The organism is Acinetobacter sp. YH01024 (assembly GCF_013420195.1).
GTDB classification, from domain to species: Bacteria; Pseudomonadota; Gammaproteobacteria; order Pseudomonadales; family Moraxellaceae; genus Acinetobacter; species Acinetobacter amyesii.
On record NZ_VOYQ01000003.1, the window covers coordinates 1 to 57,671 of the forward strand.

General features: G+C 39.6%; 52 protein-coding genes, 1 tRNA gene and 2 pseudogenes (1 of these 55 running past the window's edge). 27 read left to right on the forward strand and 28 right to left on the reverse strand.

The features are described 5' to 3' along the window. Nucleotides 1-125: 125 nt before the first annotated feature. Nucleotides 126-569: pseudogene (locus tag FTT88_RS02145) on the reverse strand (AzlC family ABC transporter permease); the annotation flags it as partial. Nucleotides 570-711: 142 nt separating this feature from the next. On the opposite strand from FTT88_RS02145, the gene FTT88_RS02150 reads away from it, so the two are divergent. From FTT88_RS02150 to FTT88_RS02175, 6 genes are all read left to right on the forward strand, one after another. Further along, nucleotides 712-1,167, forward strand: coding sequence for an Lrp/AsnC family transcriptional regulator (locus tag FTT88_RS02150; RefSeq protein WP_078189073.1), 456 nt, complete (start codon nucleotides 712-714; stop codon nucleotides 1,165-1,167). A gap of 320 nt (nucleotides 1,168-1,487) precedes the next feature. Further along, a complete protein-coding gene (locus FTT88_RS02155; protein WP_180003993.1) occupies nucleotides 1,488-2,654 on the forward strand; it encodes an ATP phosphoribosyltransferase regulatory subunit in 1,167 nt (388 codons plus the stop codon). Between the two features lie 66 nt (nucleotides 2,655-2,720). Next, nucleotides 2,721-4,040, forward strand: a complete 1,320-nt coding sequence (locus FTT88_RS02160; RefSeq protein ID WP_078189071.1) for an adenylosuccinate synthase — start codon at nucleotides 2,721-2,723, stop codon at nucleotides 4,038-4,040. 560 nt (nucleotides 4,041-4,600) lie between these two features. Further along, on the forward strand, nucleotides 4,601-5,404 hold the full coding sequence (locus tag FTT88_RS02165) for a M48 family metallopeptidase (protein WP_078194387.1): 804 nt from the start codon (nucleotides 4,601-4,603) through the stop codon (nucleotides 5,402-5,404). 97 nt (nucleotides 5,405-5,501) lie between these two features. Then, on the forward strand, nucleotides 5,502-5,810 hold the full coding sequence (locus tag FTT88_RS02170) for a hypothetical protein (protein ID WP_078194385.1): 309 nt from the start codon (nucleotides 5,502-5,504) through the stop codon (nucleotides 5,808-5,810). Nucleotides 5,811-5,922: 112 nt separating this feature from the next. Next, nucleotides 5,923-6,702, forward strand: coding sequence for a M48 family metallopeptidase (locus FTT88_RS02175; protein ID WP_078194384.1), 780 nt, complete (start codon nucleotides 5,923-5,925; stop codon nucleotides 6,700-6,702). 156 nt (nucleotides 6,703-6,858) lie between these two features. Here the strand turns inward: FTT88_RS02175 and FTT88_RS02180 are convergent, their stop codons facing one another. The 3 genes from FTT88_RS02180 to FTT88_RS02190 form a co-directional block, all read right to left on the reverse strand. Next, nucleotides 6,859-7,341, reverse strand: a complete 483-nt coding sequence (locus FTT88_RS02180) for a peptidylprolyl isomerase (RefSeq protein WP_078189067.1) — start codon at nucleotides 7,339-7,341, stop codon at nucleotides 6,859-6,861. 136 nt (nucleotides 7,342-7,477) lie between these two features. Then, nucleotides 7,478-8,779 (reverse strand): NAD(P)/FAD-dependent oxidoreductase, encoded by a 1,302-nt coding sequence (locus tag FTT88_RS02185; RefSeq protein ID WP_180003995.1) that lies wholly within the window; start codon nucleotides 8,777-8,779, stop codon nucleotides 7,478-7,480. A gap of 103 nt (nucleotides 8,780-8,882) precedes the next feature. After that, nucleotides 8,883-10,196: a D-alanyl-D-alanine carboxypeptidase PBP6B gene (locus FTT88_RS02190; protein ID WP_180003997.1), complete on the reverse strand. Its 1,314-nt coding sequence runs from the start codon at nucleotides 10,194-10,196 to the stop codon at nucleotides 8,883-8,885. Between the two features lie 180 nt (nucleotides 10,197-10,376). Here FTT88_RS02190 and FTT88_RS02195 point away from each other — a divergent pair, with 180 nt between their 5' ends. Both FTT88_RS02195 and FTT88_RS17260 read left to right on the forward strand, forming a co-directional pair. Next, nucleotides 10,377-12,080 (forward strand): M61 family metallopeptidase, encoded by a 1,704-nt coding sequence (locus FTT88_RS02195; protein WP_180003998.1) that lies wholly within the window; start codon nucleotides 10,377-10,379, stop codon nucleotides 12,078-12,080. A gap of 61 nt (nucleotides 12,081-12,141) precedes the next feature. Continuing rightward, nucleotides 12,142-12,900: a hypothetical protein gene (locus FTT88_RS17260; RefSeq protein WP_257223038.1), complete on the forward strand. Its 759-nt coding sequence runs from the start codon at nucleotides 12,142-12,144 to the stop codon at nucleotides 12,898-12,900. Between the two features lie 81 nt (nucleotides 12,901-12,981). Here the strand turns inward: FTT88_RS17260 and FTT88_RS02205 are convergent, their stop codons facing one another. Further along, a complete protein-coding gene (locus FTT88_RS02205) occupies nucleotides 12,982-13,770 on the reverse strand; it encodes an rRNA large subunit pseudouridine synthase E (RefSeq protein ID WP_180004000.1) in 789 nt (262 codons plus the stop codon). Between the two features lie 189 nt (nucleotides 13,771-13,959). Between FTT88_RS02205 and icd the strand changes: the two genes are divergently transcribed. Both icd and FTT88_RS02215 read left to right on the forward strand, forming a co-directional pair. Continuing rightward, the gene (gene icd / locus FTT88_RS02210) at nucleotides 13,960-15,213 is read left to right on the forward strand and encodes an NADP-dependent isocitrate dehydrogenase (RefSeq protein ID WP_180004095.1); all 1,254 of its coding nucleotides are present in this window, start codon (nucleotides 13,960-13,962) and stop codon (nucleotides 15,211-15,213) included. Between the two features lie 405 nt (nucleotides 15,214-15,618). Further along, the gene (locus tag FTT88_RS02215; RefSeq protein WP_180004097.1) at nucleotides 15,619-15,756 is read left to right on the forward strand and encodes a hypothetical protein; all 138 of its coding nucleotides are present in this window, start codon (nucleotides 15,619-15,621) and stop codon (nucleotides 15,754-15,756) included. 332 nt (nucleotides 15,757-16,088) lie between these two features. Here FTT88_RS02215 and FTT88_RS02220 read toward each other — a convergent pair whose 3' ends face one another. Together FTT88_RS02220 and FTT88_RS02225 are read right to left on the reverse strand one after the other, a co-directional pair. Further along, on the reverse strand, nucleotides 16,089-17,264 hold the full coding sequence (locus FTT88_RS02220) for a YbfB/YjiJ family MFS transporter (RefSeq protein ID WP_180004099.1): 1,176 nt from the start codon (nucleotides 17,262-17,264) through the stop codon (nucleotides 16,089-16,091). Nucleotides 17,265-17,497: 233 nt separating this feature from the next. After that, nucleotides 17,498-18,928: a pyridoxal phosphate-dependent aminotransferase gene (locus tag FTT88_RS02225; protein WP_180004101.1), complete on the reverse strand. Its 1,431-nt coding sequence runs from the start codon at nucleotides 18,926-18,928 to the stop codon at nucleotides 17,498-17,500. Between the two features lie 228 nt (nucleotides 18,929-19,156). On the opposite strand from FTT88_RS02225, the gene msrB reads away from it, so the two are divergent. The 3 genes from msrB to FTT88_RS02240 all read left to right on the forward strand — a co-directional run bounded on the left by msrB (nucleotide 19,157) and on the right by FTT88_RS02240 (nucleotide 20,682). Beyond that, the gene (gene msrB, locus FTT88_RS02230) at nucleotides 19,157-19,576 is read left to right on the forward strand and encodes a peptide-methionine (R)-S-oxide reductase MsrB (protein ID WP_180004102.1); all 420 of its coding nucleotides are present in this window, start codon (nucleotides 19,157-19,159) and stop codon (nucleotides 19,574-19,576) included. Further along, nucleotides 19,573-20,055 carry a glutathione peroxidase gene (locus tag FTT88_RS02235; RefSeq protein WP_180004104.1) on the forward strand — a complete coding sequence of 161 codons (483 nt, stop codon included), beginning with the start codon at nucleotides 19,573-19,575 and terminating at the stop codon, nucleotides 20,053-20,055. The genes msrB and FTT88_RS02235 overlap by 4 nt, the downstream gene beginning before the upstream one ends. 117 nt (nucleotides 20,056-20,172) lie before the next feature. Further along, nucleotides 20,173-20,682, forward strand: coding sequence for a TonB C-terminal domain-containing protein (locus FTT88_RS02240; protein WP_180173664.1), 510 nt, complete (start codon nucleotides 20,173-20,175; stop codon nucleotides 20,680-20,682). Nucleotides 20,683-21,047: 365 nt separating this feature from the next. Here FTT88_RS02240 and dapC read toward each other — a convergent pair whose 3' ends face one another. The 5 genes from dapC to FTT88_RS02265 form a co-directional block, all read right to left on the reverse strand. Continuing rightward, complete coding sequence (dapC, locus tag FTT88_RS02245) at nucleotides 21,048-22,217, reverse strand: succinyldiaminopimelate transaminase (protein WP_180004106.1); 1,170 nt, start codon at nucleotides 22,215-22,217, stop codon at nucleotides 21,048-21,050. Nucleotides 22,218-22,241: 24 nt separating this feature from the next. After that, nucleotides 22,242-24,908 carry a [protein-PII] uridylyltransferase gene (glnD, locus tag FTT88_RS02250; protein WP_180004107.1) on the reverse strand — a complete coding sequence of 889 codons (2,667 nt, stop codon included), beginning with the start codon at nucleotides 24,906-24,908 and terminating at the stop codon, nucleotides 22,242-22,244. 29 nt (nucleotides 24,909-24,937) lie between these two features. Next, the gene (gene purT, locus FTT88_RS02255; protein WP_180004108.1) at nucleotides 24,938-26,152 is read right to left on the reverse strand and encodes a formate-dependent phosphoribosylglycinamide formyltransferase; all 1,215 of its coding nucleotides are present in this window, start codon (nucleotides 26,150-26,152) and stop codon (nucleotides 24,938-24,940) included. Between the two features lie 900 nt (nucleotides 26,153-27,052). Further along, nucleotides 27,053-27,400, reverse strand: coding sequence for an L-valine transporter subunit YgaH (gene ygaH, locus FTT88_RS02260; RefSeq protein ID WP_180004109.1), 348 nt, complete (start codon nucleotides 27,398-27,400; stop codon nucleotides 27,053-27,055). Beyond that, nucleotides 27,397-28,149 (reverse strand): AzlC family ABC transporter permease, encoded by a 753-nt coding sequence (locus tag FTT88_RS02265; protein ID WP_078194362.1) that lies wholly within the window; start codon nucleotides 28,147-28,149, stop codon nucleotides 27,397-27,399. Before FTT88_RS02265 ends, ygaH begins: the two co-directional genes overlap by 4 nt. A 103-nt stretch (nucleotides 28,150-28,252) precedes the next feature. On the opposite strand from FTT88_RS02265, the gene FTT88_RS02270 reads away from it, so the two are divergent. Together FTT88_RS02270 and FTT88_RS02275 are read left to right on the forward strand one after the other, a co-directional pair. Beyond that, a complete protein-coding gene (locus tag FTT88_RS02270; protein WP_180004110.1) occupies nucleotides 28,253-28,732 on the forward strand; it encodes a hypothetical protein in 480 nt (159 codons plus the stop codon). Between the two features lie 435 nt (nucleotides 28,733-29,167). Continuing rightward, a complete protein-coding gene (locus tag FTT88_RS02275) occupies nucleotides 29,168-29,326 on the forward strand; it encodes a hypothetical protein (RefSeq protein ID WP_180004112.1) in 159 nt (52 codons plus the stop codon). A 96-nt stretch (nucleotides 29,327-29,422) separates the two neighbouring features. Here FTT88_RS02275 and FTT88_RS02280 read toward each other — a convergent pair. Continuing rightward, nucleotides 29,423-30,130, reverse strand: a pseudogene (locus tag FTT88_RS02280) (Crp/Fnr family transcriptional regulator). A 100-nt stretch (nucleotides 30,131-30,230) separates the two neighbouring features. Between FTT88_RS02280 and FTT88_RS02285 the strand changes: the two are divergent. After that, nucleotides 30,231-30,770, forward strand: a complete 540-nt coding sequence (locus FTT88_RS02285) for a DUF962 domain-containing protein (RefSeq protein WP_180004114.1) — start codon at nucleotides 30,231-30,233, stop codon at nucleotides 30,768-30,770. A gap of 64 nt (nucleotides 30,771-30,834) precedes the next feature. On the opposite strand, the gene FTT88_RS17485 is transcribed toward FTT88_RS02285, so the two are convergent. Then, on the reverse strand, nucleotides 30,835-31,269 hold the full coding sequence (locus FTT88_RS17485; RefSeq protein WP_180004116.1) for a hypothetical protein: 435 nt from the start codon (nucleotides 31,267-31,269) through the stop codon (nucleotides 30,835-30,837). Nucleotides 31,270-31,501: 232 nt separating this feature from the next. Next, the gene (gene ychF, locus FTT88_RS02295) at nucleotides 31,502-32,593 is read right to left on the reverse strand and encodes a redox-regulated ATPase YchF (RefSeq protein WP_078189045.1); all 1,092 of its coding nucleotides are present in this window, start codon (nucleotides 32,591-32,593) and stop codon (nucleotides 31,502-31,504) included. A 269-nt stretch (nucleotides 32,594-32,862) separates the two neighbouring features. Between ychF and FTT88_RS02300 the strand changes: the two genes are divergently transcribed. Beyond that, nucleotides 32,863-33,627, forward strand: a complete 765-nt coding sequence (locus FTT88_RS02300; RefSeq protein ID WP_078194356.1) for a glutathione S-transferase family protein — start codon at nucleotides 32,863-32,865, stop codon at nucleotides 33,625-33,627. Between the two features lie 81 nt (nucleotides 33,628-33,708). On the opposite strand, the gene FTT88_RS02305 is transcribed toward FTT88_RS02300, so the two are convergent. Continuing rightward, complete coding sequence (locus FTT88_RS02305) at nucleotides 33,709-35,037, reverse strand: hypothetical protein (protein WP_180173665.1); 1,329 nt, start codon at nucleotides 35,035-35,037, stop codon at nucleotides 33,709-33,711. A gap of 482 nt (nucleotides 35,038-35,519) precedes the next feature. On the opposite strand from FTT88_RS02305, the gene FTT88_RS02310 reads away from it, so the two are divergent. Beyond that, nucleotides 35,520-35,990, forward strand: coding sequence for an Lrp/AsnC family transcriptional regulator (locus FTT88_RS02310; RefSeq protein ID WP_067763303.1), 471 nt, complete (start codon nucleotides 35,520-35,522; stop codon nucleotides 35,988-35,990). An 89-nt stretch (nucleotides 35,991-36,079) separates the two neighbouring features. Here FTT88_RS02310 and FTT88_RS02315 read toward each other — a convergent pair whose 3' ends face one another. The 3 genes from FTT88_RS02315 to FTT88_RS02325 form a co-directional block, all read right to left on the reverse strand. Beyond that, nucleotides 36,080-36,832 (reverse strand): YebC/PmpR family DNA-binding transcriptional regulator, encoded by a 753-nt coding sequence (locus FTT88_RS02315; RefSeq protein ID WP_078189042.1) that lies wholly within the window; start codon nucleotides 36,830-36,832, stop codon nucleotides 36,080-36,082. A 302-nt stretch (nucleotides 36,833-37,134) separates the two neighbouring features. After that, on the reverse strand, nucleotides 37,135-37,704 hold the full coding sequence (locus FTT88_RS02320; RefSeq protein WP_078189041.1) for a 1-acyl-sn-glycerol-3-phosphate acyltransferase: 570 nt from the start codon (nucleotides 37,702-37,704) through the stop codon (nucleotides 37,135-37,137). A gap of 764 nt (nucleotides 37,705-38,468) precedes the next feature. Next, nucleotides 38,469-38,545 (reverse strand) — tRNA-Ile (locus FTT88_RS02325). Nucleotides 38,546-38,913: 368 nt separating this feature from the next. On the opposite strand from FTT88_RS02325, the gene FTT88_RS02330 reads away from it, so the two are divergent. Both FTT88_RS02330 and FTT88_RS02335 read left to right on the forward strand, forming a co-directional pair. Further along, nucleotides 38,914-41,118: an OsmC domain/YcaO domain-containing protein gene (locus tag FTT88_RS02330; protein WP_180003134.1), complete on the forward strand. Its 2,205-nt coding sequence runs from the start codon at nucleotides 38,914-38,916 to the stop codon at nucleotides 41,116-41,118. A 537-nt stretch (nucleotides 41,119-41,655) separates the two neighbouring features. Further along, nucleotides 41,656-41,880 carry a hypothetical protein gene (locus FTT88_RS02335; protein ID WP_111885746.1) on the forward strand — a complete coding sequence of 75 codons (225 nt, stop codon included), beginning with the start codon at nucleotides 41,656-41,658 and terminating at the stop codon, nucleotides 41,878-41,880. 126 nt (nucleotides 41,881-42,006) lie between these two features. On the opposite strand, the gene bioB is transcribed toward FTT88_RS02335, so the two are convergent. Both bioB and queG read right to left on the reverse strand, forming a co-directional pair. Then, nucleotides 42,007-42,999: a biotin synthase BioB gene (gene bioB / locus FTT88_RS02340; protein ID WP_180003132.1), complete on the reverse strand. Its 993-nt coding sequence runs from the start codon at nucleotides 42,997-42,999 to the stop codon at nucleotides 42,007-42,009. A 277-nt stretch (nucleotides 43,000-43,276) separates the two neighbouring features. After that, nucleotides 43,277-44,371, reverse strand: coding sequence for a tRNA epoxyqueuosine(34) reductase QueG (gene queG / locus FTT88_RS02345; protein ID WP_180003130.1), 1,095 nt, complete (start codon nucleotides 44,369-44,371; stop codon nucleotides 43,277-43,279). 20 nt (nucleotides 44,372-44,391) lie between these two features. On the opposite strand from queG, the gene FTT88_RS02350 reads away from it, so the two are divergent. Continuing rightward, nucleotides 44,392-45,879 carry an NAD(P)H-hydrate dehydratase gene (locus FTT88_RS02350; protein ID WP_180003128.1) on the forward strand — a complete coding sequence of 496 codons (1,488 nt, stop codon included), beginning with the start codon at nucleotides 44,392-44,394 and terminating at the stop codon, nucleotides 45,877-45,879. Nucleotide 45,880: 1 nt separating this feature from the next. Then, complete coding sequence (locus FTT88_RS02355; protein ID WP_180003181.1) at nucleotides 45,881-46,156, forward strand: acylphosphatase; 276 nt, start codon at nucleotides 45,881-45,883, stop codon at nucleotides 46,154-46,156. A gap of 70 nt (nucleotides 46,157-46,226) precedes the next feature. Here the strand turns inward: FTT88_RS02355 and ruvC are convergent, their stop codons facing one another. Then, nucleotides 46,227-46,772 (reverse strand): crossover junction endodeoxyribonuclease RuvC, encoded by a 546-nt coding sequence (gene ruvC, locus FTT88_RS02360; protein WP_078189034.1) that lies wholly within the window; start codon nucleotides 46,770-46,772, stop codon nucleotides 46,227-46,229. Nucleotides 46,773-46,904: 132 nt separating this feature from the next. Here ruvC and FTT88_RS02365 point away from each other — a divergent pair, with 132 nt between their 5' ends. After that, complete coding sequence (locus FTT88_RS02365; RefSeq protein WP_180003126.1) at nucleotides 46,905-47,477, forward strand: FxsA family protein; 573 nt, start codon at nucleotides 46,905-46,907, stop codon at nucleotides 47,475-47,477. A gap of 145 nt (nucleotides 47,478-47,622) precedes the next feature. Beyond that, nucleotides 47,623-48,270 carry a LysE family transporter gene (locus FTT88_RS02370; RefSeq protein WP_180003124.1) on the forward strand — a complete coding sequence of 216 codons (648 nt, stop codon included), beginning with the start codon at nucleotides 47,623-47,625 and terminating at the stop codon, nucleotides 48,268-48,270. A gap of 69 nt (nucleotides 48,271-48,339) precedes the next feature. Here the strand turns inward: FTT88_RS02370 and FTT88_RS02375 are convergent, their stop codons facing one another. From FTT88_RS02375 to ahpF, 3 genes are all read right to left on the reverse strand, one after another. Further along, on the reverse strand, nucleotides 48,340-48,534 hold the full coding sequence (locus FTT88_RS02375) for a hypothetical protein (protein WP_180003122.1): 195 nt from the start codon (nucleotides 48,532-48,534) through the stop codon (nucleotides 48,340-48,342). 237 nt (nucleotides 48,535-48,771) lie between these two features. Next, entirely contained in the window at nucleotides 48,772-49,014 is a 243-nt protein-coding gene (locus FTT88_RS02380) for a hypothetical protein (RefSeq protein WP_078192893.1), read from the reverse strand. Between the two features lie 266 nt (nucleotides 49,015-49,280). Next, the gene (ahpF, locus tag FTT88_RS02385; RefSeq protein ID WP_180003120.1) at nucleotides 49,281-50,846 is read right to left on the reverse strand and encodes an alkyl hydroperoxide reductase subunit F; all 1,566 of its coding nucleotides are present in this window, start codon (nucleotides 50,844-50,846) and stop codon (nucleotides 49,281-49,283) included. Between the two features lie 283 nt (nucleotides 50,847-51,129). Here ahpF and FTT88_RS02390 point away from each other — a divergent pair, with 283 nt between their 5' ends. Further along, nucleotides 51,130-51,348, forward strand: a complete 219-nt coding sequence (locus tag FTT88_RS02390) for a DUF1653 domain-containing protein (protein WP_180173666.1) — start codon at nucleotides 51,130-51,132, stop codon at nucleotides 51,346-51,348. A 57-nt stretch (nucleotides 51,349-51,405) separates the two neighbouring features. Continuing rightward, complete coding sequence (locus tag FTT88_RS02395; protein ID WP_180003118.1) at nucleotides 51,406-51,999, forward strand: O-methyltransferase; 594 nt, start codon at nucleotides 51,406-51,408, stop codon at nucleotides 51,997-51,999. A gap of 86 nt (nucleotides 52,000-52,085) precedes the next feature. On the opposite strand, the gene FTT88_RS02400 is transcribed toward FTT88_RS02395, so the two are convergent. The 3 genes from FTT88_RS02400 to ahpC form a co-directional block, all read right to left on the reverse strand. Beyond that, nucleotides 52,086-52,292 carry a KTSC domain-containing protein gene (locus FTT88_RS02400; protein ID WP_078189026.1) on the reverse strand — a complete coding sequence of 69 codons (207 nt, stop codon included), beginning with the start codon at nucleotides 52,290-52,292 and terminating at the stop codon, nucleotides 52,086-52,088. A gap of 218 nt (nucleotides 52,293-52,510) precedes the next feature. Then, a complete protein-coding gene (locus tag FTT88_RS02405; protein ID WP_111885085.1) occupies nucleotides 52,511-52,987 on the reverse strand; it encodes a hypothetical protein in 477 nt (158 codons plus the stop codon). 291 nt (nucleotides 52,988-53,278) lie between these two features. Then, entirely contained in the window at nucleotides 53,279-53,842 is a 564-nt protein-coding gene (gene ahpC, locus FTT88_RS02410; protein WP_078193727.1) for an alkyl hydroperoxide reductase subunit C, read from the reverse strand. Nucleotides 53,843-55,177: 1,335 nt separating this feature from the next. On the opposite strand from ahpC, the gene FTT88_RS02415 reads away from it, so the two are divergent. After that, on the forward strand, nucleotides 55,178-57,671 hold the 5' portion of the coding sequence (locus FTT88_RS02415) for a DUF3418 domain-containing protein (RefSeq protein WP_218953879.1). 1,424 nt of this gene lie beyond the right edge of the window; only the first 2,494 of its 3,918 coding nucleotides appear in the window; its start codon is at nucleotides 55,178-55,180; the stop codon falls past the right edge of the window.

Sequence of the window (57,671 nt, forward strand, 5' to 3'; positions counted from 1 at the left end):
AGCAAGTAACTTGGACCAGTGTTGATCATTTAGCATTGTTCGAGGCATAGCGAGTGTAAAATTGGGTTTGGCGATTTAATTTTACTATCTCGCTATTTTTTTAATCAACAAATGTCAACAGACCCTAAACTAAAGGCGCGCTGAATTCCCAAAGCATTAGATTTTTTTTGCGCATCGGCCAAACCTACGGCCCAACTTTCATCGCACATAAAAAATAAAGCGGTATAAACCGTGCGATTCGGGAGATGTCGTAAATACGGGACAAGGCTCGCCCCCATTAATAGGTGCCGACTATTCACTAAAAACGTAATAAACATCAGCATGAGAATATTAGGGGGATTGGTCCAAACTTGCAAAATGGCAAATTCAGAACCACCTGCAAAGTTAAGACCAGTCAAAAGCGGAACTTCTAAACTAGAAAAGCCTTTATGTGTTGCCTGAGCACCCAGAACTAATGCAAAAGGAATAATGCCCAGCAGCATTGGAATAGATGTTTTTAGACCTCGTTTAAACTCAATAGAATGCTCTGAATGGGTATGATTGAGTGTACTTTGTCTAAACATCAACATGACGTTTTCCATGAAGCGAGATCGAAAGCAATATTTTATGGATATCTGAGCAGTATTTGGCAGCTGTTTTGTGAAAGATTGCTTTTATTGTGCAATGAAATTGCTAAAATAAATCTTATTGTGAAATTTAGTGCCTTTATTGATGGATCAGATAGATAAACGCATTTTGCAAGCATTACAGCAAAATGGAAAACTACAAAATAATGAATTGGCCCAACTTGTTGGTTTATCACCTTCGCCGTGTTTGAGACGGGTTAAGCAACTAGAAGATGAAGGCTATATTGAAAAATATGTCGCCTTACTGAACCAGTCAAAATTGAATTTAAGTTTAACGGTGTTTGCTCGGATTTGGCTAAAAGGTCAAGATGCAAAAACCGTGAATGATTTTGTTGCAGCGATTCAAACGATGCCTGAAGTGGTTGAATGTCAACTCATGGCAGGGGATTGTGACTTTTTCTTACGTATCGTCGTGGCAGATTTAGAAGCCTATCGAAAGTTTCAGATTCATCATTTAACGCAGATCGCCAGTGTGCAAAATGTAAAAACAGAGATACCGTTACAGGCTGTTAAACAAACTACAGCACTTCCTTTGGATTGATGTTCGAGTCTTAAATTAAGTTATTGAGCCTGATCATATTTATAACTTTGTTTAAAACTTCATCTATAGAAAGTAGAATGCTTATTATTTTTTATCAAATGGTTAAAAAATGTCGTTCACAGAATTTTAAAATATAAGCATAAACATAGATTTAGTTGTAAAAATTAAAGCTGTTGATGAAGTAATGAATGCTGAAGCATCTTTTATGAAAAAGTCGTGTGCAAGCGTAAAACTATCGTGCTAAACTAGGAGAAATCGGGTGTGCTCCCGATTTTTTTATGCGGATTTGTTCCGCGCTGACAAGAATTTAGGTTTACAACATGCCCATTTCAGAGACATGGTTATTACCTGATGGTGTAGCTGATGTACTGCCAGAACAGGCGCAAGTGATTGAATCTTTGCGTCGTGAAGCATTAGATTTCCTCGCATCTCGAGGTTATCAGTTGGTGTACACGCCATTCATTGAATACATCGAATCTCTATCTTCTCTTTCAGAATCGAATCAAGATTTAGACTTAGCCACTTTTAAAGTGATCGACCAACTTTCAGGTCGTTTGCTTGGTGTGCGTGCCGATATGACACCACAAGTGGCTCGTATTGATGCGCATGTACATCCTGTCGAAGGTGTAGCTCGTTATTGCTACGCTGGTACAGTACTACATACTAAGCCACAGGGTTTTAATACCACACGTGCACCTTTACAGTTAGGTGCAGAATTATTTGGTTCAGACAGCATTGATGCTGACGTTGAACTGATTGATGTCATGATCAACTTGCTTGCTAAAGCAGGTCATGCAGATGGTATCCATCTTGATTTAGGGCATGTCGGTTTATTCCGCAGCATGGTGAAACAAGCTGGCTTGAGCAAAGCAGTTGAACGTCAGTTATCTGACTTGTATCAACGTAAAGCTCTACCTGAACTTGCTGAATTCACACAAAAGCTTCCATTCGGTCAAGATTTTTATACCTTAGGTCGTTTTGCAAGTGATTTAGATGCGTTACAAGCAAATTTAAGTGCTGAAGTTTTAAATAACGAAGCATTTAAACTTGCATTTGATGCAGTGAAATCGACTCAAGCGGCAATCCAAGCCCGTTGGCCAGACTTACACATTGGTATAGATGTGGTTGAACTTCGTTCATACCATTATCACACTGGTTTAATGTATGCCGTATATGCACCAAACCGTGCTGCGCCTTTGGCTCAAGGCGGTCGCTATGACGGTATTGGTGAACACTTCGGTCGTGCGCGTCCAGCAACAGGTTTCTCTTGTGACTTATATGCATTAACTGCTGGTCAAGTTCAGAAAAGCCAAGTTTTGGTTGCACCAAAAGGCATCGAAGCAGATTTATTAAAGGCAATTGAGGCAGCACGTACTGAAGGGTTCAGTGTGGTTCAATTGTTAGGTAATGATGATTTAAACTCAGCACCGTATGCAACGCACCAGTTGGTGAATGCAAATGGCGAGTGGACAATCAAACAAATTTAATCGCGGATGTGCCTGCGGGCACACACGTTTTTTCCAATTTTAACAGCATGATGCAATGAGGCTATTATGGGCAAGAATGTTGTGGTACTTGGTACCCAATGGGGCGACGAAGGTAAAGGTAAGATCGTCGACCTGCTCACAGATCAAGCGGCTGCGGTAGTTCGCTATCAAGGTGGACACAACGCAGGTCATACACTTGTGGTTGGTGGTAAGAAAACTGTATTACACCTCATTCCATCTGGTATTTTACGTGACAACGTATTGTGCTTAATTGGTAATGGTGTTGTTTTATCACCTGAAGCTTTAATCCACGAAATGGAAGTTTTAGAAAAAGAAGGCGTGCCTGTACGTGAACGTCTACGTATTTCTCCAAACTGTCCGTTGATCCTTCCACACCATATCGCCCTTGACCAAGCACGTGAGAAAAAACGTGGCAATGCGAAAATTGGTACAACAGGTCGTGGTATCGGTCCTGCATACGAAGACAAAGTGGCTCGTCGTGCAATCCGTGTTGCTGACTTGGTTCGTGGTGGTGCTCATCTTAAAGCTCAACTAGAAGAGCTTCTTGAATACCATAACTTCCAATTGACTCAATTCTTCGGTGTTGAAGCCGTTAAAGTTGAAGATGTAATCGCTCTATGTGACGAATGGCGTAAAGTCATCGAACCTATGGTGATGGACGTGACTGGCGAACTTCATGCTTACCGTAAAGCAGGTAAGAAAATCATGTTTGAAGGCGCGCAAGGTTCACTTCTTGACGTTGATCACGGTACATACCCGTATGTGACTTCTTCAAACACAACTGCTGGTGGCGTAAGCTCTGGTTCAGGTCTTGGGCCATTGCACCTTGACTATGTATTGGGTATCACTAAAGCGTACACAACTCGTGTAGGTGCTGGTCCGTTCCCAACTGAACTTGTTTATGATGCTGCTAATGATGTTGGTGATGCGATCGGTAAACACTTGGGTACTGTCGGTTCTGAGTTTGGTGCGTCTACTGGCCGTCAACGTCGTTGTGGTTGGTTCGATGCTGAAATTCTACGTCGCTCAGTAGAAGTAAACTCACTTTCTGGTATTTGCTTAACTAAACTAGACGTTCTAGATGGTTTAGAAGAAGTGAAAATCTGTGTAGGTTACGAAGCAGCTGATTCTGGTTGTGTAGGTTCTTCTGATGCGCTTGCATTTGAAACTTTAAAACCAATCTATGAAACTATGCCAGGTTGGTCAGAGTCTACTTTTGGTGCGAAATCACTAGATCAATTGCCACAAAATGCAATTAACTACGTGAAACGTTTAGAGCAATTGATTGAATGTCCAATCGACATCATTTCAACTGGTCCAGACCGTGATGAAACAATCGTATTACGTCATCCATTCGACGCATAATGTGCTGTTGAATTAAGATGTAAAAGCCTCGCGAAAGCGGGGCTTTTTTTATATAGCGAAGAACATAACTTCAAAAAACGGCATGTATTATAAACTGATAGTACTCAGTAACATCCGAAGTGCCATTTGATTCAAATAAAAGAATGATACGCGATAATTCATCCGCAAGTGTTTGAGACAGGACTACTTTTAATTAAAAATGTTTTTGCAATTCTGTAAATATTTTGACACTAGTGAACGAGTTTTGTCGGTGAGGTGCATTGCACCGCAAGATGGTTTCCTTGCGAAGCACGCTTCTCATTTTGCCTAATGAGAAACATTGTTTCATGTGTGTACCTCCAGCCGAAGGCTAATCCCTGTATTTAAACCCAAGATGTAAGACTCAGTTGAATATACTTAAAAGTATTTAAAAAATGTGAAATTATTTTTACGGGGTAACATCAGATATTAAATTTAAATAATGGAAAAATAAAGATTTTGAAAAAAATAAGCATAAAAATATTGAGTCAGTCAATTTTTTGTATATATTTGACACTCTTTATAAATAACTAGAGATCATGATGAATTATAAAAAATCTTTGGCATGCTTTGCCGTAGCAGCTTCTTTATCAGGTTGTACCACGATTGCTGATCTTGCAGGTGCTGATTCTGCATCTTTGAACTTACAGGCAACACAGTCTTATAACGCAATGCTGAAAGACGCACAGACCAAACAAGTGCTCGATACCAAGTCTGCGACTTATCAAAAAGTAAACCGTGTTTTCTGGAAAATGAAACCATTTGCAGATCAGATGAATCAAACGGGTCAGGCTTTTGATTGGAAAGTTGCCGTGATCAAGTCTAAAGAAATCAATGCCTATGTTGCACCCGGCGGGAAAGTTGTTTTCTATACAGGAATCGTCGAAACCCTCAAACTCACGGATGATGAAGTCGCAGCAATCATGGGTCACGAAATGGTTCATGCTTTAGAAGAACATGCAAAAAATAAAATTGGCGCTTCAGCACTGACCAATCTTGCAGTGAGTATAGGTTCACAATACGTAGGTAATGCAGCAGGTGGCTATGGTGCAACCTTGCTTGACTTGGGGAGTCAATTTGGTGTGGGCTTGCCGTATTCACGTAATTTGGAAAGTCGCGCGGATAAAGGTGGCCTAGTGATGATGGCAAAGGCTGGATACAATCCAGAAGCGGCGATTTCATTGTGGAAAAAAATGAATGCGAATGATAACAGTGGCAACGACGCACTGAGCAAATTTATGTCTACACACCCAAGCAATAATGACCGTATTGCTGCTATGCAAAAAATGATGCCGGAAGCGCAGCAATATTATAAAAATGCGACACCATCGAGTGTACGTCGTTAATATCTGCGGTTTTCAAGACTAAAGTTGCATTTTAGTACGCTATACACTTTGTGGTGAGTTGCTAAAATGCAATTTGAATTAGGAAGAGAAGTGCAGGATGCAAAAGAATATTTCGACCACCATTTTTTATTCTTTATTATTTGCGATGGGGGGAGCACCCACTATTGCTATGATGATCATTCGTGCCCAAACTCAAGATCCACAATTAATTTATCAAGCCCTGATTGGGTTGTCGGTGATTATTGCCTGTATTCTTGTGCCCATAGTTTTGATACAAAATGCTGTCCTATTTTTTAAGCGAAAAAATGTGCAGTTAGAAGAAAAAATTAAGCCATTAATGCATGTGTATTTGGGCTTGAATGTGGTTTGTTTAATCTATTGGTTGGTTCTTCAATTTTCAGCTTAAAAAAATTACATAAATACTATTATAAGTCGCTATAACTTCGTTTTAAGCTCCAAACCATAAGAATATAATATCCATAAATTCACTTATATTTTAATGGTCTGGAGTATCCTTAATGAAAAAAATAATTCTAACGAGCCTGTGTATGGCCGGTGTAATGACGATTTCGGGCTGTGCGACAGTGGCAGATATGGCAGGAGCGGATACTGCTACATTGAACGCGCAAGCAACACAAAGTTATAACAAAATGGTGACAGATGCGCGTTCTAAAAATCAGCTCGATACCTCTTCGAGTACATATAAGCGCATTAATACTGTATTCCAAAAACTGCGTCCTTATGCAGACCAAATGAACCAAACGGGTCAAGCGTTCCAATGGCAATTGGCGGTCATGAAATCAGACCAAGTCAATGCCTTTGTCGCTCCAGGCGGTAAAGTTGTATTTTATACAGGTATCGTCAATAAACTAAATTTAACTGATGCAGAAATTGCGGCGGTTATGGGACATGAAATGGTCCATGCTCTTGAAGAACATGCAAAAAGTAAATTGGGTGCTCAAGCCTTAACGGATCTTGCGCTGAATATTGGTTTAAGTGCCGCAGGCAATAATGTCGGTCAATTGGGCACTGCTGCTGCGCAGTTAGGTAGTCAAATCGGTATAGGGTTACCGTATTCACGTTCTCTGGAAAGCCGTGCTGACCAAGGTGGTTTAATGTTAATGGCACGTGCAGGTTACAACCCACAAGCGGCGATTACGCTTTGGGAAAAAATGAATAAGCTTGAAGGTGCGGGAGGTTCATCATTCTTATCAACGCATCCATCAAACTCACAACGTATTGAAGCGATGCGTAAAAATCTACCTGCAGCGCAGCAGATTTATAACCAACGTCGTTAATTCATAAGAATTAATTATCCGTTTTAAAAAAGCAGGCCGTGGCCTGCTTTTTTGTATTTAATAGTTTGAAAAGTTCTTATATGGCATACCTATATCAGGCGCAATAAAAAAGGCAAAGTAAAAACTTTGCCTTTTTGCACTAGAGATCAGAAGATCTTAGTGGTGGTGACCGCCTGCACCGTGTACGTGACCGTGTTCAAGTTCTTCAGCAGAAGCCTCACGGATTTCAACGATTTCAACTTCGAAAGTTAAATCTTGACCAGCAAGTGGGAAGTTTGCATCAACAAGAACGTTGTCGCCTTCAACCGCTTTAACTGTCACGATTTGAACGCCGTCATCAGTTTGAGCTTGGAATTGCATACCAGGTTGGATGTTGTCCACGCCTTGGAACATTTGAGCAGGAACTTCTTGAACGAGATCAGGGTTGTATTCGCCATAACCTTCAGCAGCAGGAACAGTTACAGTGAATTTTTCACCAACAGTTTTGCCTAAAAGTGCTTTTTCAAGACCTGGAATGATGTTACCAGCGCCGTGCAAATATGCTAGTGGCTCACCTTGAGATTGGTCGAGAGTTTCACCCTCTGCATTAGTCAATGTGTAGTGGAAAGAAACCACAGAGTTATTTGCAATAGCAGTCATGTTATTGATCCATTCAATTTTTTAAGGGTTACATCATAAAGTGAAATTGCATTTTTGTAGACTAAATTTATCAAAAAAATGCAATTTTTAAATGTTAATGATGCTTTTTTCATTAATCGGGGCAGATCTGTAAATTTCAATGCAATTTAATTTTAGGCGCGATTTTTCGTGTAACAAAATCTTTAGCCGTTAATAGTCCTGCATGTGCGTAGCCGTAAATTGTGGCTTGATGCATTCGATACAATGAAACATACATTGATTTGGCAACAAAACCTTGAACATTGACCTGACCTAAAAGCTCACCAACCGCTTTATGTTTACTTAATGAGACTAAAGAACCTTTGTCTGAAAATACGAACATAGGGAGTTGTTGACCACGGATACGCGCCTTTAAGCAATCCACGAGAAATGACGCTTGTTGGCTAGCAACTTGAGCGCGTGGGCCGAGGACAGGCTCATCTGCACGCGGTTGGCAATGTGCACAATCACCAAAGGCGAAAATATCTGGGTGTGCCTTAGTTTGTAGTGTTGCATATACACTTAAACGCCCCATGTGGTCTTTTTCAAAGCCTTCAAGTTTAGAAATTACTTCTGGTGTTTTAATGCCTGCCGCCCAAACTTTTAGTTCGGCTTTAATTTTGCTTCCATCATTAAAATAAACATGTTCAGCATCGACTTTTTCCACACGTTTAGAGGTTAAGACCTCAATTTTCATGCGTTGTAATTGCTGCTGTGCATGCTCGGCCATTTTTTCAGGGAGTGCAGGCAGAATCCGATCAGCACCTTCAATCAAATTGATCTGTACGCTTTGAGGATGAATTTTATTTAAACCATATTTATAAAAATTATGTTTGGCTTCAACCAATTCTGCTGAAAGTTCAACCCCCGTTGCACCTGCGCCAATAATGGCAATTTTCAACTCACGTGCTGTATTGCTATTTTGCGCATCCAAATACAACTGTAAGAGATCTTGTTGGAAGATTTCAGCTTGTTGCAGGCTGTCTAAATAGTGGCAATGTTCATACACGCCTGGTGTATTAAAATCGTTGGAAACTGAGCCTAAAGCAAGAACAAGGGTGTCATAACTCAGTTGCAGTTGTTCTTGAGTGGATTCATATTTACCTTGTTGGACTTTGCTGAGCTGAATGGTTTTTTCAGCAGGCTGAACATTTTCAAACTTAGCCAAGACAAATTCATAATGATGCTTCGCAGCATGTGCATAGTAGTTAATTTCTTCTTCACTAACCGACATCGTCCCTGCGGCAATTTCATGTAAAAGGGGTTTCCAGACATGCATGAGTTTCATATCTACGAGGGTAATGCGCGCTTTCTTTTTTTTACCGAGTAAATCACCGAGTTGGGTGACCAGTTCTAAACCACCGGCACCACCACCGACAATGACAATATGGTGTAACTTGGAGTCATCAGCGTTATTCATTGAATTACCTATTTTATTATTGTTGAAAAAAAGAAGATGGCACGAGTATGCCATCTTCTTTTTTGCACGAATAACGAATTGTCTTACAAGTTACATAATCACATCATTGACCTAAAGGGTAGGTTTTAACTTCTGCTGAATCAGTATTAAAGATGCTAAAAAGACCTTTGATCCACATCATGAAACGCTCAAAAATATTGGCTTCTTCAATTTGCACGTCATCTTCGATATCAAAGGTATTGATCAGCTGATTATTTTGATAAACCGTAACGGTAGCTAATTTCATCACTTCAGCCAATGGCGCAGTGAGTTCTTTTTCATTTACTTCAACACTCAGTTTAGTCTGTGTTTCGTGAAGTGGTTCAATGGCTTGAATTTGACCATTGCCTGTATTTAAAAGAATACGTTGCTGTGTTGGGTCAAAAGCTTTTAAATCGATGGCATAAGCTTGATCATAAAGTGAAGTTGTAATCAGCTTAGGTTGTTGAGTTTCTACCTTAAACATTTTCAAGGTTGATTTAACCACAGGTAATTCTGCAATTAATTGCTTATCTTTGATTGCAACTTCATTACGGGTATAGGTATAAGCCAAGTTCATGAGGCTGTGAGCCACTTCAGCACGTTTTAAGCCACTTTTCGCCCCTAATACCACAACAATCAAACGACGTTCTGGCGCGTCAGGATTCGCGATCAAACGGTTGGCTGTTAAGGCTAAGTTATAACCTGCAGCTTTGGTAAAACCTGTTTTTAAGCCATCAACGGTGGGATCTTGTTTTAATAAGATATTGGTTGCACGGTGGAAGCGTTGGTTATAACTAAAACTTTGTTGTTTTGAATAATATAAATAGTCAGGTGTTTCGGTCACTAGCGCTTGCCCTAAACGTGCAAGGTCAGCCGCCGAAGAGTAATGATCTGGCATGGTAATGCCGGCTGGATTTTGAAAATTAGTGTCATTCATGCCCAAAGCTTTGGCTTCTTTGTTCATGCGTTCAATAAATTTTGGAATATCACCAGAAATGCGTTCAGCTAAGGTTACTGCGGCATCATTGGCAGACATGACCACAAGACCTGCCAAAAGCTGATCAACTGAAATTTGTTCGCCTGCTTTGAGATACATTTGTGATTCATCCCATTGAACCACTTGTACAACTGGGGTTGCGGTTAGGATTTCATTTTTCTTTAAATGACCTGCTTTAATTTCCTTTAAAGCAATATAAGCCACCATCATTTTGGTAAGTGAAGCAGGGGCACGCTGAACATGGCTATTATGTTCTGCAATCACCTGACCCGACTGAGGGTCTAAAATGGTCCAAGCTTCAGCTTCAACAGTTTCAGGGACAATATTTAAAAGGGCAGCATTTGCTATCGTGGAGCATAGAAAACTAAGCAGCGCGATGAGGTAGATCACGTGTTTCAATGAGGTTCCTTAACCAACCATTCCGTTGGTGGTAAAACGAAAAAATTTTTAGGCATGCTATGCCTTTTTTTTTCTGCTGACTAGTCATAATTGTAGACAATTGCGACAGTTCCGCATTCAGTTGTAAAAAATGTTAATCTAATTGATAAGTTATCTTTTACTAATTTTATATCGCCCATTATGTTGCATTATCAAATCGAATTTGACGATTATCGTCAGCATCTAGTCCATGTCACTGCACGTTTCTTGGCAAATCCAACACAGGTGCTTTTTTTGCCAACTTGGATTCCCGGAAGTTACTTAATCCGAGAATTTTCGAAGCATATCGAAGCTGTTCGAGCTTATGATGAAGATGGGCGTTTGTTACAAATAGAGAAATTTGAAAAAAATAAATGGCGTTTATTTAATACTGATCATGAGTTGATCACTGTTGAATATGATGTTTATGCCTTTGACTTGTCGGTCCGTGGTGCTTATGTTGATCAAAGCCGTTTATATGTCAATCCAGCTTGCGCATGTTTAGGTTTAGTTGACCAAGAAGATACAGCCATTGAGGTTGAAGTTTTCTTGCCACCTGAGTTAAAGCATTTCCAACTTGCGACTGGATTGAAGTCAAAAAGTTTAGTAAAAGGTCGTTATACCTTGTATGCTGATAACTATGCTCAGTTAATTGATGCACCGTTTGAATTGGCGGAACAAACTCGTTTCAGTTTTGAAGCCAACGGCATTCCACACGAATTTGTGGTTTCGGGCAAACATGCCATGAACGCGCAGCGTATGCAGCAAGACATCGAAAAAATTTGTTCGACAGAAATTTCCATGTTTGGTTCAGCACCATTTAAAGACTATACCTTTATGACCATAGCAACGGCGAATAGCTATGGTGGTTTGGAACATCCAAACAGTACGAGTTTAATTAGTCCGCGTGATGATTTACCAAAAGCTAATGAACCTGTAGAACCATCGGCAGATTATCAACGTTTCTTAGGGTTATGCAGCCATGAATATTTCCACTCATGGTTGGTAAAATTTATCCGTCCAGAAAACTTTGTGAATTATGACCTCAACAAAGAAGGCTATACCTCTTTGCTTTGGGTTTTTGAAGGTTTCACATCGTATTATGATGATTTGATTTTGCTGCGTAGTGGTGTGATTAATCAGGATTCTTATATCAAGCTTTTAAAAGCACAAATTGATCGCTATTTGCAAAATCCGGGTCGTGAGATTCAAACCGTTGCTGAATCAAGCTTTGATGCATGGGTGAAATTCTACCGTCAGGATGAAAACTCAAATAACGCAGGTACAAGTTATTACAACAAAGGCTGCCTCGTGGCGCTGTGTTTAGACCTTGGCTTACGCCTACGTGGTTCAAGTCTTGATGCCTTAATGCGTAAGCTATATGAAAACGCACAAAACGGCATTCAAGTGAATGAACGGACTATTTTCAATTTATGCAATGAATTGACGGGTGATGATTGGTTAGAACAAATCAATCATTTGATTAATACTACGGATGAATTGCCGTTAGACCAATTATTCCCTGAGTTTGGCCTAAGCTACACGCTTAAAAATGACAAATCATTGCCATTTGGTTTAAAGCTGGTCGATAAGCCTGAAGGTGTGTTGGTTCAGTCTGCTCGTCGTGATGGTGCAGCGGCAAAAGCTGGCTTGTCTGCAAATGATGTGATTATTGCAATTGATGGTTTAAAAGCGACGGTTAAATTGGCAGAAAAATATGCCAAGCAAGACGGTACTTATACCGTACTAGCATTTCGCCGCGATGAACTGATGAGCTTTGAAGTGAAAGCGGCAGGTTCAGAATTAACTGAAGTTGAACTTAAAGTGGAAGATCAGGCTAAAGCTGAGAAGTGGTTGAAGGCTTAATTTGATAAGTATTTAATTTTCATGTAAAACCCATACTTAGGTATGGGTTTTTTATAAGAAAATGAATAGTAAAAATTTAATAATTGGAATTTCGATAACTGTAATTTGGTTCTTAGTGATAGTACTGTTTTGCTTTCAAAACAATTTTGTATTTACCAATAGAGAGCTGAATTCACTAGGGGATTTTCTCGCAGGTATATTTGCTCCAGTTGCTTTTCTTTGGTTAATACTCGGGTATCTCCAGCAAGGTAAACAATTAGATCAAAATACCAAAGCTTTGGAACAGCAAGAAAAAGCACTTAAACTTCAAATAGAAGAGATGAAGGAGAGCGTTAAACAGCAAGGGTATCTTGCTCAGCTACAGTCAGAACAATTGAGAATGAATCATAATTCATGCCAACCTTACTTAGAATTATGCACTCCAAAATTAGAAATTCTTAATATTAGAGATCTATTAACTAATAAGCCTGAAAAGTTATGTTCATTAATTTTTAGTGTTTATTCGAGAATTAATGAATCAAGAATTGTTTTATTAATGACTTTGGATGACACAATTTATCAGCGTGAAATGAAAATATTAGTTGATGAGTCTATTGAATTTAAATTAAGGCTAGATTGTTTGAATGACACTTATACTAATGATTTTTTATCAGGAAAAATCAATGATTTGGATTTTAAATTTAAGATGAGATTTCAGAATATTTATGGATTAGAAACTGAAAATATTTATTCATATAGAATATTAAGACATGAAACAGGTGAGGTTCAAGTATTAAAGCCATCACTGAGAGATTCGTTAGTAGCAAGTAAAGTTGTATAAATTATGCTTCAAAGATTCATTTTTATTGAAAAAAAGCTCACTGGTGTAAGCTTTTTTCAAACTGATTTTTAAGAAATAATATCAACGTCCGTTACGACCGCGGCCACGTGGGGCTTTAGTATTCGGACGAGTTGTACCATTGGTACGGCGTTTTGGTTTTTCGCTCTCATCCATTTGCCAGATACGTTTTGTACCTGACTTTTTCACGGATCCGTCTTTATTCTTACGAACCATTGGCTTACCACCTGTACCGCCTGGTTTTTTCACATAAGAGCGCGAACGGTAAGGTTCTTCTGCAGGTACATTTTGAAAGTCAGGGTAAAGTAACGGTTCAATTTCTTTGGTTTCACCTGGTTCTAAAGCCAATTGAACTAAATCGATTGCACCAATACGTGTACGAATTAAACGTAAGGTTGGGAAACCCACTGCTGAAGTCATACGACGAACTTGGCGGTTACGGCCTTCACAAATTTGGATTTCAATCCAAGAGGTTGGAATGTTTGCACGGAAACGTACAGGAGGATCACGTTCCCATAACCATTCTGGTTGTTGTACTTTGATCGCTTTGGCTGGCAACGTCATACCGTCTTTCAGCTCAACGCCTTTACGTAATTGTTCAAGCGCTTCTTCTGTGATGTCGCCATCGACTTGCACTAAGTAGGTTTTGAACTTTTTATTTTCAGGATTGGTGATGTACTGATTTAAACCACCATGATCGGTTAAAAATACCAAACCTTCGGAGTCCATATCTAAACGACCTGCAATACGTAGACTAGGATCGTCCACGAAGTCAGATATGGTCATATGCGCTTCGTCTTTACGGAATTGGGAGAGCACGTCATATGGCTTGTTTAAGATGACGATTTTCATAGGAAATAACTTCTATTAAATACAATAATTCAAATTGGTTAAGATTTATTCAATAGGGAAATGCAGCTATTTCCCATCTAAATCTCAAAAAAGGTAGATTTGCTTTAGAGTATTATGCGTGAAGCGCAATTAAAAGTCTTATCAAACAGCAATTATTTTTTCACTCGCTTCTCAGGGAGGATCATAAAAATGGGTTATCAGAAGATCGTCGTTCCAGTGGATGGGACAAAAATTACAGTAAATTCAGACTTATCATTTAATGTTCCCAATAATCCAATTATTCCGTTTATTGAAGGCGATGGTATAGGTGTTGATATCACGCCCGTGATGAAAACCGTGGTGAATGCCGCAGTACAAAAAGCTTATGGTGGAAAACGTGCCATAGAATGGATGGAAGTCTATTGTGGTGAAAAAGCCAATAAAATTTATGGCACCTATATGCCCGAAGAAACCTTTGAGGCTTTACGCGAATTTGTGGTTTCAATTAAAGGGCCGTTAACGACGCCTGTCGGTGGTGGCATTCGTTCGCTAAATGTTGCACTACGTCAAGAATTAGATCTCTACGTCTGTGTGCGCCCAGTACGTTGGTTTAAGGGCGTTCCTTCACCTGTTCAGCATCCTGAACGTACAGACATGGTGATCTTCCGAGAGAACTCAGAAGATATTTACGCAGGGATCGAATGGAAAGCAGATTCGCCTGAAGCCAAGAAAATGATCAAATTTCTTAAAGAGGAAATGGGTGTTACCAAGATTCGCTTTGAGGAAAATTGCGGTATCGGGATTAAGCCTGTATCTAAAGAAGGTTCTCAGCGTTTGGTACGTAAAGCTATTCAATTCGCCATTGATAATGATAAGCCGAATGTCACTTTGGTGCACAAAGGTAATATCATGAAATATACCGAAGGGGCGTTTAAAGAGTGGGGTTATGAAGTCGCACTTGAGCGCTTTGGTGGTGAATTGCTAGATGGTGGTCCTTGGGTCAAAATAAAAAATCCGAAAACTGGCAAAGAAATCGTGATTAAAGATGCGATCGCGGACGCTTTTTTACAGCAGATTCTCATGCGTCCGACCGATTATTCAGTCATTGCTACCCTAAATTTAAACGGTGACTATATTTCAGATGCTTTGGCGGCTGAAGTTGGCGGCATTGGTATTGCACCGGGTGCCAATATTGGTGGCGCGGTACAAGTTTATGAAGCGACACATGGCACTGCACCTAAATATGCGGGTCAAGACAAAGTAAACCCTGGGTCTATTATTCTGTCTGCAGAAATGATGCTGCGAAATATGGGCTGGACTGAAGCGGCAGATCTAATTATTAAAGGGATCGCAGGTGCCATTGAAGCCAAAACGGTGACCTATGATTTTGAACGACTCATGCAAGGTGCAAAACTATTACGTTGTTCGGAGTTTGGACAAGCCATCATTGAGCATATGGACTGAGTTTATTTGCCAATCTAAGTGTAAAAAATGATAGGTGAAAAAAGGACTGAATGATTTAGTCCTTTTTTAGGACTAAACATTAAAAACACAGAATCATAGCTTCTCAATACAATTCAAAATACAGCAATCAAAAGGTGACTTCACGCAATCAATCAGATGGTCTGGCATGCTTGTCATGTTACTAAAAGTTTAAAACCGCACTATTCGAGTGAACTTAAGTAATGCAGAAAATAGAGGGGGATTGATTTCAAATTAATTATTCTCCAGAAATTTTACAATGACGTAATTCGAAACATTTATCGGGTTGGTTCCATGAAAATTAGCGGTACATTGGTTGTTGTCCTTTAGTAGATGTACATCTAGTAACAGTACATTGTGACACTTATGATGATAAGGAGAAATGAAATGTCTCGTAAACAGCATCAACAAAACCAACAAACTGATCAACAGCAGCAAAATGATCAGCAACAGCAACAGCAACAAGACCAAAAAAAACAGAAACAACAGCCACATCAACGAAATCAGCGTCAACAACATCATTAATAGGCTAAAGACTTTGTGAGTCAAAGTTCATTTGGTCAAACGATTTTCTAATTGAACGAAATTAAAGTTTTATACGTAGACGAGAAGGAGATGAATTTGTCTAAGAAAACCAAATCACTTAAAAAGGAAATTAAAGCGAGGTTGAACAAAATTTCAAAGCATAATTCTGCTCTGAAAAAATTAAAGAAAAAGCTAAAAAAAGCTTAGCCCATTCACTCTTTATCAAAATGAAAAGACCTATTTATATAGGTCTTTTCTTTGTATGCATGATTTTTGTATGTATGACTTTTGTATGTGTAATTGATGATGCAGTTGAATGTCATATGATTTGCCTAGACGAGATTTTTGCTCAATTTTGCTGTGCGAGTGAACCAAAAGAGTTGCATTGTTCCAATGCAGAGTACGCATGCGGCCAAAATAAATTGCTGTGAATAATCAACACCGATTCGCTGTAAAAAACTAAAGCTTAAACCACCGATCAATTGAATAGATGCAAAGCACAGGGTTGCAATACTCCAGAGCTTTTTATAGGCGCTACCATAGATTTGCAGAATGGTATAAGAGGTGAGAAAAACCACTGCCGGATTTAGCAAACCTGTAGCAAAAGAAGAAAAAAAAGTAAAAAGTGGATGGATATTAATGATCGCTATAAAAATCGCGAAGACATAGCAGCTATATAAAATTTTAAGAGCGCTGATATTTCCCAGTTTTTGTGCTAGGCAGTAAGCAGCAAATGCCCCTAAAGCACTCCCCAGACCATATAAAATCCAATTGAAATTGATCCCGATCGGGCTGAGGTGTAGGGTGTGAGTTAAATAGTCAATCCAAAATAATGAATGGGGCACGTAAGCAAAAGCACTGGTGCTATACACGATTAAGAGACAATAGAAAATTCCATCAACTTTATGTTCTGCAGCTGGAATCGCGGTGAGTGTTGTGAGTTGTGATTTAAAACTCTTCAAAAGCACGCTGAGTAAAATACAAATCAGGGCTGAAAAAGAAAACAAAATCAACCAAGCCCACTTTGTCGACATTTGTTGGATGTAAGGCAAAAATAGCGTTGCCATTAAGATTCCCAAGCCAATGCCGCTAAAACCAATAAAGTTGATTTTAAAGCGGTCTTGAAGCTGTGAACATTGGGCCACAACACTTGGGGAGAGGATCATTAGTAAGCCGCCGCTGATCCCTGAAATAACGCGCCAAGTGCTATACCAAAGTTCTGAAAAACCTGAAAATGCACAACTGAGTAAACTGAGTGTCCCTGCAATAGCTGCGAGTTGGATGTAGCTTACCATGCTTTTATTTTGGGGTAATTTCATGGCACAAAATGCACCGATCAAGTAGCCGAGCAAATTGGCACTGCCTAAGATGCTAGCAAAACTTGAGCTCCAACCAAATGCTTCACGGGTTGAAGGGAGGAGTGCAGTATAGGAAAAACGTAAGATCCCGATGCCTAGGCACATGCTTAGACAGAGAAATAGGCTCAGTTTAATTTTGTTAGAGAACATCCTGTACTCATGTATTTTTATGATTGGTTAAAAAATAACATGAATATGCTGTAGAAAAATCAACAGATCTTAAAGTTTTGACTAAGGTCTAAGCTCAAAATAAATTATTAAAAACTTAACTATTCAAAAAGATAGCTGTGGTGTGAGTACAGTATAGAAATCAAATTTAAGGATACAGTAATAAAAAAACCGTACAGCACGTACGGTTTTTTTATTTTTAAAGCACTTATGAATTAACGCATTTTCGCCAAGAAACGACCTAAACGAGTCAGTGCTTCACGTAGTTCATTTTCAGCAGGCAAGAACACCACACGGAAGTGATCAGGTGTTGGCCAGTTAAAGCCCGTACCTTGAACCAAAAGTACTTTTTCAGCACGGAGGAAATCCAACATGAATTTCTCATCGTCTTGAATTGGGTAAATTTCAGGGTCCAGTTTAGGGAAGCAGTACATAGCACCCTCTGGTTTAACACAAGACACACCCGGAATATCATTCAACATTTCCCAAGCAATGTTCCGTTGTTCATATAAACGGCCGCCCGGACGGATGAGATCATTAATTGATTGATAACCGCCTAAAGCTGTTTGAATCGCATATTGCGCTTGGTGGTTGGCACATAGACGCATCGACGCCAACATGTCTAAACCTTCAATGTAGTCTAGCGCACGTGATTTATCGCCTGTAATTGCCATCCAGCCTGAACGGTAACCTGCAATTCGATACGCTTTAGATAAGCCATTGAATGAAATACATAGCTGATCGCCTGCTAAAGATGCAACAGAGACATGCTCAATACCGTCATAAACGATCTTGTCGTAAATCTCATCAGCAAATAAAATTAAGTCGTATTTCTTCGCAAGAGCCACAATTTGCTCAAGCACATGACGTGGGTAAACCGCACCTGTTGGGTTATTCGGGTTAATCACCACGATACCGCGAGTATTCGGTGTGATTTTACTTTCCATGTCGGCAATATCTGGATACCAGAAATTTTCTTCATCACATTTATAGTGAATGGCAGTACCGCCAGAAAGGTTAACTGCTGCAGTCCACAATGGATAATCTGGCATTGGCACCAGCATTTCGTCGCCATCGTCGAGCAAGCCTTGCATTGCCATCACGATCAGTTCAGATACGCCATTTCCGACATACACGTCATTGACGTGCATGTTTAAAATGCCTTTTTGCTGGTAGTACTGACAAATTGCTTTACGCGCAGGGAAGATGCCTTTTGAGTCGGTATAACCAATTGCATTTGGCAGGTTGAGTGCCACGTCGTTAATAATTTCTTGAGGTGCTTCAAAACCAAAAGGAGCAGGGTTACCAATATTTAATTTAATAATTTTATGGCCAGCCTCTTCCATCTCATTGGCCGCTCGCAACACTGGTCCGCGAATGTCGTAGCAAACATGCTCGAGCTTAGACGATTTCTTAATTTCGCGTGTGGTGTTAAACGTATTCGGCATTTTTATATTCTCGGAAAGAGTGGAGGTCACTTTTGCATAACGGTATAAATAGCTTTTAAATGTCTCGGTCGTTACTAAATCGAGATGATGTTCGTCTCTGAGTAAAGCAACTATTTTTTCATGCGTAAACCCTGCCTGTTGATATTGTTTGATCACGGGCAGCAGATTTTTAAAAATTACGCTCTTTTTCTGCGACATTTTTTTATCCTGAGCAAGAGTAGGGCTAAGATTATCACTAAAGTTGCTCACAAAAAAGCATTTAATTTGGTATTTTGCTTACCATGATTTTATATTTGCTTACCTTTTGCTTTTTTGGTCATTATATAGATTTTGTAAATTGTTGAATAAAGACTAGAAATTTAAGAATGAATGACGTAAATATAGGATTATCCTATTTTAAATACCACGATATAAAGGGACGTCATCATGGGAAAACTCAATAAAACAGAAAGAGAATGGCAAAGAGAATTGTCACCAGAAGAGTTTCGCATAACGCGTCAGAAAGGCACGGAGCAAGCTTTCACTGGAAAATATTGGAATACGAAACAAGCTGGCACGTATGTATGTCGTTGTTGCGGGGAACCGCTTTTTTCTTCTGAAACAAAATACGATAGCGGTTGTGGTTGGCCGAGCTTTTATAAGCCAATTGAACCTGCTGCGGTGGAAGAAAATGTAGATACGACACACGGTATGGTCAGAACAGAAATTGTTTGTCATCATTGTGACGCACATTTAGGGCATGTTTTCCCTGATGGACCACAGCCGACTGGATTGCGTTATTGTATTAATTCAGCATCCTTAGAATTAGAAACAAAACAAAAAAATGATGAGGAAACTTATCCATGACCACCATTCACCAGTTTGAAGCAGAATTACTGGACGGAAGTAATAAATCCTTTGCAGATTATGAAGGCCAGGTTTTATTAATTGTAAATACCGCTAGTAAATGTGGATTTACTCCTCAATTTGCTGGTTTGGAGAAAATTTACGAACAATATAAAGATCAAGGTTTTGAGGTTTTAGGTTTTCCATGCAACCAATTTGGCGGACAAGATCCGGGTTCAAATGATCAAATTGGCGCATTTTGTCAAAAAAACTATGGCGTATCTTTTCCGATGTTTGCCAAAGTGAATGTAAAAGGCCCTGAAGCGCATGTGATTTTCCGTTATTTAACCAATAACTCGAAAGGCGTATTGGGTAATGGTATTAAATGGAACTTCACCAAGTTTTTAATTGGCAAAAATGGGCAAGTTATTAACCGCTATGCACCCACGACCAAGCCTGAAACATTGAATGAAGATATTGAAAAAGCTTTGGCTCAGTAAAATGAAGTGAATCATTGGCCGAACTGAGGTTGATATAAAGGCGCGGAAGCGTCTTTATTTTTTTGGATGTTTATACTGAAGTCTCTTTATTTGAAGGTCATAACATTGTTTAAGCAGATGGTTAAACGTCGAATTTGTGTTTTAACGTTTTTTTTACTTGTATGTGTGGGGATAGCTTGGGCAGATAGCAATCCAAGTGCATCTGAACCTACAAAAATGTCTGTTGTTGCAAGCAATCTAGACCGCACGACAGATGCTCGGGTCAACGCATTATTGCAATTATTAAAAACACCTGTAGAAGAATACCAACCTACGCGTGTTGCTGATGCAATTGATCCACATGTCAAACCGAAAATGTATGAAGTCTCTTGGGTGAATGCACCACAATATGTGCTATCTGCGTCTGAAATGAAAACATATAAGCATCCCGTCAAACTACAGCTCACCGTGATTGCTGCAACAGGCTATATTGTTAGCTCAAAACTCATTGCAAGTTCGGGCTCTAAAAGCTTTGATCAAAAAGTACAAAAATCCCTATTGGTTGCGCGACTTGAACCTATTCCGATGGTTGATAAAAATCTCAGTTATACCGTTCAATATGAATTTGCTCTTCATCCACCTCAATAAGCTTATAGCAGAAGGCAAATTTTGAGTTCCATAAATGATCTGTTATTACTGGTGGATCTAATTGATAATGAAAGATATTACTTTGCAACTAACTAAAACCTTTCAGTGTCTGTTTGTCTATACGCTTTACAACAATTCGTTATGACCATACTTATTTTTCATACAGCGTTTAACAGTGAGAGAACCTCGAACATTTAAATTGAGTGCAACATTTGATTTCTAATAGTGTTCAATGATTTCTTAATGATTGTTTATAAATAATTATTGCTAGATGATTAGCTCTGAATGATTGTTAAGAAATGACTCAAATAAAAATGCCCCAAATTTGGGGCATTTTTTGTTTTAAGCAAAACACTTTAAATCAATTAAAGTACTGCTTTTAAGCGACGAATCACTTCTTCACATTGGGTAATATCAGCAACCAGAGCTAAGCGGACATGGTTTTCACCCGGATTACCTTGTGCTGTATCACGTGATAAATAACGGCCTGGAAGCACTTTAACGTGTGCTTTTTCCATCAGCATTTTGGCAAAAGTTTCATCATTATCCACTTTTAACCAGTAGTAGAACCCTGCATCAGGTTTTTGTAATGGTAGTAGGTGACCCAGTTCGCGTTGGAATAATTCAAATTTTGCACGGTACTGGACGCGGTTTTCTTCGACGTGTGCTTCGTCATCCCAAGCTGCAATTGAAGCTAACTGGTGTTGAACAGGCATCGCAGCGCCATGATAAGTACGATATTGTAAATAAGGTTTTAAAAGCGCAGCATCACCTGCAACAAAGCCAGAACGCATACCCGGTAAGTTAGAACGCTTAGACAGTGAGTGGAATACCACGCAGTTCTTATAATCATCACGGCCTATTTCAGCACAAACTTCAAGCAGACCAACAGGCGCTTCATCAAACCAAAGCTCTGAGTAGCATTCATCAGATGCAATCACAAAATTATATTGGTCAGACAGAGCAATCAGTTTTTTAAACTGTTCTTTAGAAAGTACCGCACCTGTAGGATTACCCGGTGTGCAGACAAACAGTAAAGCGGTTTTTTCCCAAACTTCAGCTGGCACAGCGTCAAAGTCGCCAAGGTAGTTATTTTCTTCTGTACAGTTAATGAAGTAAGGTTCTGCACCCGCAAGTAAAGTTGCGCCTTCATAGATTTGGTAGAACGGATTTGGCATCACCACATATGGGGCATCTTCACGTTTAATCAAAGCTTGTACAAACGAGAAGATCGCTTCACGTGTACCAGACACAGGCAATACGTTGGTGTCTGCACTGATGCTATTGAGTTTAAAGCGACGAGTTAACCAATTTGCAATGCTCGTGCGAAGCTCAGGTAAACCCTTGCTGTTTGGGTAAGTAGATAAGTGTTGAAAATTATCAATAATGGCCTGTTTCACAAACTCCGGTGCAGGATGCTTTGGCTCACCAATCGATAGGGGAATCAAAGGCAAATCTGCGGGTTTCACATCCTGAAATAGCTTATTTAGCTTTTCAAATGGATAAGGGTGTAATAATGACAAACTGGAGTTCATGGAATGGATACCGATCAATTTAAGTTAATGATGACTACAAACCTGATTCGAAGCTTCATCAAGTGCTGACTTTAACTGTGCAGCAAACGTTTCCGCTTCTGAATCACTCATAGGTGAGCCATCTTTTTTAGTGACATAGAAAATATCTTCAGCACGTTCACCGAGCGTCGCAATTTTCGCAGAGTGAATATCTAGGCCTTGCATCATAAATAAACCACCGACTTTAGCAAGTAAGCCCGGATGGTCAAGTGTCGCAATTTCAACCATATTTTGTTGAAGCGCTTCATTAAAAGAAATACTCACGGTATTTTCAATATCAAAATGACGCAGTTGACGTGGAATGCGACGTTGCATCAGGCCTGGGTACTTGTCTGATTGGCTCAAGGCTTTTTTAAGCGCTTCAATAACGGTTTGCTCACGCTCTGGATCTGTTAATAAGGTGCCAAAACGGTCAAGTACAACATAGGTGTCCAAACTAAATGCAGTGGATGCAGTGATAATACGGGCATCTTGAACATCTAGATTCATTCTGTCCAAAATAGCCACTGTGGTCGCAAACAAGTTAGGCTGATCTTGGGTGTAAATAAAGATCTGTACCGCATCTTGTGCAAATTTGCGATGTGCTCGCATCAGTACCAATGGTTCTGCATTATTGCCATGCTTTAATATGGCGCGCGTATGCCATGCGATTTCATCGGCAGATTCTTTTAGGAAATATTCATCACCGAGTTCTTGCCAAACAGTTTCTACATCGTAGAGCGAAAAATCGTTGACTAATAGTTCACTGGCCGCAAATTTAGTGTCTTCGATCAGCATTGGATAATCTACAGGACGACCCAAACCAGAACGAATCACATCACGCGCTTGTGTATACAGTTGGCGCATGAGGGATGCACGCCATGTATTCCAAAGCGTCGGATTAGTTGCATTGATATCAGCAACTGTCAATGTGTAAAGATAGTCGAGATGTTCCATATCGCCCATTTTCTCAGCAAATTCTTTCACTACATCTGGATCGGAAATATCTTTTTTCTGAGAAGTAACGGACATCAATAGATGGTTTTGAATCAACCATGCGACAAGGTTGCATTCACGTTCAGTAAACCCATGGGTACGGCAAAAAGCAATTGCATCCGCTGCACCAAGTTCACTGTGGTCACCACCACGACCTTTGGCGATATCATGGAAAATTGCCGCTAAATAAACAATGTCACGGCGCGCCAGTCGTTGGAATACGGAGCTAACGACAGGGAAGTCCTTAGCAAATTCAGGCTCTTTAAAACGGTTTAAATTACGTAGTAGTAATAGGGTGTGGGCATCGACAGTATAAATATGGAACAAGTCGTATTGCATGAGTCCCATGATTTGCCCAAAGGCAGGAATATAGTTGCCGAGCACACCATAACGTTTCATCGCCACCATGGTGTCATATAAACGGTAGGGTGAGCGAATGATCGCCATAAATAAGGCTTGATGTGCGGGATTGTTACGGAAGTTTTGATCAATACGTTTTGCCGCAAGAGACAATAGACGTAAAGTTCGGGCACGAATGCCTTCAATTTCCGGACGATTCGCCAAGAGGTAGAAAATTTCTAAAATAGCACTTGGATTTTCAGAGAAAATTTTATGATGCTGCACCGCCAATTTGCCATCAACTAATTTGAAGTTGGCATTGATTTCTTCAATCTTACGTTCATAGTCAGGCAAGCGCGGTGTGATGACCGATTCATTGAAATAAGCCAAGAGCATTTCATTTAAAGTCGTCACTTGCTGAGCGCTACGGTAGTAACGTTTCATGAACTGTTCGATTGGATAATTCGGTGATTTGCCTTCTTCACGCTGATAGCCAAATTTAGCGGCAATGTCACGTTGATAATCAAACAGTAAGCGGTTTTCGTCGCGCTTGGTTAAGCGATGTAAATGATGACGGATTTCCCAAAGAAAGCTTTCTGTTTCTTCAAGAACGCCAAGTTCAAACTCTGAAATAAAACCTAGATGTACAAGGTCATAGATGCGATTGACACGGAAATGACGCTTTGCAATCCAACCGATTTGGTTGATGTCGCGGATACCACCGGGCGCATTTTTAATATCGGGTTCTAAGTTGCTTTCGGTATTGTTATGTTGAGCATAGCGTTTGGCTTGCTCTTGCATTTTGGCATCATAGAAGGTTTTATCCGTCCATGTCTGTGACACGATACGGCGTGGCCATTTGGCTAGGTGTTCATTGCCCACAATCAAACGTGCTTCGATCAGCGCTGTTGCCACGGTTAAATCATTGGTGGCTTGAGCAACACAATCGTTAATAGTACGTACACTGATGCCCGGTTTGAAATTACCAACATCCCAAAGTGTTGAAATAAAGCTGGAGATGAGTTTTTCTTGTTCTGGGCTGATTTCATCCTCAGACAAAATCATGATATCGACGTCGGAGTATGGCAGCATTTCACGGCGACCATAGCCACCTACAGCAAACAAACCGAGATCGGTTTGGTCGAGTTCAGCATGTGTCCATAAGAACTTTAAAGCTTCATCGATTAGATTCGATCGCGCCAAAATCACATCACGAATCGACTGTCCATTTTCAAAGCATTCCTGTAGCTGATTTTCAACATCTGAGCGCCATTGGTTAATCGCCTGAATGTCGTGGTTACTTTTAATGTAATTCAGCAGAGGAAGCGTATTGATCATGAACAGTGGTCCGTTAAGGTGTTACAAACTTAGTTTTGTTGAACACTGACTTGTTGTGCAGCATGTTGAGCAAGTTCACGCGCGTGATCTGTGGTTTCAGCGCGTGCTGTTGCTACGCCCATACGGCGACGTTTAAAGCCTTCTGGTTTACCAAAGAGGCGTAAATCGGTGTCTGGATTAGCCAAAGCAAGATTTAAGCCAGTAAATGATAAATTGGTATCATCCACGCCTGCATAGATGACTGCGCTCGCAGCAGTACTGTGTCGAGCAGTATTCACAGGCAGACCAAGAATGGCACGTGCATGCAGTTCGAATTCGCTTTGGAATTGCGATGCAAGAGTGACAAGGCCTGTATCGTGTGGACGAGGTGATACCTCACTAAACCATACTTTATCGCCTTTGACAAACAGTTCCACCCCAAAAATGCCACATCCACCTAATGCAATGGTTACTTTATTGGCAATACGCTTGGCTTCCTCTAATGCAAGAGCAGTCATAAGTTGTGGCTGCCAACTTTCAACATAGTCACCAGAGTCTTGGCGGTGGCCAATCGGGTCGCAAAATGATGTTTCAATTTCACCTGTTTCTGCATTTTTTGCACGAACAGTCAGCAGGGTGATTTCAAAGTCAAAGTCAATTTGTGATTCCACAATCACTGTACCTTGATTTACACGTCCACCTGTTTGTGCATATTCCCAAGCAGCATCGACTTCATCAAAGCTTTTTACACGTGACTGTCCTTTACCCGAAGACGACATGACAGGCTTAACAAAGTTTGGATAGCCAATGTCATCGCATGCAGCACGGAACGCTTCAAGGGTATTGGCAAATCGGTAGGCTGAAGTCGGGAGTCCAAGCTCTTCGGCAGCTAGACGGCGAATCCCTTCACGGTTCATCGTCAGGTTGACAGCTTTTGCAGAAGGAATGACAGTGGCAATATTTTGTTCTTCGATCTCGACTAAAACTTGAGTCGCAATGGCTTCAATTTCAGGAACAATCAAATGAGGCTTCACTTGAGAAATTAAAGCTTTAAGTGCCTCAGGATCTGCCATATTTAAAGTATGAGAAAAATGTGCAACTTGCATGGCAGGAGCATGGTCATAACGATCGGCAGCATGAACTTCTACACCCAAACGTTGCAATGAAATCACAACTTCTTTACCGAGTTCACCAGAACCTAACAGTAAGACTTTATACGCTGAAGACTGAAGTGGAGTACCAATAGTGACGCTCATGTAAATCATCCATGCTTGATTTTATGGGAATTTAAGCATAGCAGAACTTGTTCGAGAGATAAGCGAGTGTTCACATAAATAAATGATATTGTCCAACAATTTTTTTTATATCTTTATGGGGGAGCGTTCGTGTAATTATTTATCTGTTAAAATCTTTAAAAAGTGGTAATTAGTTGTTTTTTATTTAAATTCACTTTAAATATACCTGCATTTTTTACAGATGCAGGGAATGGCTCAATATCCAAATTTGCACATTGAAGCGCACAAAGCTGCACAGATGTTTGGCGGAAGTTGGGCCAGTACAGCAATCCGAGCAGTGGTGCGACGCATATGCATAAAATCAATATTAAGCCAATTAAAATGGCAGTGAAATAGAGTGCGTCTGCAGCTACCGATAGAATGTGAAATGATGAATTGAGCCATGAACTGAGGCTAAAAATGCACAATAGAAAAATCAATAAAAAACCCGCCAGCTGCAGAAAATTGCTGAACAGGCGGGGCATCGATATGTGTGAAAACATCAGGCGACGTGGATGTAAGTGCAGAATCTGCTGTGTGCAGTTATATAAGCCCACAATCTTTTGTTGCTGATTTTTCTCTATATAAATGGCGCGGATCTGATCTGCTGGTTGGCAATGTACAGCGCAGAAATTAGCACTGAATAGCTGGCTTTGAATGAAGCATTGAAAATATACGCTTTCGATGGGTTTTTGCAGTCCCCAGCTTAATTCAGATGGTTGTCTAGAATGATATAAATTTTGCCTTGAATAAAATGGTACTTTGCCATCTATTGTTTTCCTTAAGATTTTTTGTGTTATGTGTTGACTATCTCATAAATATTGCTAATTAAAAGGCACAGGCTGAAGAAGCTTGTGCTTGAGGGAGATTTGGATTGTCGCTGACTTAGCTTTAGAGGTGAAAAGGTATATAGGTATAGACTAAGCCGTAAGTCAGTGCTGCAGTGAGCGTGGCTGGTACAATTTTCTTAAACTTGAAATACAAACCTGCAAGCACAGCAAATCCAACCAACATGGCAAAGCTTTTATTTGGGGCTTCAAGCAGAGGTGGTAAGGTTGCAACCACCAACATTGAACTAATTGCAGCGATACCAATCGAGCCCAAAGCGATTTTTAGCCATAAAGAACCACGCTGCTGTGAACCTTGCTGAAATTTCTGAATTACAAAAAATGGCCCAAACCGTGATGCAAAATTCGCAATTCCGACCAAGATCCCGACCAGGATAATTTCTAGATTCATGATGCTTCACCCATATGCTCAGGATCAGGTTTTTTTAAAACATAATGTTTGAATAAACCGGCAAAAATACCAGAAGAAATACCGATAAAAATCGCGGCAGACAAGTCAATAAAGTAGCAGGCAATCGCAGAAACAATAATTGTAACCGTGACCACAAATGTATGTTTTTTCTCAAATGCGGCAAGTAAAAAGCTTAAAAACAATGCAGGCAGTAGAAAGTCGAGTGCGGCTTGTAAAAATTGTGGAAGGTTGCTGACTTGATCGGCAAATAAACCGCCTAAAAATGAGCCTGTTGCCCAAGACAGCCAACTAAATAAGCTGAGTCCTAACATCCAAGATTCTGACCATTCTTGACGACGTTGCGACAGTTTGATCATACCTGATGCAAAAACTTCGTCGGTTAAACCCCAAGCCCACACCGCAGTTTTCTTTAAGTTAAGTCGATCTTGAATCAAGTTTTGTAAGGCAGGGCCATAGAGTAAATGGCGGATATCGAGGGCAATTACAGTAAGAGCAGTCATCCAAATAGATGTTCCACTTCCCAGTAACGCTACGACGAGAAACTGACTGGCACCTGCATACATAGAGCATGATAAAAATAAGGCTTCCCACGCAGTGAAACCAAATTGAGTCGCAGAAACTCCAAATGCAAAAGAAACAGGAAGATAGGTAAAGATAATGGCTTGACTATCTTTAGCACCTTGCCAAAAACCCGCAGGCTGAACTGTAGGAAGTTTGTGCTCAGACACGACACACCTTTGAAAGAGTTGAACAACAGGTCAAATGATGATTGAGTATTGTACTCGAATTCACTAGCATATTGCCGAATATGTTTGCTGAAATGAGCCGGATATGCAGAGGTTGAAGATGCGTGGGATACTGATTGTTTCATTATTGAGCAGCACGGTGTTGTTGCAGGCCTGTGGTAATGATGGAGCTGAACAAGCTCAAGTTGAAATTAAAGCAGCACCCAAATTAACCAATGATGCAACGGAGTATGCTGCCAAAGCTTGGGCGTTTATCAATGAAGTCGATCCGATTGTTTATGCAAAGCAAGTCGATCAGATGGAAGAGAAAGTTCGTATTCCAGCGCGTAAATTGAGTACGGAATGGCGGATCAATGTCAAAATGACCGATTCTGTGACTGAAGGGAAATACGCGCTGTGTCGTAAGGCTTTGACAAGTCTGGAAATTTGGGCACGTGAAAGTATTGATCAGAGTTCGACTGTTGCACAAAAGCAAGCAGATTATGAGCGTGATAAAAATCAATGCAAAGGTGCGATTGAAAACCCTGAACTCGGAAATACCGATCCGAAAAAAGTAGGCGTTTAACTTGATCAAAGCAGTGAAGTTTCACTGCTTTTTTTTGGGAAAATATCAAAAAACAAGAATAAATCTATAATAGATGATTGATAATTTTTCCTCAAAGTATCGCTATTTCATATAAAAAATAAATCAGACTGCTGTCTTTGCGTTGAGCTTAGTTTCAAATTTACATGTTTATTTTTTGAATTTAAATAGATAAAGCATTGATAATGAATTGTAAAAATATCTTTTGAGAAAAATTTATTGTTAAAAACTCCCCATTATAGAACGCTAGTCGTCTGACTTTCTCTTTAATTAATATCTTTAAAATATTAATAATACAAAGTATGAATAATGTGATAAAAAAATTAAAATTATCATTATTTGATAAATTGTGTAAAAATAACTGCGTATAAGATGAAGTATGTAAATTAAATAAAAGACGTTGAATAGGTGATTAAGATGAAAAAAACATTAATGCTGTTATCGGTTTTGGCTGTTTTGACTACAGCGCTCAATGCACAAGCAGCGACTGAAGACAAATCAGAAGCATCAACTCAAGAAGTTGCAGCATGTACAAATGGTTTTGACAGTGTAAATGTTTGCCAATTATTGTCTTGATCAAAACTCGATAAAGTGAAGTGCCACAAATAAAAGCAAAATAACTATAAAGAATCATTCTGGTGCAATTAAATGCACTTATTTAAATCACAAATGTCAGACATCATGCACAGGAAGTGCATGAGCAATCTGATGTAACTGCGCTAGATCTAAAACTTCAATTTGTTTAAACGCAACACGAAGCACCTGTATTTTTTCCAACTGCTGAAGCTCCTGATTGACTGATTGTCTTGAGCAATTCATCAGTTGCGCGAGTTGTTCCTGCGAGATATATATGGTGTGTTGCTCAATTTCCAAATGATTTCCATATCCATTTAAAATAAACAGCAGACGCTGTGCGAGACGTTGACTTAAACTTTGCGTTTGTAAGGCTATGAGTTCCATAAAGGCATAGCGAAGTTTTTGACTGGTGAGCTGGGCAATATGAAACTAAAACTCAGGGTGTTGTTGTAATAATTGCTGAATTGCTTGAGCCGGTAAGTGTAATAAGGTGGACTTTTTGGTGCAGATGGCATCGTGAGAACGTGGTAATTGGTCAACCAAGGATATTTCGCCAAACCACATAATCGGCTCAGCAATGGCGGCAATCGCTTCTTTGCCATGAATATCAATATAGCCTAAGCGAACTGCGCCTTCTAAGACCGCATACATACCATTAAAACGCTGTCCTGATAAAAAAACACGTGCGTCTTTTTCGAAAGTTAAGGTCAGGGCATGGTGGTAGATAAAGTCTTGGAAGGAAACATTTAAGCCTGAATACCACACATTTTTATTGAGTTGATGCACATATTGAGCGTCCAGCACAGCATATCCTTATTTTATGGTCCAACTTGTCTATTAGCTGACAACTTTATTGATGCATTTTTTATATAGTGAAATGAGTGAATGAACAAGGAGTAAGTTAATGAGCAAACTTGAAAGGCTGCTAAGCCAATATGCAGCATATCATTTGGATCGAAAAAATGTGCTAACGCATTTTGTGGGTATTCCGCTTATTGTATTTTCGATTATGTGTCTAACCGCACGGGCAGGGCTGGTGATTTCAGGTGTTGAACTGACCCTTGCATTGTTGTTGATTATTGCTAGTGTCATTTATTACCTGAGTTTAGATAAAATTTTCAGTTTGATCATGCTATTGGTATTTGCCGTCACGTATCCTTTAGCCTTAATGATCGCAAAAATGAGCCTTATGTCATGGTTGATCTGGAGTGTGGGGATCTTTGTAGTGGGTTGGATCATTCAATTTATCGGTCATTATTATGAAAAGAAAAAGCCTGCGTTTATGGATGATGTCATTGGCTTGGCAATAGGGCCTTTATTTGTCCTAGCAGAGTTTGTGTTTCTACTAGGCTTTCGTAAAGAGCTTGAACAACGCATGCTGACAGAAGCAAGAAGACAGCGTGCAGAGATGGATGCAAAAGCATTACATATTGCTCACCCATAAATGATTTAAATAAAAAAGCCGGATAATTCCGGCTTTTTTTTGCGATGTACTTATTCTCAACTGTTTAGGATTTCACAGCAGCTTTATGTTGTTCCGCTGCGACCTTTTGTACAGCGATTTTTGCTTTTGCGTCAGTATTTGCAGCTTTGGCAGCATGGGCTGAAGTTTTAGTTTCTGATTTTGCTTGTGTTGCAAGATGCTGTGCTTGAGCTGCATCATGTTTTGCTAATTTTTGATTATGTTTCACTTTACTCTGAGCCAATTGGCTGGCTTGTTTTGCATCGTGTCGAGCGACTTTTGCATCATGCTGCGCAACTTGTGCTGCATGTGTAGCAGTACGTTCCTGATGTTTTGCATCTTTAGCAATGGAAACACAAGTACCACCTTTATGGTTTGCACCTGTACCACCTGTAAGTGTGGTGCCTTGTGGACATGCAAACGCAGTTGCACTAAGCATTGTAAAGATACCTGCTGTTAGAATTGTGCTGATTTTTTTCATTGCTATTGTTCTATGAAAATAGGCATTAGTGCCTATGAATAAATTTATAGCAGAACGGTAGAGGTTTAAGTCGTTGCACTGTGGTGACTCGGCAACCAAATCATGTATTCGTGTCGATATAATTTTGTTTTTAAGCAGGTTTTAAGTTTTTAAATATGCTTATTTTTTTGGCTTGAGCTTTTGCCTGAAATTAAAAAAGCCAGCAAATTGCTGGCTTCTTATAGGTGCTATCTTATACGTTAAAACGGAAGTGTAAAACATCGCCATCTTGAACGATGTATGTTTTACCTTCTAAACGCCATTTACCTGCTTCTTTAGCGCCAGCTTCACCGTTGTATTGAACGAAGTCGTTGTAGGCAACACATTCAGCACGAATAAAGCCTTTTTCGAAGTCAGTGTGAATCACACCAGCAGCTTGAGGTGCAGTTGCACCAATTTTTACTGTCCAAGCACGAACTTCTTGTACACCCGCTGTGAAGTAAGTTTGAAGGCCGAGTAAGCCATAACCTGCACGAATAACCACGTTTAGACCAGGTTCTTCCATGCCTAAAGCTTCAAGGAATTCCGCACGGTCTTCATCTTCAAGTAATGAAATTTCTGCTTCGATTTGGTTGCAAAGTGGAACCACAATTGCATTTTCTTCAGCAGCTAATTTTTGCACTGCTTCTAAGTGAGGGTTATTTTCGAAACCATCTTCTGCAACGTTGGCAATATACATGGTTGGTTTAAGGGTTAAGAAGCCATAACCACGCACCAATTTGCGTTCATCTTCATCAAGGTCTGCAGCACGCGCAGGTTTACCTTCATCCAGTAAAGGTAAAATTTTGTCTAAAACCGCTTTGGTCGCAATCGCTTCTTTATCGCCACCTTTTGCAGATTTTGCTAGACGTGTAATTGCTTTAGAAACAGCTTCTAAGTCAGCAAGTGCAAGTTCAGTGTTGATCGTTGCGATATCGTCAAGTGGGTCAATTTTGCCATTTACGTGAATGACATTCTCGTCTTCAAAACAACGTACAACGTGTGCAATAGCATCAGTTTCACGAATGTTAGCTAAGAATTGGTTACCAAGGCCTTCACCTTTAGATGCACCAGCAACAAGACCTGCGATATCCACAAATTCCATCGTGGTTGGGACAACACGTTGTGGGTTTACAATTTCAGCAAGTTTATCCATACGTGGGTCAGGTACAGGTACGATCCCAGTATTTGGCTCAATTGTACAGAATGGGAAGTTTTCAGCAGCAATCGCAGCTTTGGTTAATGCGTTGAAAAGCGTTGATTTACCAACGTTCGGCAGGCCGACAATACCACAGTTAAAACCCATGAAATAACTCACAAAGTATTATAAAAAAATTGTGGATGATTTTACATGAAAGCCATAATAAAGTCAGGTGATATGGGCAGGAGAATGTATATCTTATTGAATCGCGCAGAGATAGAGATGAATTCACGTCTGAATAATGCTTGAGTTGCACTACAGATGCAGAATAGGTGCAAAAATGACATTGTGTTTCAATAACACAGTGACTAAAGTATCCCTATAAAATTACTGGGTTTTATAAACTACAGTTACAACAAAAACTTGGAGCATTTATGCGAACTCTCTACCAGTTTCCACTCTCACATTTTTGTGAAAAGGCGCGCTGGTTACTCGATCATAAAGAGTTGGATTATGTGGCTCATAATTTAATGCCGGGTGTACATCGTGCATTTGCACAGCTTAAAACAGGGCAAAACAAATTACCGATTTTACGTGATCAAGATCATTGGGTTGCAGATTCAACTCAAATCGCCTTTTACTTGGATGCGACCTACCCCGAACATAGTCTGATCCGTCCAGATGTCAAACTGCGTGAAGACGCTTTAGAAATTAATGAACTCTCCATTGAGTTAGGCCAACATGTGCGCCGTTGGGGGTTGGCACATGCATTAAATGAAAGTGAAGAATCACTTGATATTTTAATTGGTGAAAAGGGCTATTTACGTCAGTTTGAAAAATATTCCAAGCCCATTATAAAGGCACTGGTTTCTAAAGGTTATCAATTAGATACGGATAAGGTTGCGGCTTCACGTGAGCGATTGGACGAAATTGTGGTTGATTTAAATCAACGTCTGATCGAACAAGGCGGGCGTTATTTTGTAGGCGACCGATTAGGTTTGGCTGATATTGCAGTGTGTTCAATGTTGGCGCCGATATTGGAGATTGTCGGAACGCCGTGGGAAAAAGAGCATGGCGAAACCTTGTCAGAAGAGTTTAAAGCTTACAAAGCCTATTTGAGCGATTTGCCTTTAGGTCAATATGTGCAACGTATATACCAAACAGAACGTAACGCACGGGTAGATTGGCGTGGTGTATAAGCTCTTTATATGAAAACTTTGCGTCATACTGCTTTAAAAAAGCGCGCCTAACAGCGCGCTTTTTCATCAGACATTCAATCCTTAAATATAGCTTTGTTGTTGAATATCCAAAATATTCAGCACTGGACTGATACTATCGGCTTGTAAAGTATTCAGCGGCATAACAGGGTAGAAGATATTGCCTAGCGCATCCTTAATACTTGGGATGATGGTGGAGATATCAAAATCACCTTGAGCAGAACCTAAATTTTCCAATAGGTCATTAATATTCGGTAATTGGCCCGTGAGGTTTTCAGTCAATTGGTTGAACTGATCCGTGATAGAACCAAGATCAATTTTTTCAGGAGCAAGATTGCCAAGTAAATCGCCAAGATCTGGAATGGTCAGTTGATCGAGGAACTGAGTCGCTTCACCATTACTGTCCATCAGAGCAATGACTGGTTTCAACGAATTAATCACTTGATTTAAATCAGTTGAAAGCGTCAGTAAGGATGGATTGTTGACCACATCCAAAATGGTGCTCACGCTATTTAATACATCATAAATCGCTTTGACGGTTTGAGCCTGATCCGTATCGATGACATCGCTTTTTGCCAGTAAATCTAACAGCGGATTAAGTCCTTTGATCACCCCTGAAATGGTCTCAGGGACATTCCCTTGGTTGGCTGATGAAATGGCGGTCACTAGATTGGTCACACTTCCAATCACTGTCGGTAAAGCATGACTCAACTGTTCCATATCAATAGTTGAGTTGTCTTTATTGATTGAAGCTAATAAAGGTAGGAGGGCAGTCGTTGCACCTTGTGCAATTTGCCCAAAGTCGATGTTTCCAGAAGACGAGCTCCCAATCATCTGAATAATGGGTTGCGCATATTCTAAAACTTGGCTGAGTGTATTGATAATTTGTGTTGCATCCGTTGACCCAGTTGCGCTTCCAAGCATAGCAAGCAATGGTTTGATGGCATTTACAGCACTGCTAATATTGTCAGGAAGATTGGCTTGATTATTGGTGCTACTCAGTAAACTTTGCAAGCTGTTGACAATGGTAGGTAAGGATTGAACCAACTGATTCATCTCTGTTGAGCCAGCGTTGCCACCTAAATTTTGTAGGAGCGGTTGCAGTGTTGTCATCAAAGTCTTGAGTGCATCCGAATTTGAACCGTTATTGGATGTAAGACTTTGAATCGTGCTAATCACTTGCGGAAGCGATTTGGTCAGTGGGCTAAAATCAAAAGATTTTGTGCCACCTAAATTACCCAATAATCCTGTCAGCGTATCCGTGATATTGGTTGTAGGTTTAAGCGGGCTAAGTAGGTTACTGACCGTGCTGCTAATTGTACTGAGCTGTAGGGAAGGACTTAGTACAGAACTTAATTTTGAGCTGAGTGAACTCAGTGATTTAATTGCCATGTTTATTCTTCCGTTTTTGTTTTTTTGTATATTTATGAACCGCCGCTATTTTTTAATGTAATTACCAAACCAAGTAAATAAGTGAAAAAAATGAAATGTGAAATAGAGCGCACATTGAAAAATAAAGTAAAAATAAAAAATTGAAAAATATAAATAAAATATCTTTCCCTTTTATCTGAAATTGATTTATTCAGATCAATGGAATGCATCGAGAAGCTTTATTGGTAGGTTGTCTAAAGACGTTATTTAGAATATAAAAACTAAACTTTGATGAAAAAACATTCATTTAAACACGATATATATGCAAATTATTATGTTCATAATGTGTATGAGCTTTATTATTTTTAATAAATCATGCTATACATGAGAAAACTTGCACATAAATGCTGATTTTAAAACTTAAAATAACATTGAAAATGACAACAGGTGTTTGATGAATCTGGATCATCAGCACTGTTTTCAAAAATGGCTGGAGTAGACTGATGGAACTAGACCGTTTTGATAAACAAATTTTAGAAATTTTGACCCATGAAGATGTCAATTTAAATGAACTGTCAGAGCGAGTGAATTTATCGGTCAGTTCAGTTCATCGTCGGATCAAACAATTGATTGATCACAATATTATCAGTGGTCTAAAACGTGAAATTAATTATCAAAAATTGGGCTTTAGTTTGCATGTGCTGCTACAGGTGTCCTTAAGCAAACATGATACAGATACTTTTGCTAAATTTTTAGAAGAATTAGAAAGTATTCCAGAAGTCATTAATGCATTTTTAGTGACAGGGCAGTCGGCAGATTTTATTGTTGAAGTCGTTGCGCGTGATATGGAAAATTATAGTGAAATTTTACTCAAACGTATTGGTAAAATTGAACATGTGGTTGCATTACATTCAAGTTTTGTAATTAAGCAATATAACGTTTTTAACTGTAATGGATTGTTAAATAAGGTTTAAATACAGCTCTCATATATAAACTCAAACAGTTGAAAGCTAGGCAATAAAAAACGCACCGATGGGTGCGTTTTATACTTCAGTCGATTGAATTATAGAGCTTCTAACTCAGCCATCACTTCATCGGTGAATTCAACGTTGGTATACACGTTTTGAACGTCGTCAAGATCTTCAAACATATCAATCATTTTGATGATTTTTTTCGCTTGTTCGATATCTGAAATTAACGCTTTCGTTGAAGGGTTCATGACCACTTCTGCGTTATCAGATTTTAAACCTGCTGCTGCAAGCGCATCCTGAACTTCACCGAAAGTTTCAGGTGTAGTGATAACTAGAATTTCTTCTTCGTCCACTTCGATGTCTTCAGCACCCGCTTCTAAAGCGATGTCCATAATTTGATCTTCTAAAGAAACATCTTCAAAAGTAATCTCACCACGTTTGGTAAACATATAAGCCACTGAACCTGCAGTACCTAAATTACCATCAGTTTTAGAGAAGCAGTGACGAACGTCAGGAACAGTACGGTTCAAGTTGTCAGTCATTGTTTCAATGATGACAGCAACACCACCAACGCCATAACCTTCGTAAGTGACTTCTTTTAGATCAGCATTTTCTTCACCGCCCACACCGCGTTGGATTGCACGGTTAATGGTGTCACGTGTCATGTTTGCAACTAATGCTTTTTCAACAACAGCACGTAAACGTGGGTTAGACGCTACATCACCGCCGCCTAAACGTGCAGCTGTCACGATTTCACGGATAAATTTTGTGAATACTTTAGCGCGGCTCGCATCTTGTTTTGCTTTACGATGCTTAGTATTAGCCCACTTGGAATGACCCGCCATGCGAAATATGCTCCTTGTAGATTGGCCTTATGCCTATCAAATTGAGCAAATTCTACCATAATGGCTTTTTTGTGTGAAAGTACTGGATTTCATGAATTGAGTAGTTGAAAAAAAAATATCCAAATTTGAGAAAATAATGCGAAATGTCTAAACGCTCGTACTGTAATTTTTCTTATGATGAGAATTGGGCTGAAAGGAGCGAGGTGATCTTGTTATAAAAGGAAGATATAAATGTACAATGCATGGAGCACGATACATTTATATCTTTAAGTACGTATATCTTAAAAAAACGTGAATGGCACTTAGTCTTTATTTTTAGGTTCTGGGATCACGATGTCTAAACCTACTTTATCTTTATAGAGCTGCTTAATTAAAGCTAAATCGTGATCGAGGTCAGTCGGGTAAATCTTACCGAAAATACCGCCTTGTTTGGTTTTTGAGTTGGCATACATTAATACAATCGGCACACCTGCTGCTTTAGCGATATACCAAAAGCCTGTACGAATCGGTTTTCGTGCTTCACCACGTTCTGCACGGGTCGCTTCTGGAGCAATGACTAAATTAAATTTTTCATTGGCTTCAAAATGCTCAACCATTTGAGTCACGATGTCTTTATTGGCTTTACGGTCTACAGGAATACCGCCAATCGCTTCAAGTACAGGTTTAAATGGACCTTTAAAGAGTTCTTTTTTAATCAGCGTGTGAATTTTAATGTCGTAAATTTGGCAAAGGGCCAGTGAAAGAACAGCATCCATCATTGAGGTGTGTTCAAAGCCGACGATCACTTGTTTATTTTCTAAAACATCAGGTTCTACGTGGTATTTCCAGCCTGCCAATTTAAATGCAGATTCGCCAATAAACTTTTTCAACATAGTCGGTGATACGGTGATTTTAAAAAGGTGTAATTTCTGCTTGTTTGGATCATGAGTCAAGAGGATTTAAGTGAGCTTTGATCTGAATTGTGCAGATATTTCAAATCGGAATAAGAAGGGCGGATTGAAGAATTATACTTTTTAGCAATAAATCGGTTAAATTTTATATAGCAAAGCTATCATCATAGATAAAAATACTCTTAAAAATTTGCTAAATATGGCTAGGCACCGTCAGAAATTCTTATTAGACTTTTGTCGTAGGTTAAAATTTTTAACCTGTTGGTCTTAACTCGTTTTCTAACGGAGAACTCAAGCATGATTTATTTAACTGCTGTGTTATTCGCTGTTGCTATGTTCGCTTTGATTGTTATTTGGTCAATTGTTGAGTTTTATTTGGACTTAAGAAAGCCTGAACAGGTTGAGTCTTAATATTTGTGCTTTTAAAGTGTGAAATATATAGTATTTCTAAATGTCATGAATCAAAAAACATTTGCTTATAATGAATAAAATAATACCTTTTAAGTATAACAAATCGTGACTTTATTTAAGGGTATCTAGAACTTAAGCTTTTAAATTTTTCTTGAATGTATTTCTTTATAACCTACTTCTCGTATTAACCAATCGTAGCTTACTCAAGTTGACTTGAAGTTTTGTACGTATCTATATGTTATCTGCCATATCTTTTAAAGGCTTAGACAAACTTTACTTAGCTTTTAACATTAAAAAACCCCTCACGATTAATGCACGTAAGGGGTTGTTTTATATGGTGGGCCCACACAGACTTGAACTGTGGACCAACGGATTATGAGTCCGCTGCTCTAACCAACTGAGCTATAGGCCCTATATTCTGAATGTGTTATTTATCAACAAGTTCAGACGCAAAGCATACTAGCGAAGATTTTTTTAAAAGACAAGCCTTTTTCTTCACGGCTGCACACTAACACAACAAATTGGCTGTAATTGCAGCAGTTGAGCTTGGATTCGACCAAAATGCACAAAGTGTCGAATCCCATCGTGATGTAAATCACGACAAAAGTTATCAAACAGTCAAAATAACCTTATAATAATGCCCATTCTTGTCAGTACCGTGCCCAACAGCGCTTAGATTGGTACTGGCCTCACATTTTTAAGTCAATGTCCTACAGTTATTCGGCTTATGTTTTCATTTTTATGTGTTGCACTGACACATAAGAATATTTAGGTGCCCACATGGAAATTAAGGTTAATTATCTCGATAACCTTCGACAAGAAGCCAAATTTGATGACTTCACGGTAATTGCCGACCAACCTATTCGCTATAAAGGTGATGGTTCTGCTCCCGGACCATTCGACTACTTTTTAGCGTCATCAGCATTATGTGCAGCGTATTTTGTAAAAGTGTATTGTGCGGCGCGAGACATTCCGACAGATAATATTCGCTTATCACAAAATAATATTGTTGATCCTGAAAACCGCTACAAGCAAATTTTCAAAATTCAAGTTGAACTTCCTGCGGATATTTCAGAAAAAGACCGTCAAGGCATTTTGCGTTCAATTGACCGCTGTACGGTTAAAAAAGTCATTCAAACTGGTCCTGAATTTGTCATTGAAGAAGTAGAAAGCATTGATGCAGATGCACAAGCTTTACTTATGCCAAATTTAGCGTCAGACAGTACCACGTTTATTCCGGGTAAAGATCTGCCATTGGAAGAAACCATTGCCAATATGTCAGGTATTTTGGCAGGTTTAGGCATGAAGATTGAAATTGCATCATGGCGTAACATCGTGCCGAATGTTTGGTCTCTACATATTCGTGATGCACAATCGCCCATGTGTTTTACCAATGGTAAAGGCTCAACCAAAGAAAGCGCATTAGCTTCGGCTTTGGGTGAATTTATTGAACGTCTCAATTGCAACTTCTTCTATAACGACCAGTTCTGGGGTGAAGAGATTGCCAATGCTGACTTTGTGCATTACCCAGATGAAAAATGGTTCCAACCCGGCCCAGAAGGCGAGTTACCTACTGAAATCTTAGATGACTATACGCGTGAAATTTATAACCCAGAAAATGAGTTATTAGGCACACATCTATATGACACCAATTCAGGAAATACAGCACGCGGTATTTGTTCTCTGCCATTTGTACGTCAGTCTGATGGTGAAACAGTGTATTTCCCATCAAACTTGATTGAAAATTTATACTTATCAAACGGCATGAGTGCAGGGAATACCTTGGCAGAAGCGCAGGTTCAATGCTTATCTGAAATCTTTGAGCGTGCAGTAAAACGTGAGATTTTAGAAGGTGAATTGGCTCTACCAGATGTCCCTGAAGAGGTTTTAGCCAAATATCCAAGTATTGTTGCAGGTATTCAAGGCTTAGAAGAACAAGGTTTTCCTGTATTGGTAAAAGATGCTTCACTTGGTGGTCAGTACCCTGTGATGTGTGTAACCTTAATGAACCCACGTACAGGTGGGGTATTTGCATCTTTTGGTGCGCACCCTAAACTCGAAGTGGCTTTAGAGCGTAGCTTAACCGAACTTTTACAAGGCCGTAGCTTTGAAGGTCTAAACGATCTACCAAAACCAACTTTTAGCTCAAATGCAGTCACTGAACCAAATAACTTTGTAGAACACTTTATTGACTCAAGTGGTTTGGTGTCTTGGAAATTCTTTAGCGCACAATCAGACTATGATTTTGTAGAGTGGGATTTCACTACAGAAGGTGAAAATGCCAATGCGGAAGAAGCTGCAGCGATGTTTGCGATTCTAGAAGACATGGGCAAAGAAGCGTATATGGCGGTCTACCAGCATCTAGGTGCTACGGCATGTCGTATTTTAGTTCCGGGTTATTCTGAAGTGTATTTGGTTGAAGACTTGGTTTGGGATAACACCAACAAAGCTTTGGACTTCCGTGAGGATATTTTAAACATTCATCGTCTAGATGAAGACGAGTTAGTGTCATTGGTTGAGAGCTTAGAAGAGCTTGAAGTGGATGACTACACGGATATTGTGACGCTCATCGGGATTGAGTTTGATGACAATACCGTATGGGGTCAATTAACGGTTCTTGAGCTCAAACTACTGATCTATATTGCGCTACAAGAGTTTGAAGAAGCAAAAGAGTTGGTTGAAACTTTCCTTCAATACAACACCAATACGGTCGAACGTGGTTTGTTCTATCAATGTATGAATGTGGTTTTAGAAGTTGAATTGGACGATGACTTAGATCTCAATGACTATGAACATAATTTCCGTCGTATGTTTGGTGACGAACGTATGGATGCAGTGATTGGTTCAATGGATGGCAGTCTTCGCTTCTACGGTTTAACTGAAACCAATATGCAACTTGAAGGTTTAGATCGTCATTTACGTCTGATTGATAGCTATAAAAAATTGCATGCTGCACGTGCGAAGTTTGCCAGTCAGAACGTTTAAATCTGGGCTTGTGAATAACGTTACTCATGTGATCATCTATTTGAAAAAACTCTCCTAAGGGAGAGTTTTTTTTGTGCGAAATTTGCTGAAAATTAATCTATATCTGTGATGCTGATATTAATAAAAATCCTTAGAACTCAGGTGAATATAAGGCAGGCTTAAAAATAACCGATTATCCGAAATTGTGTCATTTTAAAGTAAAGATATTTGACTCATTGGAAAAATATGATAATAAATTAGCTATGGCGTGTTTAGGCATGATCATAATATTTCAGGACGAAATATTCAGAAGCACATTAATAAATAAACGGGAGTTTTAACAACATGCTTCAATTATTCAGAAAACTATTTTGCATGCATATTTACGAATACGAGCAAATGGAAGAAATCGGTTCGCACAAGGAATGTCGTAAGTGCGGTGTGACAAAGTAATGCAGAGTCTCAGCCGAAAAAAAAGTGAGCGAAAGCTCACTTTTTTAATGCCGGTCAATATTGAAATCATTAAAATAGAAATACATTCACAGTTTTTATGCAGATATGAGTAAAGATTTTCAAGCCGAGCGTTATACCGTCGATGCCAATATGGCAGATACCATTGCATGGTTATTACAACATCAGGATTGCTTTGAATCTTTTCATTATGATGTGATTCAGCAGCAATTGGTGGTTCAACATGCTAATGGTCAAGACATTATTCGTGAAGGGGATTATTTAAATGCAGGCTATGGAATTTTAATAACAGCACATAACTTTGCGAAGTAATCGATATATTTTCCATACTCATGGTGATTCAACCATTCATTTATTCGCACCATCTCTTGCATTGCACATTGAAACCTACCACTGATCATTCAATAAAACTAAGCCCCGATGTTCGGGGCTTGGGTTTTAAGCCATTTGCATGGCATCAGTTGAAAGCTGTGCAGCAGTTGGTTTGGGCTGTTCCGCGATTAAACCGAGTTTGCTAAATAAAAGCTGATCTTTGCCTTCGCCTGCATTTGGCGTGGTCAGTAGTTTTTCACCAGAAAAGAGTGAATTTGCACCTGCCATAAATGCCAAAGCTTGTTCTGAATCACTCAGGGATTCACGACCTGCAGAGAGTCGAATATAGCTTTTTGGCATAATGATCCGTGCGACTGCAATGGTGCGAATCCATTCGATCACATCAAGTTTCTCAACCTCTGCAAGTGGGGTACCTTGAATAGGGACAAGGAGATTGATCGGCACGGATTCAGGATGAATCGGCAGCGTTGCCAACTCCATCAAAAAGGCGATACGGTCATCACGGCTTTCACCTAAGCCCACAATTCCGCCGCTACAGATTTTCATTCCAGATTGGCGAACATAGTCTAGCGTCGTTAAACGGTCATCATAGCTACGTGTGCTAATGACATTGGGATAATACTCACGAGAAGTATCGAGGTTATGGTTGTAATAATCTAAGCCTGCCTCATGTAGGCGCTCTGCCTGAGATTGATTTAGCATGCCAAGGGTCATACAGGTTTCAAGTCCCAGCGCTTTGACTTCACGCACCATTTCTAGCACATAGGGCATGTCCCGTTCATGTGGATTACGCCATGCAGCGCCCATACAAAAACGCGAAGAACCTGAGGCAAGCGCAGCTTTCGCTTCATTGATGACTTTTTCCACAGCCAGACGTTTTTCAGCTTCTAATCCAGAGTCATAATGTGCAGACTGAGAGCAATATTTACAGTCTTCAGGGCACTTACCGGTTTTAATCGAAAGTAAGGTGCTGACTTGAATATGATTGGCTTGGAAATATTCACGGTGAATGGTCTGTGCTCGGAATAATAAATCCATCAATGGTTGTTGATACAACTCTTGTATTTCTGGGTGTGTCCAGTCATTTCGGTAGCTCATAAATGATCCATATTTTCTGCCTAATGCAGATCATCATACGTAAAATTTGCAGACTTCCAAGACTATTTTGTAACATTGAAAGTTGGCTAAAGTACATTGAAATGGCTTTTTTAAAGAACTTTTGATATTTGAGATACTTACAAAGTTGTGTTAAATGCCAGCACAATCGCTGCAATGTTTATTTTAAGATGAAAAATTAAGTTTCTTTGATTGCGTCACTAAATTTTAGCTTAAATGAAAACTTTGTAAGGATCTAGAAAATATAGAATCAAATCCATTAAAGCATCTTTGAGTTTTGTTCTGTAATTGCCCAATCAATATGAACTTGCACAATCGCGTCATGTTTTTCGCGAGAATTTTTTAATGATTGAACAATATTTGAACTGTATGGTGCATTGCCTAAGCCAATGGCGATATTTCGCATAAAGCTTTGATAGCCTGTTCGTCGGATAGGACTGCCTTCAGTGCAGCTTAAAAAGGTGGCTTCATCCCATTGCCAAAGATCTAATAAACTCACTTGATCGAGACCATGACGTGGATAAAAGTCCTCAATTTGAGTTTTATGCGCAAAGCTATTCCATGGACAGATAAGTTGACAGTCATCACAGCCAAACACACGGTTGCCAATGCCACGGCGTAATTCTTCAGGAATGATGCCTTTATATTCGATGGTTAAGTAGGCAATGCATTTACGTGCATCTAACATATAGGGCTCAACGATGGCCTGAGTTGGACAGATATCAATACAGGCTGTGCATGAACCACAATGTTTGGTTGTCGGAGAATCAAAAGGCAAATCGAGTGATGTAAACAGCTCACCTAATACAAAAAATGAGCCTGATTTTTTATGGATCAGTAAGGTGTGTTTGCCTGTCCAGCCCATGCCTGCATTTTCAGCTAAGGATTTTTCAAACACTGGTGCAGAGTCGGCAAAGGGTCTAGATTCAAAATCTCCGATTTTTTCACGGATGATATTCGACAAGGTTTTTAAACGACCACGCATGACTTTGTGGTAGTCACGACCTCGTGCATAGCGTGCAATGATGGCTGCATTTGGCTCATTAGGAACATAACGTGGTTTTGGGGTTTCGACCAAATAATCCATGCGGACACAAATGATACTGCGGGTGCCGGGGACTAAAAGTGCAGGATTGGCACGTTTTTCAAGGTTTTCCTCTAGGAATTTCATATCGCAATGATAACCACGTTCTAAATATTCTTTAAAACGAGGGAGTTCCTCTTGAGCATCTGGCTTTGCGATGACACAATCAGAAAAACCTAAATTTAAGGCTTGTGCTTTAATCCATGCTTTTAGGGTTTCTGGATCATATTGATCGACAGGAATTTTTTGTGCAGGAGTTGAAGCGGCCATAATCATAACAAGGAAAAACAATGCGTCTGCAAGTTTACCATAGCCCTGTTTATCTTAGCCAAAGTATTCAAGCTTGGGAGCAGCGTTGGTTTGCTCAGCACAATAGCAGTTATGGTCTGATGCAGCAGGTTGCATGGTCGATTGCTCAGCAACTCATTCCAATGTTAAAGCAGCAAAATTTAAAAAATATTGCAGTGTGTTGTGGGCAGGGCAACAACGCAGGTGATGGCTATCTTACAGCGCAATACCTACAGCCAGCAGGCTTTCAAGTTGATATCTATGCCGCTGAAATAGGGGCATCGAAGGACTTACATTCTGCAGTACAGGAAGCGATAGATCACAAGCTTAAGATCTATACACATTTTGATTTTCAGCGAGATTATGACGTCTATATCGACGCATTATTTGGTATAGGACTCAATCGTGAACTTTCTAGCGAATGGCAAGCCATTATTCAACGATTGAATGCATGCATGGGACTCAAAATTGCGATTGATATTCCAAGCGGATTACATGCCAATACAGGGCAGCCTTTACCCATCGCATTTCAAGCCGATTATACCTTTACGGCATTGGGTTTAAAAGCAGGGCTATTTACAGGTCAAGCGAAAGAATATGCAGGTGAAGTTTCGGTGATGGCATGTATACCGACTGATGCAGAGCTAGAGCCACTTGCTCATTTGTCGCCGCAGAAAATAGCCTTACCTGCGCGTCAAGCCTTTGGTCATAAAGGCAGTTATGGCCATGTTTTGGTTGTTGGTGGCCATGCAGAAATGGGTGGGGCGGTGATTATGGCTGCTGAGGCTGCATTCCATGCAGGTGCAGGTAAGGTTACGGTTGTTTGTGATGCACGACATCACACCGCTATTTTGGCGCGCGCACCGAATATTATGCTACGCGATATCAATGCATTAACTACAGAAGCAATTCGGCAACTGATCGATCAAGTCGATGCGATTAGCTTTGGCATGGGGCTTGGTCGTGACGATTGGGCACAACAGCAGTTTCAGTCATGGTTTCCATTGATTCAGCAGTCAACCTTGGAAATTGTTTTGGATGCAGATGCCTTATGGTTTCTAGCTGAAGCACCTAAAAATTTGAATGCACGAACCTATGCAACGCCACATCCGGGTGAAGCTGCGAAATTACTGGGTATAACTACTGCTGAAGTTGAAGCAGATCGTGTACAAGCAATTCAGTATTTAAAAGAAAAATTTCAAGGTCAATGGGTGCTTAAAGGCGCAGGCAGCTTAATACTTGAAGATCAGCTTTGGATTTGCACCGCAGGTAATGCAGGAATGGGTACAGGCGGTATGGGAGATGTGCTTGCAGGGATGATTGCAAGTTTAAAAGCACAATTTCATCAGCAAATTCATCTGCATGAAATCGTAAGCCTGCATGCTTTAGCAGGTGATGTATTGGCGAAGTCGGGGATGCGTGGTTTGCAAGCACAGGATATGGCCCAAGCGGTTTATCATGTGGTCAATCATTCAGGAGTTGAAGACTAAAATGCATGCGGTTAAATTGCGAATTCAAGGTAAAGTGCAGGGTGTTGGCTACCGTCGTTGGTTTGAGCAGCAAGCGCTTGCACTCGGTTTAAATGGCTATGTGAAAAATCTAGCGACGGGCGAAGTTGAAGCGCTGATTATAGGAACTGAAGACGCCATTCATAAAATACTGAAACACAGTCTGGTGGGTCCTTTACGAGCAGACATGACTAAAATCGATCAGCAAGAAATTCCAATGCATGAATTAGACTATAGCGGTTTTAAAATGATTCGCTAAGTTTGATCACTAGATTGAGTGGGGTTTTGAAAACAGTCTGAACTACTGAACTATATGATTTGACGATTATTTACCGACGTCGAGTGCTTACACGGCTTCGGCCACGAGCCATGCCACCTAAGGCATTCAGTACAGCCATTTTACTCATACTACCAGACGCATGCGCATGACAAATTGCGGCAGCCAAAGCATCGGCTGCATCCTGCTGGGGTTTGATGCTTAGGTTCAGAATGCGCATAACCATCATTTGGACTTGTTCTTTATCAGCAGCCCCATAGCCGACCACAGATTGTTTGATTTGACGTGCAGTATATTCAGCGACTTGTAAATCTAAATTGGTTAAAGCAGCAATAGCAGCGCCACGTGCTTGACCTAGTTTTAGGGCTGAGTCAGGGTTTTGAGCCATAAAGACTTGTTCAACTGCAGCTTCAGTAGGCCCGTGAAACTTTACGATGCGATCAATACCAGCAAAGATACGTTTTAAGCGTTCAGGCATTTCTGTCGTTTCGGTACGAATGGTGCCAGCATCGACAAAACGTAGTTTAGAACCATCCTTTTCGATGATGCCGTAACCAGTTAAGCGCGACCCAGGGTCAATACCGATAATTAATGACATGTTTGCCCTATTTGCCCTTTAAAAATAAAAATACGCCCATATTGTTACATAAGCGTGTCAAAAAAGCTTGATAGTGATTGAGCAGTTGAACGCAACACCTTAAATTAATTTACTGAGATTTGTTTAATTTTCATGAAATTATTTCTTCTGATTTTAGCAGGCTTGATCCTGGAAGTGTTTGTCTGGATCGGTGTGGGCGACCTCGTCGGCAGCATGTGGTATGTCTTTTTCTGGTTCGTGGTGGCCTTCTTTATAGGGATGAATATTATCCGTAAATATTCATCAGGTCTGATGCCTCAAATGCAGCAAATGCAAGCAGGTCAAATGAGTAATGATCCAGCTTTAACTGGAAATTTACCAAAAATTTTGGCTGGTTTCTTATTGCTGTTACCGGGTCTAATCTCAGATATTATGGCATTACTTATTTTGATTCCACCTGTACAAAATGCCATGAAAGCAGTCATGATGAAAACAATGATGAAGCGTCAGCAAGCCATGATAGAAAAAATGATGGGTGGCATGATGGGCGATATGGGAGGCATGGGCGGTGCTCAGGGTCAGAACCCATTTGCAGATATGATGCGTCAAATGCAAGATATGCAAAATCAGCAATCAGGTCGTGATTCATCCGTTATTGATGGTGAAGCTCGTGAAGTGACGCCAGATGCGAAACAAATTGAACTGAAAGATGTCAATAAAAAATAATTAACTCAGTATGAAAGGCCGAATGTGTATTCGGCTTTTTTTTGCATGAATTTTGATACAGCCTAAAAATAAACCTTGTGTTGCCAACAAAAAAATTGAACAGGCGATATAATCTTCACGTTTTAATTCAAATGAATCAGCTTGCATGTCACTGTTATTCACCATCTGCGCGCTACATTTTGTTGCGCAGTTGAGTCCCGGTCCAGACGTATTATTAATTGCTAAAAGTGCAGCATCAACAACCCGTGCAAATACCTTAAAAATTATTGCGGGGATCTCTGTCGGGATTGTGGTGTGGGTCGTTTTAACCTTATTGGGCTTTACGGTTCTGGTTGAGCAATTTCCATGGATACAACAAGTTTTAATGGCTGTTGGTGGATTTTTCTTGGCGAAAATGGGTTGGGCGATGTTTAGTGGTGGGCTTAAAAGTTTAAATCAAACAGCCAATTTAGAAGATGGGCAGGCCTTAAGTCAGCAGAATACTGAAAATTATTTTTTATTAGGTTTATTTACAAATTTAGCCAATCCGAAAACACTGATCTATTTTAGTAGTGTGTTCTCACTGGCGTTGAGTTCATCAGCCAGTAGTAACCTAAAAGCACAGCTTGCTGTCATCATTCCGATTCAAACTTTTATTGTGTTTAGTCTGTTTATGATGATTATGTCTTTGCCTAAAATTAAAGCACTCTACCAACGTTCGGGTAGTTATATTGATGTGGTTTCAGGGGCGTTATTTTTAATTTTTGCGATTTGGCTGTGGTTCGACGCAATTAGAATGTTCAATCTTCAATAGCTGCAAACATATTGCTGTCAGCAAAGCGAAAGCCAAGTATTAGAACTTGGCTTTTTTTATGTGCCAATTTTATTGCTCTGGATTGGTTTGATCTTGGTCTTTGGATGGTGCTGTATTTGATGGATCTTGTGCAACATCGGTAGTTTCAGCATGATCACGATAACGGTTCGGTTTGAGGGTGGTTTCGGTATTTTCAGAGCCTTTGTATGATCGGCTACGATTGGCGCGTTCACGCAAACCGCCTTTTTTAATTAACAGCACCATCGTCTAGAATCTCATTGCTATTGCCATAGTTTAAAGAATTTTCCTCGTGAAGATAAGTGAGCAGGGCGATGCTAGCGCATAAAAAAGCCTGAAATCATTCAGGCTTTCATCATTTTAATTTCTCGCTTTGAATGACTTTAACGCGACCCGATAACGGTGCTTAAATTCAGCTTAGCTAAAATTTTACACATTGCCAGCTTGTTCATAGGGCTGTATTTGGCTGTTGTAAAAAAAAGCTTAATTTTTACCATCTTGCTTGAGTACTTCAAAGATGTTGAGTTGGGTTGTCGCTTCAGTATCGTGCTGTTGCAAATACACTTGAACACTCTTAAATAGAATGGCAACAGCCAAACAACTGAGTATGCAAAATATCCAAAAGCCATATGGGCTACGGATATTATGCGAGCCACATTCGGAACATTCTTTATCGCTTGAAGCCAATACTTTATTGCAACAAGCACAGTGATATTGATAGTGCATTGCGTTTCTCCATTTAGTCGAATTTGACCAACATTCTTGTTGTTATTGTCAACCATCAATCCGTGATGATTGTTTTATCTTAATGTGCAAATAAGCTGCTGTACAAGTTTTAAACGGTTTGTTTTGCTCATTATTGTGTAAGTGAAAAGCGTAAGAGAGTTAAATATTTGTTTTATTAATAATTTATAAATGAAACAAGACATGAATTTTCAGTCATAAAAAAAGCCAGTTCGAAAACTGGCTTTTGCTGTTCTGTCTAAATTGAATTATTGACCAGAGCGGATGATGTAATCAAAAGCAGACAATGAAGCTTTCGCGCCTTCACCTGTTGCAATGATGATTTGTTTGTACGGTACTGTTGTACAGTCACCTGCAGCAAATACACCTTTCACATTGGTTTCGTTACGCTCGTTAATTACGATCTCACCACGGTTTGAAAGTTCAACCGCTGTTTCTTTTAAGAAATCAGTATTTGGTAACAAACCGATTTGTACAAAGATACCAGCCAATTCAATCGTTTTGATTTCATCAGTTGCACGGTCTTTGTAGTTCAATGCAGTCACTTGTGAACCATCACCGACCACTTCTGTAGACAATGCATTCATGATCACAGTGGTATTCGGTAAGCTGTTTAACTTGTCTTGAAGGACTTGGTCAGCACGAAGCTTAGTATCAAACTCAACAAGTGTTACATGTTCTACAATACCAGCAAGGTCAATCGCCGCTTCGACACCTGAGTTACCACCACCGATCACTGCAACACGTTTACCTTTAAACAATGGACCGTCACAGTGTGGACAGTATGCAACACCACGAGTACGGTATTCTTGTTCACCCGGAACGTTCATTTCTCTCCAGCGTGCACCTGTTGAAAGAATCACTGTTTTAGATTCAAGTTTTGCACCATTCTCTAAAGTCACTTCAACCAAGCCATTGGCTGTTTCATCTGCACCTTTGATGTCAGATACACGTTGCAAGTTCATGATGTCCACACCGTATTCACGTACATGTGCTTCCATTTCAGCAGCAAATTTAGGACCTTGAGTCTTTTGAATCGACGTGAAGTTTTCGATGTCCATGGTATCCATGACCTGACCGCCCATGCGTTCAGCCACGATACCGGTTTTAATGCCTTTACGTGCTGCATAGATTGCAGAAGTATTACCCGCAGGGCCACCACCAATCACAAGAACATCAAAGGCTTCTTTGGCATTTAACTTTTCAGCATCTTTCGCTGCAGAGTTAGTATCCAATTTGGCAATGATTTCTTCCAAGGTCATACGACCTTGACCGATGTGATTGCCGTCTTGGAATACCATTGGTACAGCCATGATTTTGCGTTCTTCCACTTCTTCTTGGAAGAATGCACCATCAATCATGGTTGCAGTTGTATCTGGGTTGTAAATTGCGATCAAGTTAAGTGCTTGAACCACGTCAGGACAGTTATGGCAGCTTAAAGATACAAACACATCAAAGTCAGTTTTAAGACCTAGACCTTTGATAGTGTTCAGTACTTCGTCAGAAACTTTCGGTGCATAACCTGAAGTTTGTAGCAAAGCTAGAATCAAAGACGTGAACTCGTGGCCCATCGGTAGACCTGCGAAGAATACGCGTGGTGTTTCACCTGCTTTTGCAATACCAAAGCTTGGCGCACGGCTGTTGTTACCGTCAAAACGTGCAGTCACTAAATCAGATAAAGCAGCAACTTCAGTCACAAATTCTTTAATTTTGTCTGATTTGTCCGTGCCGTTTAAAGTCGCGACGATTTCAATCGGGCCTTCAAGGCGTTCAAGTAAGGTTTTTAATTGAGCAGAAGTATTTTGATCTAACATTGCTAACGTCTCCAGAGGAGTAAATTTATTTGATGAGAGAATGATAGAACAAACCATTAAATAGGTGAAACGGTTTGTTTTTATAAAATTAATCGGTTTTACAAATCAAGTGATTAAATTTCTTTCTAAATCATAAGAATATACCGATGTGAATGCAGTCAATATTGGGCCATTATCGAGAAATGCAAGTTAAATAGTGGAAAAATAAACGAATTCATCGCGCTTTAAGCGAGAGAATGCTAGAGTCAACGCTATTGTATTGAGAACATTTTAGGGAAATGGCATGCAGGTTAAGCAAGGGATTTATCAGCATTATAAAGGTCAGTTGTATCAAGTTTTTCATGTTGCAACACATAGTGAAATGGGTGAAAAAGTTGTAGTCTATCAGTGCTTGTATGACGATTATTCCATGTGGGTCAGACCCTTAGAGATGTTTATGGAAACCGTTGAAATTGATGGTGAAGTAATTCCACGTTTTAAGCTGATCCAAGAAACCCACTGAGCAGACATTTAGTACTTTAATCTTTAAATATGAAAGAAATAACAAAAGGACAGAATCATGAGCATGGGTGCAAATTTTAAAAACTATATGCAACAACTCTATGCAGACTTTAGTGCTCACGATGCTGCGCAAAATCACCGACTTGCGCGTTACCGAAATATTGAGCCTGAGTCTGCACTGTTTTTAGCTATGCAAATTCGCTTAAAACAAGCCAAACAGATCTTGGAAATTGGAACATCTACAGGCTATTCCACGCTGTGGTTAGCAGATGCTGCGCAGTCTACACAAGGGCGGGTCGAAACCATTGAAATTGATGCAGCGCGCATTGAGAAAGCTAAACAGCATGCGGAAAATTTAGCTTTATCCGAATACATCGAATTTCATCATGGCGATGCACTGCATTTTTTACAGCATTCAAATCGTCGTTATGACTTCATTTTATTAGATGCAGAACGTGATGCGTATGTGGCGTATTGGTCATATTTAGCTGAATTAATACAAGTTCAAAATGGCGTGTTGATCGTGGATAATGTGCTATCACATGCCAATGAGGTCGCTGAATTTATCCAACGTGTTGAAGCGGATGATCGTTTTATCAGTACGACCTTAAATGTGGGCGCAGGGCTCTTTATGGTGACTTGGCGTAACTAAAAATCAGGGCATTCAGCCCTGATTTCATCGAAAATATTTTTTAATTAATAAAAATACTGTTGCTATAGCGCTAAACTTGTAGCGGTTTAACCCTGTAAGCTTACGCGTGAAAAATGTAGATCATATTCTAGATATTTGTGGACAAATGCCGTTTTATCACTACATCGAAGTAAATTATCATAAATAAAAGGTGAAACTGGATAAAAGAGATCCCCAGAACCATTCGCATAAAATATTTTTAAGTAACGTGAAGAAGAACTGTATTTCCAAGAAGTTACCACAGTTGTTGTCATAAGCCACCCCCTTATTGCGTTGTTATAGTCATACTGCAGTTAAAGGTTTATCTCTTTTGAAATTAAGACAAATTCAGGGCATGGAGTATTGCAGAATTGTTAAAAAATAATGTTTTATCTCACATTTTTTTCATTTCTTTATCAACTAATTTGATAAAAATAATGCCAGTTCAGAGAAATGCCATAAGCGTCATTCTCACTTGTTGGTGTCGGGGGAGTTAAAAACTACGGCATTGTTCAGATTTATTGCCTTTGACTTGGTTGTTACTGCCATTAATTGAAAAAGCATTTTCAAGACAAATCAAATTACCTGCGATTTCATTATTATTTAGAACAATATTGCCGTTATTTTTCTTTAATTTCAGGTCGCCTGAAATTTGGTTATTGAGGAGTTGGATGTTTTTCCCTGTCGTAAAATCGACATTGCCACTGATATTGTTATGATTGGCAATGATCTTGGTAAAATTTTTATTCGATTCAATATTGCCTTTGATGTGGTTGTCATGCAGTTCAACACTGGCACCGTTTTCTAAAATAATATTACCATGAACAATTAAACCTTCAAGCTGACAATTTTTTTTGACTTTAATATCTTCACGAATACTTTGGTTTTTAATTTCACCTTCGCAGTTCACGGCAGCAAAAGTTGTAAACGAACATAAAGTTAAACTGATCGAGACGAAATATTTTTTCATGGGCTTACATCTTCCTGAAATAAGCAATTGACCTAAAATTCATGTTAAAAATACTGAAATACCGACAAAGATGTAAGTCTAGACAATCAGGTTTGAGGCGCATTTTTATTATATTTGTGTAAGCTCTAACTTGATGAATATCTACAGATATGTGGAAAGTGCTAGTACGTTAAAGTTGTATGAATAAAGTGTGAACTGCGTAGGGTGTATAGAGGTATATACTCGCAGATAATAGGCATAAAAAAACCACGCTAAAAGCGTGGTTTTTGAATCAGTTCAATCTAATACAGATTAGATTTTACCAACTAGGTCGATTGAAGGAGCAAGAGTTGCGTCGCCTTCTTTCCATTTAGCTGGGCAAACTTCGCCTGGGTGAGCGTGTACGTATTGAGCTGCTTTAACTTTACGAAGAAGTTCTTGAGCATCACGACCGATACCACCAGCGTTGATTTCAACGATTTGGATTTTACCTTCTGGATCGATAACGAAAGTACCACGATCAGCAAGACCGTCAGCTTCGATTAATACGTCAAAGTTTTTAGCAAGAGTCCAGTTCGCATCACCAACCATTACGTATTGGATTTTTTTGATTTCTTCTGAAGAATCGTGCCAAGCTTTGTGAGTGAAATGAGTGTCAGTAGAAACTGAGTAGATTTCAACACCTAGTTTTTGGAATTCTGCATAGTTGTCAGCAAGGTCACCAAGTTCAGTTGGGCAAACGAAAGTGAAGTCAGCTGGGTAGAAGAATACAACAGACCATTTACCTTTAAGATCAGCTTCAGTTACTTCGATGAATTGACCATTTTGGAATGCTTGTGCTTTAAACGGTTTAACTTCAGTATTAATTAAGCTCATCATTGTCTCCATGATTGAGGTTTGTTTTTGATTTCCAATAGGGTACAGAAATTTTTCTTATTGCTGAAATAGTATTTTTACATAACTAATATCGGAAAATCCGAATTAGTACACTCCAGAACTATTTCAGCAATAACGATTATTTATCATTATTTCATTCGATATAAGCCATATCAATGCCATATAAAGTTGAAAGTAAAATGACAAAATCATCTTTTCAAAGTCTGTAACCAACATGATGCTTGTGGCATAAGATTTCAAGGGTGATCTCTAAAAAAGTTATAAAAAATATTTCAAATTATAGAATGTGTTCATATAAGATGGCATGAACATAAAATGATTCCAGATTTGATCAAGTGCTTAGTCAATTTTTTCGTATCATTGCCATTCTCAGTCTTGCACTTGCATCACTATGTATTCTTAAAGTTGAAGATATAGGTACAAATTTATGTATCTATGAATACTTGCAACCTCAAAAAGCGACCTATTTTAATGAACTATTTGGAACTTCGTCAGATGATCCTACGCTATTGAGTACCATGGGAATCGTTGGAATCTTCTTTTTTTTCATACTGTTGTTATCATTTAGACGTGCTTGGTATGTGGTTATATTATGGCTATATGCGATTTTTCAATTCATCATCATTTTAATGATAGAAACTGCTTCAATTTCAAAAATTATCTATGACAGTATTGTTTATTGTCATAATGGTTGGTTGTTCGCATGGGTGATCGGGCAGAGTATATTTATTGTTTTTAGTATCATTTATATTTTCTATGGGACTGAAACCTAATGGATAAAGCATCCAAATGGATAAGCTTGAGTTGCGTATTCTAGTCAGCATGTGGGTTTATTTTTCTGTACTGGATGAATCAAGAATGTGCTTTCAATTCAAGGTGCTAGCCCGAATCAAATTATTTATTAAGCTGAAATGAATGGTTTTTCATCGGATGAACCTCTTTTATTTATTTTTATTGCGTTGATTTGCTTTTTATTCTCAATTCTTTTTGTGCTTAGCAAAATCTGTTCATCATTTTTTGATCATCTCTTTCATTTTATTGATGTTTTTAATTATGCCGTTGAGTATGTCTTATACAGTGCCATTTTATCAGCTATTACATGACAGTATAGAAGCATGTGGCAATTATTGGTTATTGGCCGCAATTTTAGTTTTTTATCATTTTATTCTGTTCGGCTTCATCTATTGGTTTCAGGCACGCAAAAAATAGATTCATCTTTCACTATTTTTACATACAGCGTAAAATATTCGGTTCTATTTTAATTATTAGGATAATGCATCTGTGCCAAGTCAGTTAAATGTCGATCAATTGGTCATGGTTCGTGATCGCCATCGCTTAAGTCGGCTGAAAAAAGGCAAAGAAGCCAATCCTGAAAAATTTCAAGATTTGTTTGAAAAGTCGAATGCGAAAGTGCGCGAACGGATTGCCCGCATTCCCAATATTAAATTAAATCAAGACTTACCTGTTACGCAGTATGCGGACAAACTAATTGAAGCTATTCAAAAGCATCAAGTGATTATTGTGGCAGGTGAAACCGGTTCGGGTAAAACCACGCAGTTACCGCAAATTGCCATGCTTGCAGGTCGTGGTTTAACGGGTTTGATTGGCCATACTCAACCCCGTCGACTAGCAGCGCGTAGTGTTTCGCAACGTATTGCAGAAGAAGTGGGCGAAAAGCTGGGGGAGTCGATCTCCTTTAAAGTTCGTTTCAATGAACAAGGTTCACAAGATTCCATCGTTCGTTTAATGACTGACGGTATTTTATTGGCAGAACTGGCCAATGACCGATTCTTAAATAAATACGACACGATTATTATCGATGAAGCGCATGAGCGTTCGCTAAATATTGACTTCATCATGGGCTATCTCAAACAGCTCTTGCCACGTCGTAAAGATCTCAAAGTTATTATTACTTCAGCAACTTTAGACGTAAATCGCTTCTCGAATTACTTTAATGGGGCACCTATTTTTGAAGTGGAAGGTCGAAGCTTCCCTGTAGAATTGCGTTATCGTCCAATTTCAGAGCTGAGCATTGTCGGTAGTGATGATGATGAATTTGACGATTTTGAAGAAAATTTACCTCGTGCCGTGGTTTCAGCTGTAGAAGAATGTTTTCAAGATGCGCAGGAAAAAGGTCATCCTGAACATGCCGACATTTTGATTTTTGCCAGCACTGAACAAGAAATACGTGAGTTACAGGAAACACTGCAAAAGTTTGGGCCACGACATACCGAAGTTTTACCTTTATATGCTCGATTGGCTTTGGCAGAACAGCAAAAGATTTTCAATCCATCAGGCGGTGGGCGACGGATTATTATTGCCACCAACGTGGCAGAAACTGCCTTAACTGTGCCAAATATTCGCTATGTAATTGATAGTGGCTTTGCACGGATATCCCGTTATAACTATCGCTCACGTGTACAGCGTCTACCAATTGAGGCTGTATCACAGGCGGCAGCAAATCAGCGTAAAGGTCGTTGTGGTCGTATTGCACCGGGCGTGTGTATTCGACTGTATTCAGAAGAAGACTTTATGAGTCGTCCTGAATTTACCGAACCGGAGATTAAACGAACCAACTTGGCCTCGGTTATTTTGCAAATGCAAAGTTTGGGCTTTGGTGAATTAGAAGACTTCGATTTTATTGAGCCGCCAGATCATCGTTTGGTGAATGATGGTCGTAAGCTTTTGATTGAGCTTGGGGCGATGGTTGAGAAAGGGAAAGCCCCTCTTTCGCAAAGAGGGGTTGGGGGAGATTCTATTGAAAGTAATCCCCCTAAATCCCCCTTTACAAAAGGGGGACTTCCTCCGGCGAAGGGTGGTGGTTTAACCAAAATTGGTCAGCAAATGGCGAAAATGCCGATCGACCCACGTCTTGCACGGATGATTTTGGGTGGAGCGCATTTTGGCGTATTAAATGAAGTCTTGATTATTGTCGCTGCTTTAGCGGTACAAGATCCACGTGAACGTCCTGCGGATAAACAAATGCAGGCCGATCAGAAACATGCTTTGTTCCGTGAAGCTGACTCGGATTTCTTGTTCTATATTAAATTATGGGAAGCTCTAGTCGCAAATCGTGACATGAGTGAAAATAAGCGTCGAACCTTTGCACGCACCCATTTCCTCAGTTGGTTACGCCTCCGTGAGTGGAAAAAAACCCATGAGCAATTGGTGGATTTGGCTCAGGGCTTAAAACTGTCCTTTAATGAAAAGAAAGCCAATTATGAAAATCTGCACCGTGCGCTATTAACGGGTTTACTTTCATTTATTGCCAACAAAACCGATGAACGCAATGTATTCATGGCGGTGCGTCAGCAAAAGGCACGCATTTTCCCTGCATCAACTTTGCATAAAACCAATACACCTTGGGTCATGGCTTTTGAGATGGTGGAAACCTCTCAGGTATATCTTCGTACATTGGCGAAAATTGAACCTGAATGGATTTTATTGGCTGCAGGCGATTTATTGAAGCATCATTATTTTGAGCCGCATTGGTCGAAAAAAGCTGGTGTGGTGAATGCTTATGATCAAATTTCTTTATTTGGTTTGATTATTGAGCCACGTCGTCAGATTAATTATGAAAAAGTGGATCATCCGGCGGCGCATGAAATTTTCCTACGCGATGCGTTGACGACGGGACATTTGGGTATTACGCCGCCGTTCTTAAAACACAATTTATTAAAACTCGAAGAAGTTGAGCGTGTTGAAGATAAACTGCGTCGTCGTGATTTGGTGGTGGATGAAGAAACCATCTACCAATTTTATGCTGCAAAAGTGCCTGAAGAGGTGGCAAGTCGTCGTAGTTTTGAAG

Bases quoted from the DNA above. Each gene is read 5' to 3' on its own strand.
- FTT88_RS02185 (WP_180003995.1), bottom strand. From the start codon at position 8,779: ATGAATAACGCTGATGACTCCAAGTTACACCATATTGTCATTGTCGGT.
- FTT88_RS02235 (WP_180004104.1), top strand. From the start codon at position 19,573: ATGACCACCATTCACCAGTTTGAAGCAGAATTACTGGACGGAAGTAAT.
- FTT88_RS02390 (WP_180173666.1), top strand. From the start codon at position 51,130: ATGCAGGTTAAGCAAGGGATTTATCAGCATTATAAAGGTCAGTTGTAT.
- purT (WP_180004108.1), bottom strand. From the start codon at position 26,152: ATGATTTACATGAGCGTCACTATTGGTACTCCACTTCAGTCTTCAGCG.
- FTT88_RS02270 (WP_180004110.1), top strand. From the start codon at position 28,253: ATGCAGAGGTTGAAGATGCGTGGGATACTGATTGTTTCATTATTGAGC.
- FTT88_RS02205 (WP_180004000.1), bottom strand. From the start codon at position 13,770: ATGAAAATCGTCATCTTAAACAAGCCATATGACGTGCTCTCCCAATTC.
- FTT88_RS17260 (WP_257223038.1), top strand. From the start codon at position 12,142: ATGAATAGTAAAAATTTAATAATTGGAATTTCGATAACTGTAATTTGG.
- FTT88_RS02300 (WP_078194356.1), top strand. From the start codon at position 32,863: ATGCGAACTCTCTACCAGTTTCCACTCTCACATTTTTGTGAAAAGGCG.
- FTT88_RS02335 (WP_111885746.1), top strand. From the start codon at position 41,656: ATGAGTAAAGATTTTCAAGCCGAGCGTTATACCGTCGATGCCAATATG.
- FTT88_RS02275 (WP_180004112.1), top strand. From the start codon at position 29,168: ATGAAAAAAACATTAATGCTGTTATCGGTTTTGGCTGTTTTGACTACA.
- ygaH (WP_180004109.1), bottom strand. From the start codon at position 27,400: ATGAATCTAGAAATTATCCTGGTCGGGATCTTGGTCGGAATTGCGAAT.
- FTT88_RS02355 (WP_180003181.1), top strand. From the start codon at position 45,881: ATGCATGCGGTTAAATTGCGAATTCAAGGTAAAGTGCAGGGTGTTGGC.
- FTT88_RS02395 (WP_180003118.1), top strand. From the start codon at position 51,406: ATGAGCATGGGTGCAAATTTTAAAAACTATATGCAACAACTCTATGCA.
- FTT88_RS02375 (WP_180003122.1), bottom strand. From the start codon at position 48,534: ATGGTGCTGTTAATTAAAAAAGGCGGTTTGCGTGAACGCGCCAATCGT.
- dapC (WP_180004106.1), bottom strand. From the start codon at position 22,217: ATGAACTCCAGTTTGTCATTATTACACCCTTATCCATTTGAAAAGCTA.
- FTT88_RS02370 (WP_180003124.1), top strand. From the start codon at position 47,623: ATGTCACTGTTATTCACCATCTGCGCGCTACATTTTGTTGCGCAGTTG.
- FTT88_RS02175 (WP_078194384.1), top strand. From the start codon at position 5,923: ATGAAAAAAATAATTCTAACGAGCCTGTGTATGGCCGGTGTAATGACG.
- msrB (WP_180004102.1), top strand. From the start codon at position 19,157: ATGGGAAAACTCAATAAAACAGAAAGAGAATGGCAAAGAGAATTGTCA.
- FTT88_RS02400 (WP_078189026.1), bottom strand. From the start codon at position 52,292: ATGACAACAACTGTGGTAACTTCTTGGAAATACAGTTCTTCTTCACGT.
- glnD (WP_180004107.1), bottom strand. From the start codon at position 24,908: ATGATCAATACGCTTCCTCTGCTGAATTACATTAAAAGTAACCACGAC.
- FTT88_RS02285 (WP_180004114.1), top strand. From the start codon at position 30,231: ATGAGCAAACTTGAAAGGCTGCTAAGCCAATATGCAGCATATCATTTG.
- FTT88_RS17485 (WP_180004116.1), bottom strand. From the start codon at position 31,269: ATGAAAAAAATCAGCACAATTCTAACAGCAGGTATCTTTACAATGCTT.
- FTT88_RS02240 (WP_180173664.1), top strand. From the start codon at position 20,173: ATGGTTAAACGTCGAATTTGTGTTTTAACGTTTTTTTTACTTGTATGT.
- FTT88_RS02220 (WP_180004099.1), bottom strand. From the start codon at position 17,264: ATGTTCTCTAACAAAATTAAACTGAGCCTATTTCTCTGTCTAAGCATG.
- FTT88_RS02405 (WP_111885085.1), bottom strand. From the start codon at position 52,987: ATGAAAAAATATTTCGTCTCGATCAGTTTAACTTTATGTTCGTTTACA.
- icd (WP_180004095.1), top strand. From the start codon at position 13,960: ATGGGTTATCAGAAGATCGTCGTTCCAGTGGATGGGACAAAAATTACA.
- FTT88_RS02380 (WP_078192893.1), bottom strand. From the start codon at position 49,014: ATGCACTATCAATATCACTGTGCTTGTTGCAATAAAGTATTGGCTTCA.
- ahpF (WP_180003120.1), bottom strand. From the start codon at position 50,846: ATGTTAGATCAAAATACTTCTGCTCAATTAAAAACCTTACTTGAACGC.
- FTT88_RS02180 (WP_078189067.1), bottom strand. From the start codon at position 7,341: ATGACTGCTATTGCAAATAACTCTGTGGTTTCTTTCCACTACACATTG.
- FTT88_RS02225 (WP_180004101.1), bottom strand. From the start codon at position 18,928: ATGTCGCAGAAAAAGAGCGTAATTTTTAAAAATCTGCTGCCCGTGATC.
- bioB (WP_180003132.1), bottom strand. From the start codon at position 42,999: ATGAGCTACCGAAATGACTGGACACACCCAGAAATACAAGAGTTGTAT.
- FTT88_RS02305 (WP_180173665.1), bottom strand. From the start codon at position 35,037: ATGGCAATTAAATCACTGAGTTCACTCAGCTCAAAATTAAGTTCTGTA.
- FTT88_RS02195 (WP_180003998.1), top strand. From the start codon at position 10,377: ATGTTGCATTATCAAATCGAATTTGACGATTATCGTCAGCATCTAGTC.
- queG (WP_180003130.1), bottom strand. From the start codon at position 44,371: ATGGCCGCTTCAACTCCTGCACAAAAAATTCCTGTCGATCAATATGAT.
- FTT88_RS02330 (WP_180003134.1), top strand. From the start codon at position 38,914: ATGGAAATTAAGGTTAATTATCTCGATAACCTTCGACAAGAAGCCAAA.
- FTT88_RS02155 (WP_180003993.1), top strand. From the start codon at position 1,488: ATGCCCATTTCAGAGACATGGTTATTACCTGATGGTGTAGCTGATGTA.
- FTT88_RS02310 (WP_067763303.1), top strand. From the start codon at position 35,520: ATGGAACTAGACCGTTTTGATAAACAAATTTTAGAAATTTTGACCCAT.
- FTT88_RS02350 (WP_180003128.1), top strand. From the start codon at position 44,392: ATGCGTCTGCAAGTTTACCATAGCCCTGTTTATCTTAGCCAAAGTATT.
- FTT88_RS02170 (WP_078194385.1), top strand. From the start codon at position 5,502: ATGCAAAAGAATATTTCGACCACCATTTTTTATTCTTTATTATTTGCG.
- FTT88_RS02165 (WP_078194387.1), top strand. From the start codon at position 4,601: ATGAATTATAAAAAATCTTTGGCATGCTTTGCCGTAGCAGCTTCTTTA.
- FTT88_RS02320 (WP_078189041.1), bottom strand. From the start codon at position 37,704: ATGTTGAAAAAGTTTATTGGCGAATCTGCATTTAAATTGGCAGGCTGG.
- FTT88_RS02215 (WP_180004097.1), top strand. From the start codon at position 15,619: ATGTCTCGTAAACAGCATCAACAAAACCAACAAACTGATCAACAGCAG.
- ychF (WP_078189045.1), bottom strand. From the start codon at position 32,593: ATGGGTTTTAACTGTGGTATTGTCGGCCTGCCGAACGTTGGTAAATCA.
- FTT88_RS02160 (WP_078189071.1), top strand. From the start codon at position 2,721: ATGGGCAAGAATGTTGTGGTACTTGGTACCCAATGGGGCGACGAAGGT.
- FTT88_RS02365 (WP_180003126.1), top strand. From the start codon at position 46,905: ATGAAATTATTTCTTCTGATTTTAGCAGGCTTGATCCTGGAAGTGTTT.
- ahpC (WP_078193727.1), bottom strand. From the start codon at position 53,842: ATGAGCTTAATTAATACTGAAGTTAAACCGTTTAAAGCACAAGCATTC.
- FTT88_RS02150 (WP_078189073.1), top strand. From the start codon at position 712: ATGGATCAGATAGATAAACGCATTTTGCAAGCATTACAGCAAAATGGA.
- FTT88_RS02315 (WP_078189042.1), bottom strand. From the start codon at position 36,832: ATGGCGGGTCATTCCAAGTGGGCTAATACTAAGCATCGTAAAGCAAAA.
- ruvC (WP_078189034.1), bottom strand. From the start codon at position 46,772: ATGTCATTAATTATCGGTATTGACCCTGGGTCGCGCTTAACTGGTTAC.